The sequence below is a fragment of the Vibrio sp. 99-8-1 genome, from assembly GCF_013114595.1.
In the GTDB taxonomy this organism is placed as follows: domain Bacteria; phylum Pseudomonadota; class Gammaproteobacteria; order Enterobacterales; family Vibrionaceae; genus Vibrio.
Genome location: NZ_VTXE01000032.1, coordinates 1 through 54,124, shown reverse-complemented (window position 1 = coordinate 54,124; position 54,124 = coordinate 1). Strand labels below are relative to the sequence as shown.

The 54,124-nt window shown below is 42.2% G+C and carries 55 protein-coding genes; 25 read left to right on the top strand and 30 right to left on the bottom strand.

Annotated features, from left to right (window positions below):
- Positions 1 to 214 precede the first annotated feature (214 nt).
- Positions 215 to 454: a lysine transporter LysE gene (locus F0227_RS17000; protein WP_171754437.1), complete on the top strand. Its 240-nt coding sequence runs from the start codon at positions 215 to 217 to the stop codon at positions 452 to 454.
- 19 nt (positions 455 to 473) lie between these two features.
- Here the strand turns inward: F0227_RS17000 and F0227_RS16995 are convergent, their stop codons facing one another.
- The 4 genes from F0227_RS16995 to F0227_RS16980 all read right to left on the bottom strand — a co-directional run bounded on the left by F0227_RS16995 (position 474) and on the right by F0227_RS16980 (position 2,980).
- On the bottom strand, positions 474 to 869 hold the full coding sequence (locus F0227_RS16995) for an AraC family transcriptional regulator (protein WP_171754436.1): 396 nt from the start codon (positions 867 to 869) through the stop codon (positions 474 to 476).
- Between the two features lie 116 nt (positions 870 to 985).
- The gene (locus F0227_RS16990) at positions 986 to 1,372 is read right to left on the bottom strand and encodes a VOC family protein (RefSeq protein ID WP_171754435.1); all 387 of its coding nucleotides are present in this window, start codon (positions 1,370 to 1,372) and stop codon (positions 986 to 988) included.
- A 93-nt stretch (positions 1,373 to 1,465) separates the two neighbouring features.
- Entirely contained in the window at positions 1,466 to 2,338 is an 873-nt protein-coding gene (locus tag F0227_RS16985; protein WP_171754434.1) for an SDR family oxidoreductase, read from the bottom strand.
- Between the two features lie 24 nt (positions 2,339 to 2,362).
- Positions 2,363 to 2,980: a hypothetical protein gene (locus F0227_RS16980; RefSeq protein WP_171754433.1), complete on the bottom strand. Its 618-nt coding sequence runs from the start codon at positions 2,978 to 2,980 to the stop codon at positions 2,363 to 2,365.
- A 206-nt stretch (positions 2,981 to 3,186) separates the two neighbouring features.
- On the opposite strand from F0227_RS16980, the gene F0227_RS16975 reads away from it, so the two are divergent.
- On the top strand, positions 3,187 to 3,744 hold the full coding sequence (locus F0227_RS16975; protein ID WP_171754432.1) for a TetR/AcrR family transcriptional regulator: 558 nt from the start codon (positions 3,187 to 3,189) through the stop codon (positions 3,742 to 3,744).
- 119 nt (positions 3,745 to 3,863) lie between these two features.
- Here the strand turns inward: F0227_RS16975 and F0227_RS16970 are convergent, their stop codons facing one another.
- Complete coding sequence (locus F0227_RS16970; protein WP_171754431.1) at positions 3,864 to 4,382, bottom strand: RNA methyltransferase; 519 nt, start codon at positions 4,380 to 4,382, stop codon at positions 3,864 to 3,866.
- 214 nt (positions 4,383 to 4,596) lie between these two features.
- Here F0227_RS16970 and F0227_RS16965 point away from each other — a divergent pair, with 214 nt between their 5' ends.
- Positions 4,597 to 5,226 carry a helix-turn-helix transcriptional regulator gene (locus tag F0227_RS16965; protein ID WP_171754430.1) on the top strand — a complete coding sequence of 210 codons (630 nt, stop codon included), beginning with the start codon at positions 4,597 to 4,599 and terminating at the stop codon, positions 5,224 to 5,226.
- Here F0227_RS16965 and F0227_RS16960 read toward each other — a convergent pair.
- The 6 genes from F0227_RS16960 to F0227_RS16935 form a co-directional block, all read right to left on the bottom strand.
- Positions 5,223 to 5,606 (bottom strand): VOC family protein, encoded by a 384-nt coding sequence (locus tag F0227_RS16960; protein ID WP_171754429.1) that lies wholly within the window; start codon positions 5,604 to 5,606, stop codon positions 5,223 to 5,225. The two genes, F0227_RS16965 and F0227_RS16960, sit on opposite strands and share 4 nt — an antisense overlap.
- Before the next feature lie 267 nt (positions 5,607 to 5,873).
- Positions 5,874 to 6,014, bottom strand: a complete 141-nt coding sequence (locus tag F0227_RS16955) for a hypothetical protein (protein WP_171754428.1) — start codon at positions 6,012 to 6,014, stop codon at positions 5,874 to 5,876.
- Positions 5,995 to 7,155, bottom strand: a complete 1,161-nt coding sequence (locus tag F0227_RS16950) for an MFS transporter (RefSeq protein ID WP_171754427.1) — start codon at positions 7,153 to 7,155, stop codon at positions 5,995 to 5,997. The genes F0227_RS16955 and F0227_RS16950 overlap by 20 nt, the downstream gene beginning before the upstream one ends.
- 307 nt (positions 7,156 to 7,462) lie before the next feature.
- Positions 7,463 to 9,469 carry a flavohemoglobin expression-modulating QEGLA motif protein gene (locus F0227_RS16945; RefSeq protein WP_171754426.1) on the bottom strand — a complete coding sequence of 669 codons (2,007 nt, stop codon included), beginning with the start codon at positions 9,467 to 9,469 and terminating at the stop codon, positions 7,463 to 7,465.
- Positions 9,450 to 10,490: a glutathione synthase gene (gshB, locus tag F0227_RS16940; protein WP_171754425.1), complete on the bottom strand. Its 1,041-nt coding sequence runs from the start codon at positions 10,488 to 10,490 to the stop codon at positions 9,450 to 9,452. Before gshB ends, F0227_RS16945 begins: the two co-directional genes overlap by 20 nt.
- Positions 10,491 to 10,493: 3 nt before the next feature.
- The gene (locus tag F0227_RS16935; RefSeq protein ID WP_171754424.1) at positions 10,494 to 10,859 is read right to left on the bottom strand and encodes a DUF413 domain-containing protein; all 366 of its coding nucleotides are present in this window, start codon (positions 10,857 to 10,859) and stop codon (positions 10,494 to 10,496) included.
- Positions 10,860 to 10,994: 135 nt separating this feature from the next.
- On the opposite strand from F0227_RS16935, the gene F0227_RS16930 reads away from it, so the two are divergent.
- Positions 10,995 to 11,882 carry a LysR family transcriptional regulator gene (locus tag F0227_RS16930; protein ID WP_171754423.1) on the top strand — a complete coding sequence of 296 codons (888 nt, stop codon included), beginning with the start codon at positions 10,995 to 10,997 and terminating at the stop codon, positions 11,880 to 11,882.
- A 362-nt stretch (positions 11,883 to 12,244) separates the two neighbouring features.
- Here the strand turns inward: F0227_RS16930 and F0227_RS16925 are convergent, their stop codons facing one another.
- From F0227_RS16925 to F0227_RS16900, 6 genes are read right to left on the bottom strand one after another with little or no spacing between them, the layout of a single operon-like run.
- Positions 12,245 to 13,903, bottom strand: a complete 1,659-nt coding sequence (locus tag F0227_RS16925) for a BatD family protein (RefSeq protein ID WP_171754422.1) — start codon at positions 13,901 to 13,903, stop codon at positions 12,245 to 12,247.
- A gap of 2 nt (positions 13,904 to 13,905) precedes the next feature.
- Complete coding sequence (locus F0227_RS16920) at positions 13,906 to 15,804, bottom strand: VWA domain-containing protein (protein ID WP_171754421.1); 1,899 nt, start codon at positions 15,802 to 15,804, stop codon at positions 13,906 to 13,908.
- Positions 15,797 to 16,735: a VWA domain-containing protein gene (locus F0227_RS16915; RefSeq protein ID WP_171754441.1), complete on the bottom strand. Its 939-nt coding sequence runs from the start codon at positions 16,733 to 16,735 to the stop codon at positions 15,797 to 15,799. The genes F0227_RS16920 and F0227_RS16915 overlap by 8 nt, the downstream gene beginning before the upstream one ends.
- Before the next feature lie 31 nt (positions 16,736 to 16,766).
- Entirely contained in the window at positions 16,767 to 17,249 is a 483-nt protein-coding gene (locus tag F0227_RS16910) for a DUF4381 domain-containing protein (protein ID WP_171754420.1), read from the bottom strand.
- Positions 17,246 to 18,178: a DUF58 domain-containing protein gene (locus F0227_RS16905; RefSeq protein ID WP_171754419.1), complete on the bottom strand. Its 933-nt coding sequence runs from the start codon at positions 18,176 to 18,178 to the stop codon at positions 17,246 to 17,248. Before F0227_RS16905 ends, F0227_RS16910 begins: the two co-directional genes overlap by 4 nt.
- A gap of 7 nt (positions 18,179 to 18,185) precedes the next feature.
- On the bottom strand, positions 18,186 to 19,142 hold the full coding sequence (locus tag F0227_RS16900; RefSeq protein ID WP_171754418.1) for a MoxR family ATPase: 957 nt from the start codon (positions 19,140 to 19,142) through the stop codon (positions 18,186 to 18,188).
- Between the two features lie 272 nt (positions 19,143 to 19,414).
- Here F0227_RS16900 and F0227_RS16895 point away from each other — a divergent pair, with 272 nt between their 5' ends.
- The gene (locus F0227_RS16895; protein ID WP_171754417.1) at positions 19,415 to 19,615 is read left to right on the top strand and encodes a restriction endonuclease subunit S; all 201 of its coding nucleotides are present in this window, start codon (positions 19,415 to 19,417) and stop codon (positions 19,613 to 19,615) included.
- Between the two features lie 345 nt (positions 19,616 to 19,960).
- Complete coding sequence (locus tag F0227_RS16890; RefSeq protein ID WP_171754416.1) at positions 19,961 to 21,505, top strand: DUF3369 domain-containing protein; 1,545 nt, start codon at positions 19,961 to 19,963, stop codon at positions 21,503 to 21,505.
- 109 nt (positions 21,506 to 21,614) lie between these two features.
- Here F0227_RS16890 and F0227_RS16885 read toward each other — a convergent pair whose 3' ends face one another.
- The gene (locus F0227_RS16885; RefSeq protein ID WP_171754415.1) at positions 21,615 to 23,591 is read right to left on the bottom strand and encodes an ATP-binding protein; all 1,977 of its coding nucleotides are present in this window, start codon (positions 23,589 to 23,591) and stop codon (positions 21,615 to 21,617) included.
- Between the two features lie 647 nt (positions 23,592 to 24,238).
- Between F0227_RS16885 and F0227_RS16880 the strand changes: the two genes are divergently transcribed.
- Both F0227_RS16880 and F0227_RS16875 read left to right on the top strand, forming a co-directional pair.
- Entirely contained in the window at positions 24,239 to 26,695 is a 2,457-nt protein-coding gene (locus F0227_RS16880; protein WP_171754414.1) for a bifunctional diguanylate cyclase/phosphodiesterase, read from the top strand.
- An 87-nt stretch (positions 26,696 to 26,782) separates the two neighbouring features.
- Positions 26,783 to 27,079, top strand: a complete 297-nt coding sequence (locus tag F0227_RS16875; protein ID WP_171754440.1) for a pyrimidine/purine nucleoside phosphorylase — start codon at positions 26,783 to 26,785, stop codon at positions 27,077 to 27,079.
- 244 nt (positions 27,080 to 27,323) lie between these two features.
- On the opposite strand, the gene F0227_RS16870 is transcribed toward F0227_RS16875, so the two are convergent.
- A complete protein-coding gene (locus tag F0227_RS16870) occupies positions 27,324 to 27,746 on the bottom strand; it encodes an organic hydroperoxide resistance protein (RefSeq protein WP_171754413.1) in 423 nt (140 codons plus the stop codon).
- Between the two features lie 110 nt (positions 27,747 to 27,856).
- On the opposite strand from F0227_RS16870, the gene F0227_RS16865 reads away from it, so the two are divergent.
- Together F0227_RS16865 and F0227_RS16860 are read left to right on the top strand one after the other, a co-directional pair.
- On the top strand, positions 27,857 to 28,306 hold the full coding sequence (locus tag F0227_RS16865) for a MarR family transcriptional regulator (RefSeq protein WP_171754412.1): 450 nt from the start codon (positions 27,857 to 27,859) through the stop codon (positions 28,304 to 28,306).
- A gap of 153 nt (positions 28,307 to 28,459) precedes the next feature.
- Positions 28,460 to 29,074 carry a fumarylacetoacetate hydrolase family protein gene (locus tag F0227_RS16860; RefSeq protein WP_171754411.1) on the top strand — a complete coding sequence of 205 codons (615 nt, stop codon included), beginning with the start codon at positions 28,460 to 28,462 and terminating at the stop codon, positions 29,072 to 29,074.
- Position 29,075: 1 nt separating this feature from the next.
- Here the strand turns inward: F0227_RS16860 and F0227_RS16855 are convergent, their stop codons facing one another.
- The 6 genes from F0227_RS16855 to F0227_RS16830 all read right to left on the bottom strand — a co-directional run bounded on the left by F0227_RS16855 (position 29,076) and on the right by F0227_RS16830 (position 34,617).
- Complete coding sequence (locus F0227_RS16855) at positions 29,076 to 29,891, bottom strand: AraC family transcriptional regulator (RefSeq protein ID WP_216613456.1); 816 nt, start codon at positions 29,889 to 29,891, stop codon at positions 29,076 to 29,078.
- Between the two features lie 198 nt (positions 29,892 to 30,089).
- Positions 30,090 to 31,148, bottom strand: a complete 1,059-nt coding sequence (locus F0227_RS16850; RefSeq protein WP_171754410.1) for a low specificity L-threonine aldolase — start codon at positions 31,146 to 31,148, stop codon at positions 30,090 to 30,092.
- Positions 31,149 to 31,300: 152 nt separating this feature from the next.
- The gene (locus F0227_RS16845; protein WP_171754409.1) at positions 31,301 to 32,227 is read right to left on the bottom strand and encodes an amino acid ABC transporter permease; all 927 of its coding nucleotides are present in this window, start codon (positions 32,225 to 32,227) and stop codon (positions 31,301 to 31,303) included.
- A gap of 15 nt (positions 32,228 to 32,242) precedes the next feature.
- Positions 32,243 to 33,049 (bottom strand): transporter substrate-binding domain-containing protein, encoded by an 807-nt coding sequence (locus F0227_RS16840; protein ID WP_171754408.1) that lies wholly within the window; start codon positions 33,047 to 33,049, stop codon positions 32,243 to 32,245.
- 39 nt (positions 33,050 to 33,088) lie between these two features.
- Positions 33,089 to 33,886 carry an amino acid ABC transporter permease gene (locus F0227_RS16835; RefSeq protein ID WP_171754407.1) on the bottom strand — a complete coding sequence of 266 codons (798 nt, stop codon included), beginning with the start codon at positions 33,884 to 33,886 and terminating at the stop codon, positions 33,089 to 33,091.
- Entirely contained in the window at positions 33,886 to 34,617 is a 732-nt protein-coding gene (locus F0227_RS16830) for an amino acid ABC transporter ATP-binding protein (protein ID WP_301338372.1), read from the bottom strand. The genes F0227_RS16835 and F0227_RS16830 overlap by 1 nt, the downstream gene beginning before the upstream one ends.
- 311 nt (positions 34,618 to 34,928) lie before the next feature.
- Between F0227_RS16830 and aroG the strand changes: the two genes are divergently transcribed.
- The 4 genes from aroG (at position 34,929) to F0227_RS16810 (ending at position 38,953) form a co-directional block, all read left to right on the top strand.
- Positions 34,929 to 35,978, top strand: a complete 1,050-nt coding sequence (aroG, locus tag F0227_RS16825) for a 3-deoxy-7-phosphoheptulonate synthase AroG (protein ID WP_171754406.1) — start codon at positions 34,929 to 34,931, stop codon at positions 35,976 to 35,978.
- A gap of 270 nt (positions 35,979 to 36,248) precedes the next feature.
- On the top strand, positions 36,249 to 36,998 hold the full coding sequence (locus F0227_RS16820) for a hypothetical protein (RefSeq protein WP_171754405.1): 750 nt from the start codon (positions 36,249 to 36,251) through the stop codon (positions 36,996 to 36,998).
- 145 nt (positions 36,999 to 37,143) lie between these two features.
- Complete coding sequence (locus tag F0227_RS16815; RefSeq protein WP_171754404.1) at positions 37,144 to 37,695, top strand: GNAT family protein; 552 nt, start codon at positions 37,144 to 37,146, stop codon at positions 37,693 to 37,695.
- 184 nt (positions 37,696 to 37,879) lie between these two features.
- On the top strand, positions 37,880 to 38,953 hold the full coding sequence (locus F0227_RS16810; RefSeq protein WP_171754403.1) for an AarF/UbiB family protein: 1,074 nt from the start codon (positions 37,880 to 37,882) through the stop codon (positions 38,951 to 38,953).
- Between the two features lie 191 nt (positions 38,954 to 39,144).
- Here the strand turns inward: F0227_RS16810 and hpaC are convergent, their stop codons facing one another.
- The gene (gene hpaC / locus F0227_RS16805; protein WP_171754402.1) at positions 39,145 to 39,657 is read right to left on the bottom strand and encodes a 4-hydroxyphenylacetate 3-monooxygenase, reductase component; all 513 of its coding nucleotides are present in this window, start codon (positions 39,655 to 39,657) and stop codon (positions 39,145 to 39,147) included.
- 443 nt (positions 39,658 to 40,100) lie between these two features.
- Here hpaC and hpaH point away from each other — a divergent pair, with 443 nt between their 5' ends.
- From hpaH to F0227_RS16755, 10 genes are all read left to right on the top strand, one after another.
- Entirely contained in the window at positions 40,101 to 40,904 is an 804-nt protein-coding gene (gene hpaH, locus F0227_RS16800) for a 2-oxo-hept-4-ene-1,7-dioate hydratase (RefSeq protein ID WP_171754401.1), read from the top strand.
- A 13-nt stretch (positions 40,905 to 40,917) separates the two neighbouring features.
- Positions 40,918 to 41,724 (top strand): 4-hydroxy-2-oxoheptanedioate aldolase, encoded by an 807-nt coding sequence (gene hpaI / locus F0227_RS16795; protein ID WP_171754400.1) that lies wholly within the window; start codon positions 40,918 to 40,920, stop codon positions 41,722 to 41,724.
- 20 nt (positions 41,725 to 41,744) lie between these two features.
- Positions 41,745 to 42,398, top strand: a complete 654-nt coding sequence (locus F0227_RS16790; RefSeq protein ID WP_171754399.1) for a fumarylacetoacetate hydrolase family protein — start codon at positions 41,745 to 41,747, stop codon at positions 42,396 to 42,398.
- Positions 42,399 to 42,400: 2 nt separating this feature from the next.
- Positions 42,401 to 43,171: a fumarylacetoacetate hydrolase family protein gene (locus F0227_RS16785; RefSeq protein ID WP_171754398.1), complete on the top strand. Its 771-nt coding sequence runs from the start codon at positions 42,401 to 42,403 to the stop codon at positions 43,169 to 43,171.
- 107 nt (positions 43,172 to 43,278) lie between these two features.
- Positions 43,279 to 44,799: a 5-carboxymethyl-2-hydroxymuconate semialdehyde dehydrogenase gene (gene hpaE / locus F0227_RS16780; RefSeq protein WP_171754397.1), complete on the top strand. Its 1,521-nt coding sequence runs from the start codon at positions 43,279 to 43,281 to the stop codon at positions 44,797 to 44,799.
- A 105-nt stretch (positions 44,800 to 44,904) separates the two neighbouring features.
- Positions 44,905 to 45,303 (top strand): 5-carboxymethyl-2-hydroxymuconate Delta-isomerase, encoded by a 399-nt coding sequence (locus tag F0227_RS16775; protein ID WP_171754396.1) that lies wholly within the window; start codon positions 44,905 to 44,907, stop codon positions 45,301 to 45,303.
- Positions 45,304 to 45,370: 67 nt separating this feature from the next.
- Positions 45,371 to 46,225, top strand: coding sequence for a 3,4-dihydroxyphenylacetate 2,3-dioxygenase (hpaD, locus tag F0227_RS16770; protein ID WP_171754395.1), 855 nt, complete (start codon positions 45,371 to 45,373; stop codon positions 46,223 to 46,225).
- A 4-nt stretch (positions 46,226 to 46,229) separates the two neighbouring features.
- Entirely contained in the window at positions 46,230 to 46,709 is a 480-nt protein-coding gene (locus F0227_RS16765; protein ID WP_171754394.1) for a heme-binding protein, read from the top strand.
- The gene (locus F0227_RS16760) at positions 46,702 to 47,910 is read left to right on the top strand and encodes a multidrug effflux MFS transporter (RefSeq protein WP_171754393.1); all 1,209 of its coding nucleotides are present in this window, start codon (positions 46,702 to 46,704) and stop codon (positions 47,908 to 47,910) included. Before F0227_RS16765 ends, F0227_RS16760 begins: the two co-directional genes overlap by 8 nt.
- A 43-nt stretch (positions 47,911 to 47,953) precedes the next feature.
- Positions 47,954 to 49,402 carry an NAD-dependent succinate-semialdehyde dehydrogenase gene (locus tag F0227_RS16755; RefSeq protein ID WP_171754392.1) on the top strand — a complete coding sequence of 483 codons (1,449 nt, stop codon included), beginning with the start codon at positions 47,954 to 47,956 and terminating at the stop codon, positions 49,400 to 49,402.
- Between the two features lie 92 nt (positions 49,403 to 49,494).
- Here F0227_RS16755 and F0227_RS16750 read toward each other — a convergent pair whose 3' ends face one another.
- Positions 49,495 to 50,223: a transporter substrate-binding domain-containing protein gene (locus F0227_RS16750; protein ID WP_216613455.1), complete on the bottom strand. Its 729-nt coding sequence runs from the start codon at positions 50,221 to 50,223 to the stop codon at positions 49,495 to 49,497.
- 302 nt (positions 50,224 to 50,525) lie between these two features.
- On the opposite strand from F0227_RS16750, the gene F0227_RS16745 reads away from it, so the two are divergent.
- On the top strand, positions 50,526 to 50,855 hold the full coding sequence (locus F0227_RS16745; protein WP_171754390.1) for a hypothetical protein: 330 nt from the start codon (positions 50,526 to 50,528) through the stop codon (positions 50,853 to 50,855).
- A 215-nt stretch (positions 50,856 to 51,070) separates the two neighbouring features.
- Here F0227_RS16745 and F0227_RS16740 read toward each other — a convergent pair whose 3' ends face one another.
- From F0227_RS16740 to F0227_RS16730, 3 genes are all read right to left on the bottom strand, one after another.
- Positions 51,071 to 51,232 carry a hypothetical protein gene (locus tag F0227_RS16740; protein ID WP_171754389.1) on the bottom strand — a complete coding sequence of 54 codons (162 nt, stop codon included), beginning with the start codon at positions 51,230 to 51,232 and terminating at the stop codon, positions 51,071 to 51,073.
- Between the two features lie 439 nt (positions 51,233 to 51,671).
- Positions 51,672 to 52,520 carry a DUF3626 domain-containing protein gene (locus F0227_RS16735; protein ID WP_171754388.1) on the bottom strand — a complete coding sequence of 283 codons (849 nt, stop codon included), beginning with the start codon at positions 52,518 to 52,520 and terminating at the stop codon, positions 51,672 to 51,674.
- A gap of 378 nt (positions 52,521 to 52,898) precedes the next feature.
- A complete protein-coding gene (locus tag F0227_RS16730) occupies positions 52,899 to 53,729 on the bottom strand; it encodes an outer membrane protein OmpK (RefSeq protein WP_171754387.1) in 831 nt (276 codons plus the stop codon).
- Between the last annotated feature and the right edge of the window lie 395 nt (positions 53,730 to 54,124).

The window sequence follows — 54,124 nt, the reverse complement described above, 5'->3', positions numbered from 1 at the left end:
CGAAACTGGAAGCAAGCGCTGAACCGCTTTATGATTATGTTCGAAGACCGATTAACTGAATACTTGTAACCAATGGCAGTTACACAGAATTATTTACAGGGTCTTTTTAAAAAGCACAGCTAACACTTCAAAAGAGCAACAGAAAGTATTTAGTTTTACCGATGGTTTGCTCGTTCAGCTTCTTAACAGCAAAGGTTGGTTGATGGTCTTTCTTATGTTCTCTCTTTTTAGCAAACAAGCTCAGAGTGCATTTGGAGAGCAAGGTATTTGGGTTTTAGTCATCTGGCTGGCGATATTGAATATCTCCGTGCATTTGCTGTGGGTGAAGATGGGTTTTTGGTTGTCAAAAATTAGCAGTAGTGAAAACTACGCGAAAGGTTTGAACCTATTTTATGCGGGCTGTCTGATTTTAGTCTCTTTTGGACTGATCGTTAACAATCCAATTTGGATGTAAATGCTGGAGGGGTATAGCGCTATTCTTTGTGATAGTTCTGAAACGCTCTTGGAGAGTAACCGGTACATTTCTTAAATGTGGTAGAGAACGTAGCCAAGCTTTCATAGCCTACGTCAAAGCACGTGCCTGTTATGGAGTGACCTCGCTTGAGTAGCTCCTTAGCTTTTGATATACGCATATCTCGCAAGTAGTTTCTAGGTGTTACCCCATATAATTGCTTGAACATTCGGACGTAGTGGAATCGAGACATAAATGCGGCTTTAGCTAAGTCATCTAATTCAACTCGTTCAGAGTAATTCTTCTCCATATACGCTTTCGATTGACGAATAAGCGTGTACTGTTTATCTGGAAGTGAGATATCACTGTACAAACGCTCAAGTTCTTTTTCATAGAAAGTTTTTGGTGCGGATGGCATTTTACGCCTGCGGTTATTAGATGAATATGTTTTATACTAGCACTGAACAAGCAATGGCGTATATTTCAGGCAACATTTATCATGCCACCTGAAAACACGACTGCGTTACAAGGATTTTATAGTAGCTGCATTATTTGGATGTAATTACCGCAGGTGTCATCGAATACTGCAATGATGACATTTCCAGCTGGCTTAGGAGTTACTGAGAACTGTACACCAAGCTTGCACAGCCTTTCGTATTCTTCGTTAATGTCATCAACAGAGAATGATGTCCAAGGTATCCCCGCTTCTTTCAAGCTAGTTTGGTACTGCCTAGCCGGCTCGAACGCCATAGGTTCAAGCAACAACTCAACCCCTGATTGTTCCTGTGGAGAGACAACCGTTAGCCATTTATATTCACCAAGAGGTACTTCCGTTTTCTTGATAAAACCTAAAACATTGGTATAGAAATCCAACGCTTTATCTTGGTCCTCAACAGGAACACTTGTTACACAGATTTTCATTCGTCATCACTTTTGTTTGTTCGGAGTAAATAAATGATAGTCAAAGCGAGGCAGCAAAACTTATTCTAGATTGCTTTTTTAAGCTCCTTATCATTATGACTTGTTTATCACCTTATACACTTCTGCGTAGTAATCTTTAATTTTATGCTTTCCATAGATTGGAGCTGTAAAATCATCTCCCATAACCGTTAGGAAAAACTCAGCAGCTCCCCCCCACTTTTCAGGTAGCTGCTTCATTAAACACAAAGTTAAACGTCTTAACCAATCAGGTAATCGGATAATACTCACTTCTTTATATTGTGCTTCAAACGCAAACTGTGCAATCTGGCTCGTGGTTAATACTTCAGGGCCACCAATGTCTAGTTCTTTCACGTTGGAGTGAATAGCTTCAATACAAAATTCAGCGAGGTCTTCACCATGAATTGGGTTTAACTTTTTCGATGAAGATCCAAATAAGTAGACATGCCCTTTGCTTGCCATGTGATAAATTTCTTCCAAATCAGAGAAGAAGCCACTGGGTCTAATTACACATGGTTGTAGCCTTTCTGAGTTGAGTAGGCGGGTAGAAAACCTCTCTTTAGCTTTCAACATGCGAACATTGGAATATTTTGCTGCATTGAGTGCTGAAATATAGATAAATTTCTCAACGCCTGCTTTTTCTGCCTCTAGCAAAATGTTTAGATTGGCTTGGTAGTCGATATCCATGTATTTCAAACCATCTTGTTGTCGAGTAATACCTAAGCAAGAGATAACGACATCGACACTATTGCAAACGCTTTCAAGTTGTTGCTGACTCGTCACCTGCGCCTCAATAATTTGTGCTTCATTTACGCCGTTTACTAATAACTTTTGTCTGTTTCGAGCCAGTGCAACAAAATCCAGCCGATGTTTTTGTAGTTGTTTAATGATATGCAGGCCTAAGTAGCCAGTTGCCCCCACGACTAGAACTTTTTTCGATGTCATCATATTTTCCTTACCTTTTACGGCTAGTTACTCTGTTAGTGTACGGCGGTACGGTTCTTCTCTCACGCCATGAGAAAGTACTAACTTAATCATGAAAATGGGCGCTATCCACTCCAGACCCACAGGGGAAGCGATAAGCTGAGCAAGAATGATCGATAGCATTACGATCAATAACGCAATAGGGCGTTGTAGATACAAGGGGGTAAAATGAACAATCACAATTGATACCATCATCATGCCATACCAAAAGAAGGCATAAGACCATGCGATGTCAAAACAGAGTGGAATCGCAAACAATTGAAAATGGATAGCTGGAAAGAGGAACTTGCTTCCAACCAGTTTTCCCAGCCAATTTACATCTAGATTTTGGTCGGTATAAAGGTATCGCTTCATTGACCCAAGTGAGTTTGTTAGCACTCCACCAATCATATCCAAGGTCAAAAGCGCTGCTACGACGACTTGCAATACACTCCAATCAAGCGATTTCCAAGCAAAAAAGTATAGGATTACAGGTGCGATGAATGCAGCATAATTTGCAATGACATTTTCAGCTTTAGTGGCACCATAGCCTGTTGTGAAATTGAACTTGCCGTTGCATTGCCAGTTAATAGGTGCATCTTTTATGGTGAATTGATTTGTAGTCATGTTGTCCCCTTCATTTGAAATTATTACCGATAAGCAATAACGCAACCTTATTTAGTCCGGTCGGTCCAAATAAGGTTAGCCGATCAACGTTGAGTCTGTCAATGGTTTTTAGTCCAAGTGGTCTATTAAGTGTCAGTTTAGATCGTCCAGTGGACTTTTAAAGCAAATGAAAATATAGTCCATGTGGACTTTAAAGAGATGAAACCATGCCAAAAATTGTTGATCGAGAAGCATACCGCAGTGAATTAATTGCCAAAGCCGTTGATATTTTTTCAGAGCACGGGCTGAACGGGTTAGGAATGCGAGGCATTGCTGAAGCACTGGGTGTATCTAAAAGCGCTCTTTATCATTACTTTTCAAGCAAAGAAGAGTTATTTACCGCTTGCACAGAGTTTGTGCTAGAGCCACACTCACTCTATGGCGTAGAGAGTCATTCACCTTTACCAGAAGACAGGAAGCAAGCCTTAGTTCAATTGATAGAGACCTTGGATAGCCGTTTTAAGGGAGAAATGACGGTGTTATTGGACTATGTTAAAAATCGGGACAGTCAAGATATAGCCAATGATAAGCTTCTAAAAATGGCTGATAGTAAATTCTTAGCAGAGCTAAATAAAATTGTAGGCAGAGAGAATGCCAATCAGGCTTATGCGTTGTTACTTGGTGGTTTGATGACCCGGTTACTCAGTGGCAACCAAACCAAAATTGAAGAGATAGCTTCTTGGATTCTCCAACTCTCTGAGCAGGATGTGAAAGTCTCAAGCTAAAAGGTGGCACCGCTAATTGAGGTGCCAAATCTGAAAGGACATGGTTGAAGCAAAAGGTGTCAGTTGTAGTGCGTCTGAGCATGAATAAACGCAGTTATTGGTCTTTAAATAACTCAAGCTCAAAGAGCTGTTGTTTTCACTTTTAAGTGATTACGGTTGTCACGACTGCTTCGGATCAAGTCTTCACTTTCATCCATGCTGCCCGATTTCGCTAAGCGATCATAGAGTAAGACGTTGACGGTTGCAGCTAGGTTCATACAACCAATGGTCGGTATATAAACAACATGATGAGCTTTGTCAGCAACCTCTTGACTGATCGAACCGTCTTCAGGTCCAAAGATATACATCGCTTTTTTAGGGTGTTGAAAGCGTGGAAGCGGGGTTGCGCCCTCGGCGAGTTCTACACAAACGATCTCTGTTTCAGGATCAAGGTCATCAAGAAATGAGTCGACGGCCGTCAAAGGAATTTTGCGAGTGATACTTTTGGTATCTGTATGAAATTTAGCGGATTTTTCGTATCTTAGACCAGTGTACTTTACTTCATTAACCTGAAAGCAACCTGCTGCACGCATTACCGCACCAACATTTGTTGGGCTCTTAGGGTTGGTTAGACCAATTGTGACATGGTTTGCTTTCATTGCTTTTCTCGTTTTTAAATTAATACAGCGGTGTAAATAGGGGCGGCATTCTAACAAACTTGTTATAAAAAGTTGACCTGCTTTTGTATTGCATACTGAAAGGTTTGATTCCAATTGAGTGAACATTGGTTTTAAAAACCTGAAACATTGCAACCACCCCACAAACTTGGTCATACTGGTAGAATACTTTTAACCATTACAGATACTATTGAATATGAATATCCTTGAGAACTGGACATCGGGATCAACAGAGCACAGAGAGAGCTTTGTAATCCCTGATGGCTGTCAGGATATTATTTTTGTTCAGAAGCCAAATGACGCTCCCTTTGTCTATCTCTCCCCGCTTTACAATACGACCATAAAAGTCGAGCTGGCAGCGAATACTTTTATGATGGGGTTTCGCCTTCATCCTGGATGTAACGTAAGGGATATGGATAGCAGGGGTTTACTGTCGTCCATCAGCTCTGTTGGTGCGCTCACGGACCAAATAGAAGGGTTAACTCATACCGACGATAGGGTTTCAGAAGCACTGGCCTGTATCCGGAGCAACGGACAAACGATAGAGTTTTGCGCTAAACAGCTGGGTGTCAGCACCAGAACCCTGCAACGTTTGCTCTCTGCTCACACGTCCGGAACGCCGTCATACTGGCTGCGCCTCGCGAGGGCGAGGCAGTGTGCCAAAGAGCTGGTTAACAGCGGATTACATAATGAAATCGCTTATCAGTATCATTATGCCGACCAAGCTCATATGTGCCGTGAAATAAAGCACTGGTTTGGGGTTACGCCCTCGCAACTGTTAAAGCGCGAGGATTTAACCGAGCAACTTTTCTGGCCCGCCTATTAACCCCGGACAGGGCTGCATAGCTCAATCAGGAAACCGTTGATATCATGTACATAAGCGGTGGTTTGTCCCCATGGCATTTCCTCAACATCCTGAACCAGACTTGCTCCTGCAGCCAGCGCTTTATCCAGCGCTAAAGCCACATCGTTTGTTTCAAAAGCAATCTCAAAGCAAGGCGAGCCAGCAACAGGTGCTACCGCTCCTTTGCCTAACTGTGCCATCAGCTCTAGAGACGAAAAAGAGAGTGATGTTGTGCCTGTATTCAGCTCTCCGTAATCGCCGCTTTCATGAAGGGTAGCAACCTTCATGGAAAATGCCTGCTCGTAAAATGCCAATGTTTCTGCCACGTTGTCTACATACAAAATGGTGTATTTAAGCTTCATTTTTGTCTCCTTAGTAAATGACCAAAGAATAGGAAAGAAGGAGATAGCTGTATTGAAGATATGCGACAGGGGGACGAAAATACAGAGATACATATGGTTACTACGGTAGATTGTTTATTACTTTAATCTTGGCATATTGTGATGGAGATAAGGAGTGAGCATCTCTTCAGGCATCTTGTGGTATCGAACTCAGAATTGGACTTTTATGAGTTACTTTGAAAGGCCTGTTTTTGGCCTATCGATAAATCTTGGTATTACAAAATACAACTAGTCAGCACTTTCTATGGCGGTGTGGATGTCAAGAAATGAGTAAGGCAGAACAGGATAGAACATATTGCTTGCTTCACTTTCTAGAAGAGGGGCATTTTCGCAGCAGGTAAATACCAACTTATTCTCCGGCCATTGCATGCTTATTGCTTCGGATGCTTATGATAAACATATAAATAGCCGTTGCCATCAAAATGGCCAATAAGTACGTCATTAGGCCTTGTTTGCTATCCATAAACCAGCCAGCAATCACTGGGCCAATAACCGAACCGAGGCTATAGCAGAACAACATCACTTGACTTGCCGAAACGATGAAATGCTTCTCTAACTTGTCGCAGCCTAAGTTAATTGCAATAGGATAAAGCGCGAAACAAGCCATACCAATTAACAATAAACTGATTACCAATGTATTTGGGTGACTGTTTAAAATGACTAAGCCCAAGGCAAATACACCAAGAAGACAGAATAATCCCATCAATGGTGTACGTCCTGCTCGCTTTATCAACGTAGGAATGATTGCCTGTACCAACATGCCGCCGACTATGATCAATGCCATTAACAGGCTTAAATGTACCTGTGAAATATTACGATGTGTCAGTTCAACCGGCATTAGTCCATAGATAGAACTTTGTGTTAATCCCGCAACGACACAACCTATTATCGCGGCATGGTTTAATTTAGAGACCTGCTTCAGTGACAATGTTGCTGTGTGGTGACGCTGAGGAGGCCGAGTTGGAATAAATAACATCACAATAATTGCAGCGCTCAGCAAAGAACCGATAATAAAAAACGGAATCAACCCCTGAACTCCAATAACCGCAATCCCTAATTGACCTAGAGCGATTCCTCCGGTGATAGAACACATATAGGCACCAAAACGCTTTGCGCGGCTAACTTCCTCCCCGGCCAGCAACCAAGATTCAACAACCACAAATAAACCCGCTACGGCAATACCAGCGACAAAACGGGAAATAAACCACACCCACACAACAGGCACCAATGGCAATAGTACAATGGTTGTAATAAACAATGATAAGCAGATAATAAATGCTAAACGGTGGCCGATGTATGTTACGACAGGTTTAATAGCCGATGTCCCTATGAACAACCCCGCAAAAAATACGCTTGCTAACCAACTCGCATAACTCGTGTCAATCCCATACTCAATTAATAACAATGGCAAAAGTGTCATCAGGTAAGCAGATGCAATGGCATAAAGTGATAGCGCAGCAATTGGTACTTTAAAACCTATTTTTATTGCGAAATCAGTTGGGTTTTCCACTCGCGTTACCTCCTAAGTTAGTCGTGTGAAAATAGAGAGAATGATGGGATTCAATTAGCTATTTTCGGTGAATATGAGGCTTTAAGCTTTTGTAGTAAAACGAAATAATTTAATCTTCACGATAAAAAAAATTTATCGAAAACAGATCAATAAATAGTGCGGTTGAGATTTGGAACTTACCATCTAGGTGTGCACTATAAGTAATTGATTTATATGAACTGTATTTCTGAAAGCGTAATTGCTGCCAAAGCGAATTAACCTGAGTAGGCTTTAATATTGAGGTAGGGTCGGATTAATTGCGGCACCGTTAATTGTGCCGCAAAGAACTAATCAAATAATTAAGAATCGCCGGATTCTTTTCATCGGTTGTATCAAACCTGTGAAACGGTGGTTTTAGCCATTGTCGCTGAACAAGTTCATCAGTTAAACCGTGATATTTTACGCTGCATTTTCCGATAAGTAGGTTATCCAAAGATCGGTTTTCAGATAAACGTAACAATTCAACAAAACCTGCTAGATATAAGTGGTCTTTAGTAAATCCTCCACCGCGATAAACACGTGTGGTAATACTAAAGGCAAGCTGGTTTTCTATCTCTAACTCTTCAATAAGATAGCTATAAGTCTGGAAAAAATCCTGTTCCTTCAACATTGAATCAACTGCTAATACTCTGGTTGACAGGATTTTCAATCTATCTAAAGACATAAAGCCGGCTTTATACTCGGCCAATATCGCAAGCCCTTCCTGAGTAAAAGTAGAACCGGGTAACCCCAGCCTGAAAATCGATAGGGGCTGCATCTTGGCGTTCAATGTTGTTGCCATATGGACACCAAGTTCATGCTGAACCAAACGAGCTACCTCTTTTTCTCCGTATGTTGCACCACTATTAAGGAAAAGGGTTGGTGGGTTGGAAGAAACCATGGCTTTAGCCGCAATAGATGCTGTTTCTGTTATTTTACACTTCATTCCCCAGTTAGCTGCAGCCTGAGAAAGCTGCTTTCTGGCATAAGATGCGCTTCTTACTGTCTGATCGTCATCCAGTTCTTGTGTGTAGAGTAAAAAACGGGCATTTTTTAGAGCGACGGTATCCGGTTTTCCATAGTATTTCAATGAACTGTACAAAAATGAGTCTTGCCCGACTGATGTCAGAAGATCGACTTTCTCACTGAGTTTATCAATCATATCGCTATAGAGACCTTTAAGGTCTGGGTCAGAGATCCGCTCAATTGGCAATTTATAAAGCTGATGCTTAAACTCATTGGCGTTAACAGGTAACTGACGATAGCGATAGTTAGGTTTGTAGCGCCTTGGTGCAGCGAAAAAACGTGCTCTTTCCCGGACAAGATTGGTAGGGTTAACGTATTTTAACGTTTCAATTTTATTAGCAAGTTTGAAAAGTGTTTTATCGACACTAAGTACGGAAGCATCTATCTGCGTACTTAGCATGTCCGTTCTTCTGATTCGCGACTTTGCACTGGCTTTGCGTAGAAAGTAAGCACTTGTCGCACTGAAGGCTTGCTTCAGACCCACTTGAAAGGATTCAAGGACGAGCGGAAATAACATGCCTGTCTGCTCATCCATAAACACTTTTTTAACTTCTGTTGGTAATACGAGAGTTCTGTCGAAATGCGCATTGGTATGAGCAATCAGGTATCCGCGCCCTTCGAAAACGGCATCAACTTCAGCCGTCGTACTAATATTGGGCAAAGGAATTTTTTTTAGCTCTGCTACGAACTTGCTGACTATTCCTCCCCAACGCTCCATATCTATCTGAGCACTACCAATATTAAAAACCGGAGTTTCAGTTTTAACTCGTTGGTAATTGTACGAGTGCATATCAAACACAATAACCTGCCGAAACTTCGATTCCAGCTTGGCTATTAACGCCTCATAAAGCAGATAAAACTGCTCATGTTTTTTATGGCTGATTTTACGCTGATTTTCTGATAGCGCTTTTTCCCAAACTTTCTTGTTCCAAGCCGATTTATAATAAGTACTAAGGGATTTTGGCCGATTAAGATCGTATTCGAATCGTGAATCCAAGCCGATAAGAGTAATTGGCTGCGACATTATCATCGCGTCTGTATGAGGATCTTCTTCAAAATACCGCTCTTCAGGGCTTAATTCGCACTGCTTAACTAATTCAGAGCGCATTTGATTGCCGGCGTGAATCGATGTACATACGACGGGTAAGTACTCATCAATTTTAACCCGTGTTCCCGAACCAATGAGCAACCCTTCAAAGGGCTGCTCTTGTTGGATCATCCAAATCATTTCGTCCAGAGTATATGACGTATCAGTGTTCAATATTGGCATCTTCCACAGCTCGACGAAATACGCTCTTTCTTTGTAAGATTAGATCTTTAGACAGTACAATGTTTTCTATAAAATCAATTACTTGCCTCTGAAGGCGGGTTCGGTTTAGTTTGTTTATTCTGGTGATGCCGCCCGGACTCAGTACATTCACCTCAACCAATTTGTTTCCAATAACATCAAGACCAGTGAAATACAGTCCATCACGCACCAGTTTAGGACCAATTGCAGCGCATAGCCTTTTTTCTTCTTTTGTAATACTGTGTTTGACTACGGTTCCTCCGGCATGAATGTTTGAGCGAATTTCTCCTTTGGCAGGTACACGTCGCATTGCCCCGATAGGCTCACCGTTAAGCATAAGAATCCGTTTATCACCCTCTTCTGCACCTTCAATATAATCCTGAAGAATGACGTAATTGCTACGCTCACCTTCACCGATGTAGAAATCGAGCAATGATCGAAAGTTCTGGCGCGCGTTTTTTTCAATAACGATAACACCGTGGCCACCAAAGCCATTTAATGGCTTCAGAATCATTTTTTCGCTATCACTCTCCTCCAGTACCCGTTGGAGGTAATCACGATTTTTGGATACGTGTGTTGCCGGAATAAAGTCACTCGCTATTCCCTCCATACTGGCGGTATAAAGCTTATTGTTAGCGATGCGAAGGCCTTCCAAATCGTTGACGATCAAGGTGTCGTTTTTAATGGAGTCAAGGAAGTTCAGTGCAAGGTTATCCAGCGGTGGGTTTGCCCTCATAAAAATGACATCAAATCCAGCCATAGGTAGCCTAGCTTTTTGAAAGTCAACTTGTTTGTAGAATCGAGGGATGTTTTCAGAAATCTTTTGCCCTTTTTTAATTATCTGGCAAAAGCCATAAACGGTACTGTCACGAATAGTAAGCCCACTGGTTGTTGTAATAGCGACTGTATGGCCTCTTACCGCACATTCATGCACTAACCTTAAAGTTGTATCAGATTCCGGGGATACACGCTCCCATGGATACATCAGGAAACAGATATTCAACGATTAATCCTCAAAGTCCGAGCAGCTGGTGTCATCAGTTAAATCGATCAGGGATTGACTGACCGAAGGTTTTTTACTGCTTAGTGTATAGAAGTGCTTTCTTCCCCGTGCATGTTTGATGTACTTAAGCCATGTTGTTTCCAGCTTAGTGTTGGCTTTTTTTGGATCTCTAAGTACTTTAAGAAAGTGTTTTTCATCAGAATTTTCTGGCTCTAACCTCCCTGTTTCTAACCCTTCCATTGTATCACCGTAGTAGATCAACAGTTCTTCTTCTAGAATCGTAAAGTTACCGGATTTCGCAAAACCGCGAGGAAATGCTTTATCGTCGTAAAAGCGTTTTTCCCCCATACGGAGTAATATTTCAGGCATATTGACCTCATTATTTTTATCATTGGATTGAAGCGAAAGTTAGTGGTAAATGTGAGTTTTGAAAATCAAATTATTTTTGTCGTCTCGACAATAAATTGTTGTTATGCTGCGCTGGAAAATTCATGAGGCAAGAAGATGGACGTAAAAGTATTCCAAACCTTTCTGGAAGTGGCGAAAGAACGACACTTTGGCCGGGCTGCAGAAAATCTCTATATTACTCAAGCAGCGGTGAGTGCCAGAATAAAACAGCTAGAATCCTTCTTTGATACAACGCTGTTTACGCGAGACAGAAATGCAATAAAGTTGACATCTGCGGGCGAACGTTTAATAGGCTATGCTGAAGTGATGGTATCTTCCCTTGAACAGGCAAAATTCGAGCTTTCTCTAGAACAAGGCAAGGCACTTCAATTGACCATAGGGGGAACGCCCAACATATGGGATGCTTACTTGCAAAACTGTTTAAGTATCGTGACCGATGCATTTGAAGGCTACGGTTTTATTGCAGAAGCGTTATCTCGGGAACAAATAAACCGAAACCTGCTGGAAAGAACGCTGGATATGGCCTTCGCTCTGGATACAATTAAGTCTGATGAATTGTTTTGCAAACATATAGCAGATCTTACTCTAACCTTGATATCGACTGAGCCTTGCCAGGAACAGGATGCATTTGAACAGAAATATATTTATGTTGACTGGGGCACTCGCTTTGCATCTGAGCATGCCGAAAGACATCCTTCGGTAGCTGCTCCTTATCTACGGACTTCCACTGCTAGAATTGCATTAGATTTTATACTGGAAAAGGGAGGAACCGCTTATTTACCTACTTCAGTAGTGGAGCCTTTTTTGGCAAGTGAGCAGTTGTATAACGTAACAGGTAGTGAAGACTGGTGTAGACCTATTTATCTCAGCTATCGGAAATCGAGCACTTCAATAGACGCAATTAAGCAAGTCGAACGCTTGGTCGCAGAAATCAACCCACTTACCGCATATAGCCTGCAACAGGCTGGAGAAAGTACTATTTAGTTTTTGTGTTAATTGAGGAATTATTTTCAGTCGAAAAATTGACACTGTAAGTAATTCCATCAACGCGAAAAGGGAAAAAAACATGATAGAACAGTTTGTTAAAATGGCTTGCCCTATATTTTCTAGTCATAATTAAGCTGTTGAATAGATTTAAAAACGCCCATGTTCAGCTCTCCATAATACAGTTTATTGGCTATTAGTTAGACAAATTCACCATCTTAGGTGTACCGAGCCTGTACATAATAAATCAGCAAAAATTGGTGCCTATGCGCCTATCGGTTTGGTGTTGTAGAAGCCACCAAATTGCCAATTAAAGACACACTTTGTCACTTACGTGATTGCTGATCTATATCCTGTAGCCACTACAGCTCAGCTAATCCTGATTCATCAGGCTTGTTTACTCTCTGTTTATTGGCTTTTTTCAGTAATTTCCGTATCGTTTTTTTATCCCATGATTGGCTGTCAGGCGTATAAATCGCCTTCATAATGATATTCATTTCTTGTTCAATGTCAGCTTTGATTTTCTCATCAATATCTTGATTTTCTGCTAGCCATTGCGTGACCAAAGTTTGCAATTTAATACCATCGCTTTGCGCAATTACTGAGTCTAACTGTTTAATAATGTTGTTATCTTTTTCGATAAGCGTGTTTACAGGTTGTGTTGTGGTTGCCTTTTTCGCTTTCAGCCACAAGGCCATAAATAGTAACCAGAGCAGAGCAAAAAAAGCGCTGAGATAAGGCCATAACCCTGCATCAGTGACGATAACTTCCACCACCTTCTCATCTTGTGGAGGAAGGGTGTTTAACGGGTTGCTAAGTAACGCCGTTGATTGCTGTTCCCCTTGCTGAACTTGGAGAGTTAGGCCACTAACGGAAGCGGAGGCGAGTTGTTTTGTCGAGGTGTTCCACCAATTAATGGCAATCGCGGGTAACTCTATTGAGCCTTCTGTTTTGGCTATAATGACGTGTTTAACCGTCATCACCACTCGGTCATCCAGTTGCTGAAATTTTGCCTGTTCAGGGTAGAGACGAATAGAGTCAGGGTAATTTAGCTCAATATCAGGAAGTTGAGATGGAGCAACACCTGTTACTTCTAGTGTAACTGTACGTGTAATAGGTGCTCCAACACGGGTGGAGAAGGTATTTTGTTCATCAATGCTGTTTCCTTCTTCATCTTGCCATGTCTGTACTAGGTTCACGCGAGTGCTTGGCAACCAGTGGCCTTGAAAGTTGTCAGGTTTTGCTAATATTGTGACGGCTATTTCATTGGCATGGGTATTAATGGAGACCAGCTTAGTGGCACCACTTTGTGGGTTTCTCTCAATAATGGTGCCTGTTAATGAAGGGCCTGTTATCACAAATTGACCTGACTGAGAACCGCTTACTTGGTAGCTTTGATCAACAATGGTGACTTCTACACCGTCGATGACTTTTTGGTACTGCTTTGATTCGCCAATGGCTTCTAAATCTATCCCTTGGGTTGCTTGTGGGGGCGTGATTTGCGGATTTTGTAATCGCCTTAGGTCCGTTTTGATAATGAGGCGAGTATCGAGTTTGGCTATCTCTTCAGGGTACAGTTGGCTCTTGTTCAACTGGCTCTGGTATTCGATCAATTCGTCTTGGGTTGTTTCATTGGGGTCAACGGTAGAGGTGATGTAAAGCGTGTCAGTCTGGTTGCCGCCGACAGTGAAACTTGGTATTGAGAGAACGCCTGCGCGAAGAGCGGCAAGGGAGAGGTTCCATTCACTTCTGATGGCGCTTTTACCATTGAAGGAGTTAACTGACATGGCAAAATTTGGTCTGCCAATAAAAAAATCTTGCTCTAGAACAGAAAAATCAATGTCATCGGATGAAAGGCGCTCGTCAGCGACCACTTTAAGCTGAAAAACTTCGCCTTTCGCTACCTTGTTTTTAGAAACCGTCGCAGTTAATGATGCAAGTGAATACTCACTTACTAGCGCTAATATTAGCCCAAGAAATAGAGGTATATAACGACGATAAGTTAAGTGAAATGTGTTCATGGTTACCACGTTTTTCCATTGTTAACAGGGGCAGGTTTTTCTCTGGCCTGCAGTATCATCTGATTTCTAAGTAGTAAATTGCCATCTCTAGCACTTTCAACCTGTTCAAGTTTTCTCAACTCCGCATCGACACTTTTACTATTGTCGTTGCTGTTGATCTCGCTATCGAGTGGGGCATTGGCTGGCTCAGCTTTTGCGTCATCATTCTTGTTATCTTGCTTCTGTGCCGTTTGTTTCTGTTGAGTCTCTTGGTTATTTTGCGACTCATTTTTAGCAGGCTCGGTGGACTGAGAGTCTTTATTTTTGGACTTATTTTTGGACTTATTTTTGGACTTATTTTTGGACTTATTTTTGGACTTATTTTCGGACTTGTTATCTGAGCTTTCAGGTTGTAGGTCTGATCCCTCTTTTTGAGTAGAAGAGTCGTTATTACTGGACGTTTTTTGCTGTTTACCTTTTGAATCTTGTTGAGATTGATTGTTACTGCTGTCAGATTTTTGTTGCTGTTGCTGTTGCTGTTGCTGTTGCTGTTGCTGTTGCTGTTGCTGTTGCTGTTGCTGTTGCTGTTGCTTCATTGCGTTTTTTATAATGTCTAAGTTCTTTTTAGCGTCGTCAAAATCTGGGTTATTTTTTAAGATATCTTGGTAAATCTGCTCTGCTTGCACCAGTTCCCCTTTCTGGGCCAAAGCATTGGCAAGATTATAGCGAGACTCCACATCTTGATACTCTTGCAGTAGATCCGCAGCTCGTTGGTATTGTCCGGCTTGATAGGCTGCGGCCGCTTGCCATTTGGCATCAACAAATTGCTCTGCTGCGGCATTGAAATCCCCTTTTTTATAAGCGGCGAAAGCTTGTTGATCATCGGTTTGCCAAGGGGAAGCAAATGCAGGCTGAGATTGGCTAAGGCTGCCAACCATCACCAGTAACCCCAGTAGTACGCCACGACGAAAGAGCAATAGCGCCAAAGGCAGCAATAAAGGCAGTAACCAAATACCGTTATTTAGCCGTTTTTCAAGCTGTTGATCTTTGCTTAGTACGCTGTTTAGTATTGCGTTGCTGGTGGCGTTGGCAATCAGCTCTACATCAGCGTTATCATTTTGGCTCAAGGCAAATACGCCGGCCGAACGTTGACTGAGTGCAATCATATTATCGATATTCGGTTTAGCGATAATAGTGGTGTCCGTTGAGTTAGTTAGTAGAGTTCCGTCTTGTAGAGGGATTGGTGCTCCCGCTTCAGAGGCCACTGCTAAAATAGATAACCGCCATTGCGTGTCTGCAAGTAGCGCCTCTATTGTTTTCCTTTCATTGTTATCGATGTCATCGCTGATTAAAACAAGGTCTCCTTGATGGAACCCCGCTTGTGTCAACATCGATATCGCCAGTTTTACTGCCGCGCCAGCATTCGCTCCGGGGTAGGGCATAATACTCGGTGACAAATTGGTGATTTGGTTAGCTAATGTGGCAGCATCACTGGTTAATGGGCTGATGGTATAAGCATCTCCGGCATAAGCGACCAACCCTGTTGTGCCTTCTTGCCATGCGGGGAGTAGATCAAGGGCTTTATATTTTACCTGAGTTAATCGATTTGGCTTTATGTCTTGAGCATATAGAGAGCGGGACATATCCAGCATAAGCACCCGTGCATTGCTGCTGTTATAGACAGGTAAAGTCTGCTTTTGTAGGCTTGGTGCTGCCAGTGCGAGAATCGACAAAAACCAAAACAGGCCAACAAAATAATAGAGAGAGCGATGGTTTTTATGCCGTGCCAGTTGTAGTCCTATCGCAATATGAGAAGCGATCAAGCTTGTGGAGCGACTACCTCTAGAAAAATAGATGAGAAGAAGTGCCAAAGGCACAATGGCGAGCAACCATAAAGGGGCAATAAATACAAAATCAACCATGGTTTTTTCTCATAACAAAAAGTACAACAGATAGAATCAACGCAAGGGAAAGTGGGTATTTAAACCACTCGGTTTGTGGACGCAAAATCTGTTTATCTGTTGCTATAGGCTCTAATTCATTTATGGTTTGATAGATACTTTGTAACTGTTGCTGATCTCTGGCTCTAAAATATTGCCCTCCGGTTATTTCTGCAATTTTGCTCAGACTTTTTTCATCCAGATCTCTCGCGGTATTCACTTTTCGTGACATGAAAAAATCATTCACGACCATCTCCCCTGCGCCAACACCTACGGTATAAATGGTGGTGCGATATTTTTTTGCTATCTGTGCGGCTTTAATCGGGTCTAACACGCCAGCGGTATTTGAACCGTCACTAAGTAATATTATGACCCGTTGAGGGGCGTCACTATCAATAAATGTTTTGGTCGCCAATCCTATCCCTTCACCAATGGCGGTTTTCTTGCCAACCAGTCCAAGCACTGTGCGATTAAGTTGCTCTGAAATAGTTTGTCTATCTCTAGTGAGCGGTGTTTGTAAATAAGCGTGATCAGCAAAAAGAATCAGGCCAAGACGGTCCCCTGTTCGCTGAAAAATAAAGTCGGATAGGACCTGCTTTACCGCTGACAGTCGGTCAATATACTCGTCACCCGATAGCATATCTTTCTGTTCCATTGAACCGGACAAATCCACCACCAGCATCATATCGCGGTGTTTAGGTTGGTGTGCGATGGGTTCCCCATACCAAACGGGTCGTGCGCTAGCGGTGACAAGTAACAGCCAGATGAGCCCAGCAATAATTTGGCTTAAAGAGAATCGCGACTTGGTTTCCGCAGCTTGCTGAGGCAAGTAGGGTAAGCTAACGGCTGCTGTGGTGCTGACTGCAGGTGTAAAATAATAGACTAAAACGGGCAATGGCAGCAGAAATAGCATCCACCACCATAATAAACTGATGTTAAACAAACTATCCACGACCGCCTCGTTTGGGTGGCAACGCGGTAGTAAGCCAGTGATCACACTGTTTGATCATCTCTTCTCGGTCAAAATGGCTCTCTTTTTGATACAAGGCTTCTAACCACTGACTCTGATTGCTGCTAAATATGGCACTGCTAACTTGAGAATCTAAGAACTGCAACCATTTGTCTCCAGATAAATGAGCAACACGGGAGCGAGGGTAATAACTTAAAACCGCTTGGCGGACGATTTCCATGGCTCCAGATGGTGTTAGGGTGCTTTTCTCTAAAGTAAGCAGGGCTAATGCTGCTTTTTTAGCTCGCAGTCGGTTTTTTCGCCAACGCCATGTCCCAACAATCACCAATATGAGTAATATGGCGGCGGCAAGTAGACTCCACCAACCCCATGCAACTGGCCAAAATGTCGGAGGCTCAGGTAAATGAATAGATTGAAGAGAAAGGGGATGACTTATATTTGTTGTTGTTTCTGTCATGACTGCGTCCCGGCAATTTGGTTAATAAGTGGCTCTGCACTTGATAGTGAATAGTATGGAATCGCCAATGATTGGCATAGAGATTTAATTTTCTGCTGTTCTATATGAAAAGCGCTTTCCAGTTGTTGTTTGGTTTTTTTATTGGAAAAGTTTAGCCAGATGCTCTGTTTTCCATTGGTTACTTTTTCTGTTCCTCTGAATGAGGTTTGCCCGTGCTCTAGTGGATCAAAAAATTGAATCATTTGAACACGGTTGTGCTGCCTAAGCTTGGTTATAATGGCTCTGTCTCTCTGCTCATCAAAACGGGTAAAGTCACTACAAATAACGATTTCACTTCCTTTTGGGCACAGTCGATTTAAAGTATAAAGCCCATTTTGCAATGATTGCTCAGCACTATGTAATGCGTGGTTATACAATGCGCCATTATGCATTTCAATCAATTTACTTAGTAACTGTAATGGGCCTCGATTTCGTGAGGTGGGTTTTAGCTCAAATAACTCTGTACCGCTGTCTAACACGGCGCCTATACGATCCTTCTGTTCTACCGCTAACCAACTGATTAAACTGGCCATGTGTGCCATTTGAACTGACTTTAATAGGTATTGGGAGCCAAACCTCATGGTTCGACTGAAATCAAGGTAGAGCATGACGGGTTTTTCACGCTCTTCAGTAAATAATTTGGTGTGGGCTTTCCCGGTTCTTGCGGTTACTCGCCAGTCGATGGCGCGAATGTCGTCACCGGCTTGATATTTTCTCACCTCGGCAAAGTTCATTCCTCGTCCCTGTTGGCCACTCTGATGTTGACCGTTAAGTTGAGACCATAAACTTTTAGCGGGTGCAAGCCATCGAACCGTTTGACTCTTATAAGGCAAAAGTTCATCTAGACAGAGTGTCACGCCATTGGCGTTGCTAGGTAAATCGATCTTCATGACAGATTTATGCGCTACCCACGGTTGCGATCAGTTGAGAAATCACCTGATTCGGGTGGATATTTTCTGCCTGAGCCTGATAACTCAATAGCAGACGATGGCGAAGAACAGGAAAGGCCATTTTTTGGACATCATCAGGGGTAACATAGTCTCGACCCGCTAACCAGGCATGAGCCCTTGCACATCTATCTAACGCAATAGTGGCTCTTGGACTTACTCCCATCTCTAACCACTGTTCGAGCTGTGAAGAGTACTTAGCGGGTTGGCGTGTGGCCATGACCAGCCGCACTATATATTGTTCGATGCTTTCAGCCATATGAACAGACAGTACATGGTGACGAGCAGCGAAAATAACCGATTGATCAATTAACACAGGCTCAATATGTTCATTGCCAAGTGCTTCACCTCGGTTTAGGCGCAAAATCGCCAGTTCGCTGTCACTGTCGGGGTAGCTGACATCTAAATGAAGTAAAAAACGGTCCAATTGAGCTTCAGGAAGAGGGTAAGTTCCCTCTTGTTCTATAGGGTTCTGTGTCGCCATAACCAGAAACAGATCAGGCAGTGAGTAGGTTTTTCTTCCGGCAGTAATCTGTTTCTCTGCCATCGCTTCTAGCATTGCAGCTTGAACTTTGGCGGGTGCCCGGTTGATCTCGTCTGCCAGCAGCAGGTGATTAAAAATAGGACCAGCTTGGAAAGTAAAGTCCCCTTTCTCTGGCCTGAATATGTCCGTACCTGTTAAGTCTGCTGGAAGAAGATCCGGAGTAAACTGGATACGATGGAAATCTCCCTCAATGCATTCTGACAGTTTCTGTACTGCGCGAGTTTTCGCTAAACCGGGAGGGCCCTCTACCAAAATATGTCCATCGGCAAGCAAGGCAACAAGGAGTTGTTGTACCAATTCGCTCTGGCCGATGATCTGGGTATTAAGATAAGACTCAAGTTTTTGAAATAACTCTGCATGCATAAGTGAATGTCTCGGTAAATTTTTAATACTTGGTAAGTAAAGGCATAAAAAAGTTCAGTTATTTACAGATTATGAGGCTGGTCATACAGTTATCAAGCAGTTTTTTTTAACAGATGTTATTGCGATGCATAGAGAGCCCCAAAACAGAAACAAAATGGCATGTATGGCTGGTAAGCGTCTTCTGGCTTGTGTGTGAAGAGATAAACCGAGAGTAGAATCAAACCTTGTAAGTAGGTACACTTTAGCCAGATAACTATTGAAGTGGTACCAGAATGAGTGATTTTGAAAAAGAGTTAGAAAAAATGTCCCAAGAATCCAATGATGAGCCGGAAGTCAAACTTCCCTCAATGGAAGAGCAGAAAGCCGTGGTTGAAAAGCTAAAGAAACTGGAAGCTGAGGGAAAACTGACACCAGAAGCATTAGAAGAACATTTTGGAAAGTTTTATCAGAAAACAGAAAATCCAATTCACTGATGTGCTAGCTGTTTTTATCGGTATTTATGCTGATAATAGCCAAAAGGTGACGACTATTTCTACCAAACCCCATTTAGCGATAAATGGGGTTTTTAATAATCTATTGATGGAAGTCTGTGATTTTTCTATCTAATATGTGTATTGTTTCTTAATGTGAGAGTGATTATCAATAATCAATGTCTCACTTTACAAAAGAACACTAAACTTAGCAGAAAGAACTGCTTGAATTTTTATCTTATTAACGCATTCTAATTATTAAGGACTATTATAAATAATGTTGATGCTATTCCTTGATAGAATTTAACGATCTAGATTAATCACCGTTACAGGTCAGAAGAGGTTGAAATGGAGTTGTTTGCTGATCTTCGTGATCCCAAAAGAACAGATGAAACAGAAGAAAAAAACATACTGCACGAGAATCCATGGCGAGTATTGCTAGTAGACGATGATGAGCAGATGCATCAAATTACTCGTATTGCACTGAGTGGTTTTGAGTTTCAAGAGCGACATTTAGAGCTTATTTCTGCGTTTTCTGCAGAGCAGGCAAAGGTGATACTTCAAGATAACGATGATATTGCCATTGCGCTAATAGACGTAGTGATGGAAACCGAACACGCTGGTCTAGATTTGGTTAAATACATTCGTACAGAGCAGGACAACCGTCTTATCCGTTTGGTATTAAGAACGGGACAAGCTGGACAGGCACCTGAAGATGTCGTCATTAAAGAGTATGAAATTGATGACTACAAAGAAAAGACCGAACTGACCACGCAAAAGCTTCGTACTCTGCTCTATTCAATGCTGCGATCTTATCGAGATCTCTGTTTAATTGAAGAGCAGAAAGAGGGACTAAGCCGAGTTATTACCGCTTCTGCGAACGTACAAAATACCAATACGTTAAAAACTTATGCGACAACCGTTTTGCATCAATTAACCTCTTTATTAAAGTTAGATGCTTCCGCTTTTTATTGCTTGGTTCAACCTAGTTCGGATGGTGAAGATACTCGTGCCTTAACGCTTGCAGCTACCGGGGACTATGTTAATTTTTACCCTGAGTGCTCATTTGAATTGTTGCCTGATGAAGTCGCAAAACGTTGTTTAGAAACGATCAGTTTTGGTGGGTCATTAAGTTATAAAGATGCTTATGTGTTTTTTGCGACTGATGAGAGAGGGGTGAACAGTATCCTCTATATCAATTTAAACACAGAGCTTTCGGAGTTAGACAAGCAGCTGCTTGAGATATACATGCAGAATATCTGTCTGACGTTTGAAAATATTAACCTAATGGTGGATTTGCAAGACACCTCGAAAGAGTTGGTTTACAACCTTGCCAATGCGGTTGAAGCTCGCAGTAAAGAGACCGGTGCGCATGTACAACGTGTTTCTTTGATTAGTGAGCGGTTAGGGCAGTTGTATGGCTTGCCTGACAACGAGACTCGACTCATTAAGCATGCATCTCCACTGCATGATGTGGGTAAAGTGGCCATTCCTGATAGCATTCTTCATAAGCCCGGAAAACTGAGCAGTGAAGAGTGGGAGGTTATGAAGAAGCACGTTGACTATGGCGTTGAGATTCTGAGTAACTCTAAACGTCGGTTAATCTTGGTCGCTAAAGAAATTGCAGGTTATCACCATGAGAAATGGGACGGTAGTGGTTACCCTAATGGCTTGTCAGGTACAGATATTCCAGTCGCAGGACGATTAACCGCGGTTGCGGATGTATTCGATGCATTGGGTTCAAAGCGCAGCTACAAAGAACCGTGGCCGGATGAAAAAATTAAGCAAGAGTTTGTCTCGCAACGAGGTAAGCATTTTGAGCCTAAAATGGTGGACTTGATTTTAGATAACTGGGAAGAGTTCTTAGATATTAGAGAGAAGTTCCCAGATTAAGTCACAATGAAAGTGATAGAGACGAAAAGGAGGTAAACACGGTTTACCTCCTTTTTTCTTATCTAACTTTCTTCTTATCTGAAATGGCAGCCATTATTAACCGCTGTCACTAACCGTGTTGTTGGCCTGAAACATCTTCTAATTCTTCAAGCTCTTTCTCGACCGTAAGAGGCAATTGACTTGGTAACCAGAACTTAAAGTGCACACCTTGCCCGGGCTCTGAGTCGAACTCTAAATGACCTTCCAGCTTGTGCTGAATAAGATTAAACACCAGATTCAAACCTAACCCAGAACCGCCTTTGCCTCGCTTGCTAGTGAAGAAAGGTTCGAATATTTTTTGATGCAGGTGCTTTTCTATGCCGCTGCCGTTATCACGATATTCAAATACCACTTTGTCCCCTTCTTCTGTGAAATTAATAACAATTTCTGGGGCAGTTTGGTTGGTAAAGGCGTGATTGACACTATTAAGAACCAAGTTTGATATGACCTGCGTTAACACACCTGGCAGACTGTTCATGGAGATATTAGTGTCGCCAACTAAGCGTGGTTCCACAGGAATCTTGCGAGTTTCAGGATGCAGACTGGCAATAAGAGAATCCAATACTTGGTAAACCTTAAAGATACTGCGACTTTCTGATACTTGGTCTACCGCCGTTTGCTTAAAGTCGCGAATTAGTTTGGCACCTCTATTCAAATTGGTTTCTAACATATCGGTGCTTTCATTCATTCGCTCCATGAGGTTGGAGAACTGACTTGTGGTGAGTGTTTGTTGAGCAAATGCATTATTGAGTTCTGCGATAATCTCTTTAATGATAGACGCGGCAGTAACGGAAATACCTAATGGCGTATTGACTTCGTGAGCAACACCAGAGACCAGCCCGCCTAAAGCCGCCAGTTTTTCTGACTCAATCAGTTGTTGCTGCGTTTTTTGTAGCCTATGCATGCTGGTTTCAAGATCTTGAGTACGCTCTATGACTTTGCCTTCTAGGGTATTATTCAGCTCTTCTAGCTCAATTTGAGCTTGCTGAAGTACGGTGATGTCGATGGCCGTCCCTCTGAAGTTGGTAAACTCTCCATCTTTATAGTTGGCATTGGCTTGGAAAAGTAAGTAGTGAGTGATTCCGTCTATCACTACGGTTTCCTGACAAAATGAGAAACTTTGCTTCTGGGCTATTTTATCTAGCAGTTGTTCGGCATTTTTTAACGCCGGTAGATCACGAAAATGCAGTTGAATATTTTCATTAATATCCAAAGCGTCGATCATTTCTGATGATGCGTAAATGAGAATGTCGTTCTCATCTGTTTCCCATAGCCAGTCGGAGGCGACATTAGCAAAATCTGAAAAACGTTCTTGCTCGTACTTAATGTTGTTATAAAGAAGCGTCAGCCTAGACGTGATCTTGTTGGTCTCATTACCTAACTGATTTAATTCATCATTATGTTGCGTGACAACTTTAGTGGAAGGCAATTTGAGAGGCTTACTTGGGTGCCGTGGATTGTAGCGTCTCAGATATTGAGCAATAGAAAAAATTCGTCGATTAATGCTGATGTGGATCACCATCAATATAACTAAACAGACAATGATGGTTTTGAAGGCATTGATGATCAAAGTGATGACAAATTGGCGAATCAGGTAGTCGTAAATTTCTTGCTGATCAGATTCAACGCGCAACGTGCCCAGTATCTCGGGTTCTTCATTGTACGAAGACTGGTAAACAATGAGGTACTCATCGGTTAAAGCATTGTCTTTTACTGGGCTGCCTGCGTAAAAAAGCTCGCTTGCGGAGCGGACTTCAAGATAGTTAATGCGAGGCAGGTTTATTAAGCCTTCAAGCTTTTGTTGCAGTAGTTTTAAGTCGAACTCCCACAGGGATGCAGCCAATAAGGGGACATGGATGGTCTCTATCTCTTTGTGACGATTTTCTACGTCACTGACTTCACGTTTATAATCCCATACCAGTTGAAGTGTTGTCGCTGTTAACGTCACCGTACCACTTATCAACACCATTATTAGAATAATACGTTTACCAATGCGGCTTCTAATTGGGTTGCTGATGTTGTTTGCCATGGCTTTTACTGTATTCATACCTGACCTTAAAAATTCACACTTCTGTCAGTATAGTTGCCCTTGACCCTTTTGGTGAATCAGACAAATCGCATAACGTGACCTTGCTAAGGTTCGTAATTGATATTTTTCAGTTCATATACTCAAGTGACCTCAACATGCCCATTTCTGCGTCAGAAATCTTGAAAGGAAATGCCATTCCTTCAATTATCTTTCTTGAACTGAACTTGTTGATGTTGCTCTGAATCCTGCACCTTGAGGTCACTTGAGTATACAAATAGTGGCCATTGAAATGGTGGCTTGAGGCAACCTTAGAAAGAAGGTAAATGGTTCTATTATTTCCTTTGAACGGTTCAACCAATGTTGCTCTGAATACGGTGTCTAGAAGGGGTTTTAGATTATAAGCCACATAATTATGTTTAGAACTGCTATTAGCTTAACGTTATAGATATTTGTTTTACCTATTCAAAGATTAAATTGTTATATTTTGTGCAGGAATCAATCTAGTAATTTCAGAACATACTCCATTGTTTGAAAGTGTGCAGCACTTTTAGCGTTAGAGTTATCGATAATGCCGTTTTATGATAAATCCAGCTATACCACTTGAGTCCATAGAGGCTTGGCAAAATCTTTTTTCACGTTTTCAGCGACTTATAGGTTGCCGGTTTGTGTTATGCCAATTTGAAAAAAATGCTGAGCGTTTTTTGCCAATAGTGACCTCTGATAAATCCATAGATCTCAACTTACTGAATGAACAGTGGCAACCGTTCTGCTCTCGTGTGATGGAAAATGGAGCGTTAACTCGTGAGCTTTTATCGTCTGACCATCTGATTAATGACGACGGCAAAGAGCCAACACAGCAAGGTCCGAAGAAGGGCATTGAAGTGGTTGGGCTACCTATTTGTTGGCTGAGTAAAAAGCGCTTTGGCTGTTTAGTTGTATTGCCAAAAGATGAGCCGTTAAGTGACGATGATGGTCTTTTGCTGGATAGCGTTGTGAGTCATATCGAGAAAGATTTGATTGCACTCTATCAAAAGGCGCAGCTCACTCACCAAGCTGAGTTGGCCGCTGCGGGGGCGAACTTTGCAGCGCCTGATTTCCAAATGTTCATTGATAGCTTTAAAGATCATCTTTGGGTTAAAGATATGAACGGCGTGTACACCTTTTGCAATAAAGAAGTGGAAGCCGCATGGCACTCCAGAATATCGCAAATTATTGGTTACACCGATGGGGAAATATTCGATAAGGAGTTAACCGAGAAGTTCCTGATTACCGATAAAAAGGTAGTAGAAGAAGGGACTCAAATGGTTGTGGAAGAGTACTCAAATGTATCTGACCCTGAAAATAAAACTTGGTTAGAAACCATCAAAGCGCCGATTGTCGATAATGTGGGTCAAACCGTGGGCATTATCGGTATGACACGAAATGTAACCAATCGAAAAGTGATTGAAGATCAACTGATGATTGCTGGGACGGTATTTGAGAACTCAGTAGAAGGTGTAATTATCTCTGATCGCAATGGCAATATCGCTTATGTAAACAAAGCTTTTTGTGAAATTACCGGTTACTCAGAAGTGGAAGCAGTAGGTCGAAATCCTCGTTTTCTTAAATCAGGCCGTCATGATGGTGATTTTTACCGAGAGATGTGGAACTCACTTGTGATGAATGGCAAGTGGCAGGGAGAGCTGTGGAATAGACGAAAAGATGGCGCTATTTATCCAGAGCTCTCGACCATTAGTGTTGTCTACGATGAGAACAATGAAATTTGTAACTTTGTTGGGGTGTTCGCGGACATCTCTTTGATCAAGAAGAGTGAAGCCGAATTGACACACATGGCTTACCACGACCCATTAACGGATCTACCCAATCGGTTAAAACTGTCTACGCAGATTGAGCAAGAAATTCAGCATGTTGAGCGAAATTCTGGTCAATTTGCCACTATATTCATCGATATTGATCATTTTAAACACATTAATGATAGCTATGGCCACTTAATTGGTGATGAGGTGCTTTGTGAAATTGCCTCCCGATTGAAGAAGAACTTACGCGCAGAAGATACCATCGCTCGTATTGGTGGTGATGAATTTGTGGTGTTACTTACTGGCGTTTCTGATCCTAATGCTGTTGCCTTAGTTGTTAGCAAATTGATGAAGATCTTTGATATGCCAATCGTGCTTTCTAACGGAGAGCAACTGAGGTTTACCGGCAGTATGGGAATTGCTCTTTATCCTCAAGATGGCGCGGACAGTGGCACGCTATTACGAAATGCTGATGTGGCCATGTATCGAGCAAAGCATGATGGTCGCAATAATTTTGCCTTTTATACCGAGTCGCTAACCAAAGAGTCGGAGGTGCACTTAAAGTTGCAAAGTGCCATGCATGGGGCTTTGGAAAATGATGGCTTTCAACTGGTGTATCAACCGCAGTTCAATATGGCTTCCGGAAAATTAATTGGTTTTGAGTCACTTATTCGTTGGAAACATCCAACTTTGGGAGAGGTTTCTCCTTTGGCGTTTATTCCGGTAGCGGAAAAAGCGGGGTTAATACATGACATTGGTCGCTGGGTACTTGAGACCGCATGCAGACAAGGTGTTGAGTGGCTAGAGCAGGGTTATGACTTCGGGCGGATCGCGGTTAATGTCGCTGGACAGCAGCTGCAAAAAGAGTCATTTGTTGAACAGGTTATTTCGGTTGTCAATGAGACGGGCTTGCCTACCCACTGTTTAGAGTTGGAAGTGACGGAAGGGTTTATGATGAGTAAGCCTGAACGTTCGATAAAGTATTTGAAGGCGTTACGCCGGTTTGGAATTGAGCTTTCTATGGATGACTTTGGTACGGGCTACTCGTCATTAAGTTATCTTCAACAACTGCCATTAAACAAAATTAAAATTGATCAATCCTTTGTGAATGACCTGCCTCATGATAGTAATGGTATTGCGATTACTGACGCTATTATTGCCATGGGTAATGCTTTGTCTTTAAAAGTGATTGCAGAAGGTGTCGAGACAAAAGAGCAGGTGGATTTTTTAATTCAGCGTGGCTGCTTGCAAGGACAGGGATATTACTACAGTAAACCTCTTGCGGCGGAGCAGCTAACGGAATTGCTGGAAACGACAAGAAAATAACCGCCAGTGTGAACTGAGCAAGTAAGCGAGTCATAGATTTGCATGTAGCAAAGTATGATCTCAATGAGAAACGAACAAGGAAGTATGATGATTAAAGAAAACAGTTATTTTGATGGTGGAGTAAAATCTCTTGGCTTTAACCAGCAAGATGGTGACAGCAGCGTGGGTGTGATGGCTGTGGGTACTTATACCTTTGGCACACAGGCCGCGGAAAAGATGACGGTGGTTAAAGGGGCATTAACCATTAAGCGTGAAGATGATAGCGAGTGGGTACAGTTTAAAGCGGGTGAAGCATTTGATGTCAAAGCTAACTCATCATTTGATGTCAAAGTGGACGTTGCTACTGCCTATTTATGTGAGTACCTAGGGTCGGTTGATCTTTAAAGTACAAGTGATGTTCAATCTACAAGCGTTTTGAGCAAGGCATGAGGAGAGTCACATAGTACTACTTCAGCCCTTTTATTCTAAAGCCGATGAGTAAAAAATGAGCCTGTTTGCGGGGAGGCTAAAACAGGCTCTAATGTGCTTCAATCAGTGTGGTTAGTTTTTCGAGTTATTCTCGAAAGGGACTCCCAAGTGGTACAGAAATAAAGACTCAGTGGCAGTGATTTTGTGTAAATAGATGGCTTTAGATGGCTTCGCCATTCACAGTAACCGCGACGTCTATATTGCCACGCGTAGCATTTGAGTAAGGGCAAACCTTATGAGCGACACGAACAAGTTCTAACGCGTTATCTTGCGGAAGATCTAAGCTTACCGCTAGCTCGACACTCAGTTCAAAACCCCCTTCTGCATTTGGTCCAATGCCAACTTCGGCACTAACAGGCGCTTGAGCAATTTTAACTTTTGCTTCTTTAGCGACATGTAAAATCGCATTAGAAAAACACGCGGCATATCCTGCTGCAAAAAGTTGTTCTGGGTTTGTTGCAGTGCCTGACCCCCCCATCTCTTTTGGATAGCTTAGATCGACATTTAGCAATCCGTCTTCAGTTGCTACGTTACCGTTTCGGCCAGCGAGTGCCGTTGCTTTTGTTTTATATAAAGTTGTCATTGTATGCTCCAGTTATTTAAGTTGTGCGCAATTAGATTGTTTGCGATTATATGTCGAACTTTATTCGTAATGCAAGTATATTGTGCACAATATATTTATGAGGCAGTAAAATGACATCATGTAATTCTGAGCAAGATGCAGAAAAACTAACCTTAGACAACCAAGTATGTTTTCCTCTCTATAGCGCAGCTAATGCGGTAATTAGGGCTTACCGGCCATTTTTGCAACAACTGGATTTAACCTATTCTCAATATTTAGTAATGATGGTGTTATGGCAAACTAATGGTATTAACGTCAAAACCCTAGGTGAGAAATTGTATTTAGACTCAGGCACGTTAACGCCTCTCTTAAAAAGACTAGAGAGCAAATCTCTGGTGGAGCGAAAGCGGAGCCTAGAGGATGAACGAGTGAGAATGCTCTACTTAACAGAAAAAGGGGCACAGTTAAAGGATCAAGCCATGGCGATTCCAGAGGGTATGTTTTGTAAAATTGGCTTGCCACTGGACGACCTTATTCAGTTGAAGACGCTGTGTGAAAAGGTGCTTTCTCGCTTAGACTAATGTAACTTCAACTTGGGATGAGAAAGTCAATATGACTTTTAAATTCAATGGGTTATAAGTTGATGAGGCGCGGTTAGGTGCTAAAAGCAGCTATGCTGAGAGGCTTAAATTATCTCGAGTTGAGGTTAATGAATAAAATTAATGGATTAATAGATGAATACAGTACAGTTAGGTGACAAAAGAGTTAAGCCATCAAAAATCGTCTGTGTAGGACGAAACTATATTGAGCATATTGAAGAGTTAGGCAACGCCATGCCAGAACAGATGGTGGTGTTTAATAAACCCAATTCAGCCATCAGTAACCGGTTATACGCATTCTCTCAAGAGCCTCTCCATTATGAATCAGAGATCTGCTTCTTGGTTCGACGCAAAAAATTGGCGGCGGTAGGGTTTGGTTTAGACTTAACTAAGCGTGAGTTACAGTCTCAGTTGAAAAACAGAGGGCTTCCATGGGAGCGGGCAAAAGCGTTTGATCACTCTGCGGTATTCAGCCGGTTTGTTCCTTTAGACGGTGTAGACATTGATTGCTTATCTATCGAACTGTTTATTAACGGTGTGAGGATTCAAAGTGGTCATGTGAACCAGATGCTTTACTCACCTAGAACTATTTTGCAAGAGCTGAGCGGTTATACAACATTAGAGACTAGCGACATAATCATGACTGGAACGCCAAAAGGAGTCGGTGTCGTTAGAGCGGGAGATGTGTTTACCGGAAGAATAAAATGTGAAGAGCGTACCATTGTCGAAGCGGAATGGTTGGCTGAGTAAGTCAGTATTTAGAAGGTGCGACTCCATACGCATTTTTGAACGCTCGGTTAAAATGACTCTGGTCATAAAAGCCAACGTTGGTCGCGATGTTGGCGATGTGTTCATCTGATTTTCTTAGCATTCTACAGGCGTACTCTAAGCGTAATTGTGTCAACCAAGCATGCGGCGTAATGCCGATGGTTTTTTCAAATCGACGCAAGAGCTGGTAGCGGCTTAAACCTGAGATGCTGCCAAGTTGAGCTAAAGTGATTTTGTCGGCCATATGTTCACGGCAATACTCATTAATCCAATCCCAGTGTTTACCGGATAAACCGCCCTTTATTTCAGGGGCTTTACTCTGGTTGAGTTGTGAGAGAATAGGGTGCAGAACTTTTAACCAGTTTTCTTCAACGGGTAATGACGACAGCTCTCCCGTTCCTTTGATTAATGAGAATAAATGGCTGAGCTGTTTTGACAGTATTGCGTCGTCTAACATTGCCCCTGCAAAGGAGACAGAACGATGGCGATCGAAAATATCCAAAAAATGCTCATCGAGCATATCTTGAGTTATTCGAAAAGTATTGAGACGATAGTATGGGTCTTGATAAGCCGAGCCATCATGTATCTCCCCTGGCGGCATGATTGATACTCTGCCGGGGCCAAGAAGTACTTGTTGGCCATTAAACTTTTGTTGTTGCACGCCACTAACGACCAGCCCGATATGAAAGTCGATGTGGTAGTGAGGCTCAAATCTGTAATCGGTATAAATACCTTCACTCAGTGTTAAATCCGCAGAGTCGGCAACACGGTGATATTGGACCTTATCTTTTATACTCAAGTGACCTCCAGATGTAGGATTCAGAGCAAACTCAGCACTACTTTGATCGCCTTTAATCTTATTAAAATCAACACAATAGACTTATCTCCAATGTATGGTTTTGCTTTGTTGCCTATCTAAAACGGCAGTACTGAGTAACCTATGCGTTTCATTATATGAAAACATAGGTTATTTTGACTTTCTTATCCAGAGCGAAGGCTATGGAGTAAACTCAGCCACTTTCTGTATAAAGTAGTCTACTTGCTCTGGTTTGGTTGAGAAATTCGTTACCAGCCTAACAACCCCTTCTTCCCAGCGGTCATGATAAAACTTGGCTTCGAGGTCGACGAGATACTCAATGAGCTCGGGTGACATTTTGCAGAAAATAATGTTGGTTTCTGTTGCTGAAATCAGTTCAACTTTACCCGTGCGCTCTAGGCCATGGCTTAGATTCTGAGCCATAGCATTGGCATGCCTGGCATTGTTTAGCCACAAATCATCGTTAAGATACGCGTGTAACTGGCAGGAGAATAGACGCATCTTAGACAGTAAATGTCCGGCTCTTTTACGGCGAAACGCCAGTTCTTTTGCGTGTTTTTTGTTAAATAACACGATGGCATCTACGCCAAGGGTGCCATTTTTTGTTGCACCAAAAGAGAGAACGTCCACACCTGCTTTCCATGTCATTTCCGCTGGCGTGCAGTTGAGTTTGACCAGAGCGTTAGCAAAGCGCGCCCCGTCCATATGAAACCCTAAATTATTGGAGTGACAAATGTCGCCAATATGGCGGATTTCGTCTAACGAATAGCAGTTTCCAGCTTCAGTTGCTTGAGTAATACTGACCACAGAGGGCTGAACGGTATGTACATCACCAACTTTAGCTGCCGCCATTTTCGCCAGCAAGCTTGCGTCCATTTTACTGTTTGTTCCGTCGACTTGTATTATCTTGCTGCCATCAGTAAAAAATTCTGGAGCGCCACATTCGTCATTGTTTATATGACTATCTGGGTGGCAGAGTATCGCTCCCCACGGTGGTGTTAAGCATGCTAAGCTCAGCGCATTAGCTGCGGTTCCGGTCGGTACAAGAAATACCTCTAGATCGGTTTCAAAAACAGTCTTAAGCTGCTCCGTTACTTGCTGAGTTAACGCGTCGTTGCCATATGGCGCTAGCGCTTCTGTACTGTTCTCAATGATGGCAGCGAGTATTTCTGGTGATGTTCCGGCAATATTATCACTAGTGAAGTTAACTTCTACGCGATTGGAAGGTGTATTAGTCATGATGTTCAGTTCTTAAGACAAGGTAGCAAGGCTCTACTATGCCTCATTCGTTTGCCTTAGCATTGTAAAATATTGCAGTTTTTGTCGTTCGATTTAATTTATTTATACTCAAGATAGTGCTGAGACGTTTTTAATCCAATTGCTGTCTACGGCTATGAGCGTAAATGTTTGCGGCTATTATTTTCTAATTTGCTAAATAACAAAGATAAAATAAAGCAAAGAACAAAATAAGATAATCCAACAATAAGCCATATCTCAAAAATTAGCCCTGATGAATTTGCCATTTCTGTCCCCACAAATGTTAACTCTTGTATTGATATCAGTGAGACAATGGAAGAGTCTTTAATGAGTGAAATAGCCTGACCAGCTAAAGGAGGAGTAATTGCTGTGATCACTTGCGGAGCGACCACATAACGGTATTTCGACCAAGTAGAGAGGCCAAGAGCGTCAGCTGCTTCCCACTGTCCTCTTTCAACACCTTCTAGTCCAGCCCTAACGACTTCTGCAATGTAAGCTGCTGATAGCAATCCTACACATAAGATACCGGATAATAAGTTTTCCCAAAGATAGGCTTCACCAAATAACCAAGACTGTATTAGGTTTATATCCCCATTATGTTCTCTTAATAACGGCTCTAAACCGAGTAACGGAATAAGCTGATTAGAGATAAAGAAATAGAAGATAAACACGAATACCAAGGGAGGTATGTTCCGTATTAGCTGAATATACGCAGTGGCGGGTGCCTTGAGTAGCCAGTGGTTGGTATGACGAGCAACACCCAGTAATACCCCTAGAATCATGGCAAACAGCATTCCCCAAACGCTCAGCCGAATGGTAGAGAGTAATCCTTGGAAAAAATAGGGTAGGCTGCCATCTGCTCTAGGAGTAAAGATAAGCGACAGTGCGTTAGCCCAGTCCCAGTGATAGTTGGTATCAGCAGATGAGCGATGATAAATCCAAGCAAACGCTAAGGCAACAATGGCTAAAAGTAGATAATCGAGGGTATTCAATTTCAACTTTTTAGCTACTTTGGTGCCTTTTCTCCCAGAAATAGGTAAGGGATTACTTTTTATTATCATCGCAACTACTTCGCCTTATTGACCTTGAGCTACTTGGTTTTGCCAATCAAGGGTGGCAAACCAGTATTCGTAACGCTCTGCTAACCAGCCATCGTCAGTACGAGCTTTTATCCATTTGTTAAAGAATTCGGCTTTATCTTCTTCACCTAAACGAACGGCAAAAGCTTCGTTTCCTCGTGACAATCTTTCTTTAAATGGTAAAAACAGCACATCTGCGTGTTTAATTGCTTCATGTTCCGGTTTTGGACTGGATGCAATAACCGCATGAGCGTTGCCATTGAGTACTTCTTGAAAGGCTTGTGCGTCATCGTCAAATTGTAAGATTTTAGCTTTAGGAAAGGTTTCACGTGCAACTTGTACGGTAAAAGCGCCTCGGCGAGCGGCAATTTTTATGCGTCGTGAATTGAAATCGCTAAATTGACTAAATCCATCAGCCAGTTTTTTGTTTGCAGCGACTTGCACACCAGAGTGAGAATAAGGGCTGCTAAACAACACGCTTTTTGCACGCTCTTCAGTGACAGACATGCCGCCAATGATCACATCAAACTTTTTCGCTAAAAGGGCGGGAATAATACCGTCCCAAGCGGTAGGTACAAACTCTACCTTCCAGCCTGAGTCTTCCGCTAACTTTTTAGCAACATCAATTTCAAAGCCAATCAGTTCACCTTGTTTGTCCCTCATTGCCCAAGGAACAAATGTGGACATTCCTACTCGTAAAGTGCCTCGCTTATCGATACTGTCTACATTTGGACTGTTCGCCAATACGGTAAATGAGGTTAGTATGCCTAATAATATGGCTATCCCTGTTTTGATCGTTTTCACTCTCTTCTCTCCATATAGTTTTTCTCTCGACTCACGGTACTAGCGGCTGCGCCACTGAGAGCCTAGTTTGTGCTCCATATAAGCCGCCAACCCTGATAGTGAAAGGGTTAGTAGCAAATAAATTGCCGCTACAGTGAACCATATTTCGAATGGCATAGCGGTTTCAGAGACGATATTTCGTCCCTCTGTCGTTAAATCAAATATCGCCATAACGCTCACGATAGACGAGTTTTTTACCAGCGATACGGCTTCATTAGTAAGAGGGGGCAGCGTTTTCTGAATAACCTGTGGCAAAATAATGTCGCGGTAAGTAAAGAAGCGAGAAAGCCCCAGTGTACTTGCCGCTTCAAACTGCCCCTTATCAATGCTGTTTAAGCCTGCCCGAAAGACTTCCGCGGTATAGGCTCCCTGAAAAATAGCCAAAGCCAATACTGCCGTTGCGAAACGGTCTAGCCCTATCACGGGGCCAAATACGAAATAAAGGAGGTATATTTGAACCAACAAAGGCGTATTGCGAATGATCTCGATATAGCTACGGGCTAGAAAGCGGCCAACAATCGAGTTAGACAACCTAAGCAGCGCGGTAATCAAGCCTAAGATTAATGTGGCCGCAAGGCTTAACATGGAGACCTTAATTGTTACTAGAAGCCCTTCTAATAACTCTGCCGGCCACCATTGTTGGTCTTCATAGAACCATAAGTAATCGGGAATGCGATGCCATTGCCAACGATATCCCATTGCGTCTGCGCCACTGTCCAGCAACCAGCTGAGCCCTGCGAGCAATAACAGTATTTGCACGATAGCAGAAAGCGTGGGCTTGATAATAGTTGTCAGCATTAATGGCTCAGAATTTGTTTTAAGAAGGCTTGTGTGCGTTGATTTTGAGGTGATGAAAATAGTGTTTCTGGTGGTGCAACCTCAATGATTTCTCCTTCATCCATAAAAACAACGCGATCGGCGACTTTTTTAGCAAACCCCATTTCATGAGTCACACACACCATGGTCATACCATCTTGAGCCAATTCAACCATCACATCCAGTACTTCATTAATCATCTCAGGATCCAGTGCGGATGTTGGTTCATCAAACAGCATAATACTAGGCATCATACACAGTGAACGTGCTATCGCGACTCGTTGCTGTTGGCCGCCAGATAATTGCACAGGGAATTTTTCCGCTTGATCAGCAATATGAACCCGATTTAAAAAATGGAGTGCGCGCTCTTCAGCTTGTTGTTTTGACAGCTTCAACGTTCTCATTGGAGCAAGCGTGAGATTCTGTAAAACAGTGAGGTGCGGGAAAAGGTTGAAGTGTTGAAAAACCATACCGACTTTGCCCTGTTGTTGAGACAAATTTTGTTTTTCAAGAACCGTCAGTTTACCTGAGTTAATTGCTTCTAACCCATTGATACAACGAATTAATGTGGATTTCCCTGAGCCTGATGGGCCGCAGATAACCAAGATCTCGCCTTCATGAACAGATAACTTAATATCCGATAAAGCCTGAAAGTTATCAAACCACTTGTCTACATTCTCAAACTCAATGGCCAATGATTGGTTTTGGGTCAAAACTAACTCATTCTTTTTTGTATTTATTGCTAAGTATATACATAAATTTAACCAAAATGCAGAATTCACCTTAAATTCATGCAGTTTATAGTCATAAGAAAAAACAACTGTAAAATATATTTTACAAAGTGTGAAAAGTGTAAAAATAGCATTAATATTGAATTTTGTGCAAAAAACTGGTTGAAGTTCTCATTTTTAATAGATAAGTTACATGAATGATGAAAATAAAGGTCCTGCATACCGATAGATTACTTACTAGTGATAAATCGAGTATAGCGTGAGTACGATGTAATACAGGAAGAAGTGCAGTTATGTATCAAACTGATGATGTAAGAATTAATAGAGTTAAAGAGTTACTCCCGCCGGTGGCCGTTTTGGAAAAGTATGCCGCGACAGAAACCGCAGCCTCAACCACTTACCAAGCTCGAAAGGCGATTCATAATATTTTGCAAGACAAAGATGATCGTTTGCTCGTTGTTATTGGACCCTGTTCCATTCATGATCCTGAGGCAGCGTTGGAGTATGGAAAGAAGTTAAAAGTATTAAGAGACGAACTGGGTGATCGCCTAGAAATTGTCATGCGAGTCTACTTTGAAAAACCACGTACGACCGTTGGTTGGAAAGGGCTGATAAATGACCCGTATATGAACGACACCTACAAATTGAATGATGGCTTGAGAATTGGTCGTAAGCTTTTGTTGGACTTGACGGATATGGGAATGCCAACCGCCAGTGAGTTCTTAGATATGATTACCCCTCAGTATGTGGCGGACTTAATTAGCTGGGGAGCGATAGGTGCGCGAACTACGGAATCTCAGGTGCATCGTGAATTATCTTCTGGCTTATCTTGTCCTGTAGGCTTTAAAAACGGAACGGATGGCAACATCAAAATCGCCACAGATGCAATCCGTAGTGCCAGCGCCTCACACCACTTTTTATCGGTCACTAAGTATGGGCACTCTGCAATTGTAGAAACAGGCGGAAACCCTGATTGCCATATTATTCTGCGTGGCGGTAAAGAGCCAAATTATAGTGCAGAGCATGTCGCAACGATTAAGTCTCAGTTAGAAGCGTCAGGTTTAGGCCAAAAAGTGATGATCGATTTTAGCCACGCAAACAGTGCTAAAGACTATCGTCGCCAAATGGTGGTGTCGGATGATGTTTGCCAACAGATCTCGTCAGGTGACAGCGCAATATTTGGTGTGATGATTGAGTCGCATCTTGTTGAAGGTAGACAAGATTTGGTGGACGGCAAAGCTGCTTGCTATGGCCAGTCTATTACCGATGCTTGTATTGGTTGGGGTGATACAGAAAAAGTATTGCGTCAATTAGCCGATGCGGTCTCTGCCCGTCGTGCTTAATTCATAATAAAAACCTTCTTCACGAACTGACCCCCAATAGTTGGCCACTCCAATTATTGGGGGTCTTTTTTATATCTCTCAGCATCTTTAAAATGTTATTTATCTAAGTCATCCCTATAAAAATACAGTATTTATTGCTGACTGTAATTTAATATTAACTAATATAATTTGTTATCATAATTGCCATGTTAATAGTTGAATATGATATTCAATTGTTAATTATTAATGTTGAATACTGTTCTCTCAAAAATATTATATTAAGGGGTATTTATGAGAGTATGGTTATATGCAGCAGCGTTATCTTTAGTGTCGTTAGTAGGCTGCGGTGGTGGTGGTGATGGCGGTAGTGGTAGCGGTAGCGGAAATCCTGGAGCCCGTGTAGTCAAAAATGGTGTTTATACGAGTGATGTGGATAATACGGTAATGCTTATTGATGCTGAGAGAAAAGATTGGCCAGCGGTACTGTATGACAATGCAAACAAAGAACTATATCTTGTAGAGAAAGGGACGACATCTGCTGACCGCTATATTGGAGAAGGGTTATACTACACTAATCAGACTGGACAACTTAAATACGACGCAACAAAAAAAATGGAGGCCCGTTTTAACAATAACCAAGTCACTGTTGCGGGAACAAATATTTCGGGTCAAATCTTAACCTTCTTTATGAGCAAGAACCAAGCACCTTTCACTGTGTCCTATATGTATGGAAAGTCTATAAACATCAGCGAATCTGGCAACACTAAATCATGGGATTTTGAAGAAGATGGACAATTTACTATTACCGATAGTAATAATTGTATTTTTAATGGACAATTAACAGATAATGGATACTACTCTAGTGCAACTAATGTTGTTGTTAGCAATTGTAATGATCCAGATTATGATGCAAATAATTATAAAGTGATCATCTTTCCTTTTACTCGAGGGAATAGTCCCTTTTACTTTTATCTAGCCTTGAGAGAAAATCCTGATGGTTCTTTATTCTTTGTGAGAAGTTATTATTTCCCGAAAGTATAAATTAAAAGTATTACCCATCACTCGAATTAAAAAGCTACCTTTAGGGTAGCTTTTTAATGAGTTGTTTTCTGTCTCAAATAGTATTTGATTGTCTGATATTTATTATGCAATATGATGCCCTAAATAATAAAAATAAGAGTATTGCATGTTTTCAATAACGATAGATAAAGAGATAAAGTTGGCGCTAGTTGAGCCTTCATTTGCCTGCCAATATGTCAAGCTTGTTGCTGATGATATTGAGTATTTAAGTGAATGGCTACAGTGGCCGCCACATTGTCAGACTGAAGAGGACTTTAGAGGTTTTGTTAGTCGTTCTTTACATGACTATGCCGACGGTAAAAGCATCACCTGTGCCATGATGTATTGTGACGAGGTTGTCGGGAACATCAGTTTTAATTCTATCCGCAAAGATGTTAAATCGGTAGAGATCGGCTACTGGATCGCATCCAAATACCAAGGGAAGGGTATTGTTTCTCGATCGGTTTCAGCATTGATAGATATGGCCTTTCAACAGTTAGCAATGGAAAAAGTGCAGATATCGGCTGCTGAAGGAAATAGAGCCAGCCGCGCTGTCTGTGAGCGATTAGGGCTGCGTCTAGAAGGTACAGTAACCAACGCGGAAAACTTACATGGTCGTATTGTGGACCATACCATTTATGCGATGCACAAAAAGAATTGGCTAGAGCACAAACGGTGAGCATTGCCCCAAGGTGTTTAATATAGTGAGTGAGGCAGGGGAAACTACAGCGTGCAAGCCAATACGCTGGCTGTCATCTGCCTCTCCTCCCTAAGCCTACGCGTTAATAAATTGTTATAAGGGGGATTTCGGCTAATCGTTAAGCGAGTAGATTGAGTTTATGCTTAGGTAATAAGGATAGACAATGAATCATCGACAATCTGCACAGCAACATTTTGATCAGAGCTCACAAAATATTGTGGTAGGGGATAGCCAATCTTGCCCACTTCCTATCGAGCAGCTAATTAATATCACTGAAGCCTCACCCTATGTTAAACACGTTTATACTCACGGGCTTACCGCAGAAATCTTCCATTTAAGTATCGATGGCAACGAATTTACATTAAAAAAGAAGCGTGCTGAATCTAAGGTTTTGAATGTTGACGGAAAATACTCTTTCCTGAATGAAGTTCAACGCCGTAACGACTTCGAACGTTTGAAGCGCCAATCTAATCAGTTTGTTCATATTGTTGACACTATTTACGCCAACTATCGGCAAGGGATTATTTTGTCTCCGTGGATAGAAGGAGAGGAGATATCTTCACTTAACCAAAACACTATCGCTCAACTGTTTACTACTTTGCTGGCATGTGAGCAGCAAGGGCTGTTTGAATGGGATTTGTGTGCGGGCAATATTCTTGTTGATCGCAGTGGAGATATTAAGTTGTTTGATTTTGGCTATATGTACCGTTTTGATCCTCTGCATGAGATAAACAGCAACGGTTTAGCTGATCCAATTTTTCATTTGTTAGAACGGTTCGAAACTCGATTTCTGTTTGGTTGGTTGCTTACTCAGCCTATAAGTGAACAGCAACAGAAAATGATCTATCAAATGGTAAAAGAGCAAGCGAGCATGGTTTATGAACAAAAGTTGGCGTGGCTTAAAAGCAATCACGCTGATCGAGACGTGGTACAGCATGCTGAGATGATCTATTTACAGTGTAAAGAGACACTAAGTAGTGAGCAGCAGCGAGACAAATGGTTTCTATTGGACTCTTTTCGTTCTCATGTACTGGATATCGAAGATGACCTACATGGAAAAAGTTGTACTTCGTTGACGCTAAGGAGAATAGATGTAGTCGAACAGTTGTTAGCGAATCATTTTGAACTACTTAGTCACAACGGTGCGTTTTTCTATGGTAACCGTAATAAGAGTGCTGAGGCTCTATTGAATGATTATCGGCAAAAAAGAGAGCTAGCTCGTCAATATTGTTTGTAAATCTATATTGCTTGTAAATCTATATCGCTTGTAAACCAATAGCCAGTGAATGATGGCCAATAAGCTCTCGCTTTGGTGCGACTTTTGACATTTTTTAGGCAAAAAAAGCAGGTAAAAGTGGGACCTTTTACCTGCAAAAAAGACAATACACTCAACACGATCTTACTAAATTTGATTTGATGAGCTTGCTTTTATACCAATGCTTCTTCTTTTGGTGTGGCACAAGCGACTTTTTTAAACTCTCTCGCGAAGTAAACGAGCGCATCTTTATCTTTGTTGACCACAATATTGTCAACTTCGACAAAGAACACACTGTGCGTACCTACTTCAGATATATCGGCTACTCGGCCTTCTAAGCTTGCTAGGCAGCCCGATAATACAGGCACTCCGTGCAGATTTTTTTGCCATACCGGATTGGCAAAGCGCTCTTCCATCGTCATATCTGTCATACCAGCAAAGTCTAACGACAATTGTTGGTGCTCTGCTGCGCAGACATTAATGCACACCTGCTTGTTGGCTTTAATGAGTTCATTTGATGCGCTGTTGCGATTCACGCACACCATGATAGTAGCCGGTGTATCAGTGACTGAACATACTGCTGTTGCCGTTAATCCTACTGTCCCAGCATCGCCACCCGTGGTCACAATATTTACTGCAGCCGCTAGATTTGACATTGCATCTCGAAATAGTGGTTGATTAGACATCCTTATCCGTCCCTTCATGGTTAATGTGATGTTAATTTTCTGTGCTAAGTCAATAAATGAAAATAGACGAAATCAGCTAAAGCTTGCACTTTTCATAGAATTTGTTGTGGGTATTCACTACTAAGAGCTTAGTGTTTTCAGGGTTTGTAGTGTTTTTTTTGATCATGGGTTGGACAAAAAGAAAAAACTGGCCGTCGCTATATTAAATAATGAAATGTGATCAAATGCGCATATTTGTTAACAAAAATTCAATATTAATCCAAAATAAATTCTTTGTTAATCATTGGGTTAAGTAAAAAATGTAGCGAGAATGGGGTAAATGTTGACTAAAATTGTCTAGTAATTAGTTAAGATGTTAATTAAGATGTTTAATATGTTAACTAATATGCGCCGATTTTATCGTCGTAACAAGAATAAGAATATTGGCAAAGGAAGGTCAAACTATGCTTACTCAAGAGCAGATTCAGAAAGCCGCAGAAAAATTGTATACAGCAGAGAAAGAGCGCTACCAAATACCTGCCCTGACCCTTGAACACCCAGATATGACCATGGAAGATGCATACGCTATCCAGAGTGAGTGGGTGGAAAGAAAGAAGAGTGAAGGTGCTAAAGTTCGAGGATATAAAATTGGCTTGACCTCTAGAGCCATGCAGATGGCGGTTAATATTGACCAACCAGATTATGGCGTATTGCTGGATGATATGTTTTTTGAAGATGGTGCTCAAATTCCAGTTGGTGACTTTCTTGATCCTCGTATTGAAGTTGAACTCGCCTTTGTTCTTAAGTCGCCGCTAAAAGGCGAAAACGTCACGATATTCGACGTTCTAAATGCCACGGATTACATCATCCCTTCTTTAGAGCTTATTGCTGCCCGCTGCCACCGTACTGACCCTGAATCCGGCTATACCCGTAAGGTTTATGACACCATTGCAGACAACGCTGCTAACGCCGGCATTATCGTAGGCGGACGCCCTATTAAACCGATGGATTTTGATATGCGTTGGGCTGGCGCCATGTTGTACCTAAATGGTCAGATTGAAGAGACAGGTTTAGCAGCAGGTGTGCTAGGTAACCCTGCAAATGGTATCTGCTGGGTCTGTAAGCGTTTTGCTCCCCATGATATCGGCCTAGAACCGGGGCAAGTCATTCTGTCTGGCTCATTTACCCGCCCAGTACCTGTGAAAGCAGGAGACACCATCCATGCTGATTTTGGTCCACTTGGTGGCATTTCCGTTAAGTTTGTCTAGATAGGTAAAGGTTATGTTGCCAGAAAACACGTTTAAAAAAGCCCTACAAAATGACGAAACATTGTGGGGATTATGGTTAGGTTTACCGGACACCTCTTGCGCGGAAATATGCGCAGGGGCGGGATTTGATTGGTTGTTAATTGATGGTGAGCACGCACCATTTGAGTTGAAAACGATTCTGCATCACCTTCAAGCATTAGCGCCTTATCCGGTCTCTCCTATTGTTCGTCCTGAGAATGGATCAATATCGTTGATCAAAAGGTTGTTAGATGTTGGTGCACAGACCTTATTAGTTCCTATGGTTAATAGCGCAGAGCAAGCGAAAGAACTTGTCTCTGCGGTTCGTTATCCGCCAGAAGGTATTCGTGGAATGGGCAGCTCTCTTGCCCGAGCCGCTCGCTGGAATAAAGTGCCGCAGTATCTACAAAAAGCCAATGATGAGATCTGTTTGATAGTTCAAGTCGAAACGTTAGAAGCGATGGATAACCTTGAACAGATAGTGGCTGTAGATGGGGTTGATGGGGTGTTTATCGGCCCATCCGATCTGTCCGGTGCTATGGGGCACGTTGGCAACCCAGACCATCCAGAAGTGGTGGCGAAAATTGAATGGGCGATGGAGGTGATTAAGCAGTCTGGAAAGGCGTCAGGCATTCTTTCGCTCAATTTGCAAAACGCTCAGCAGTTTGCTGAAACTGGGACCAAGTTTATTGGGGTAGGTGTCGATACGCTGCTACTAAGGACGGGCGCAGAGCAACTTATCCAAAAAGTTAAAAATCAAAATACGCCAACAGGTAATGAACCTGTATCAAGCGGCTACTAATGTAAATAAAAGGATTTCTAATGAGTTCAAACCAAATAGTGAAAGGTAAACTTGTTTGTGTCGCGCTCAATGATGCGAGCCAACTTGCTCAGCTAGACAGCACATTCAATGAAAAACCGTATCTCAAACCGCCAACGCAGCCGGTACTGTATTTTAAAACCCATAATACGTGGTCTACTGATGAGGCCAAGATTGCACCAGCAAAAGATGGCCAATCACTGGTTGTAGGAGCCAGTATCGCTGTGGTTATTGGTAAGCAGTGTTGCCGTGTTAGCGAAGAGAGCGCAGTTGAGTATATTGGTGGTTTATCTCTGGTTCACGATTTCTCGTTACCTGAAACTAGCTACTACCGCCCGGATATTAAAGGGAAGTGTCTTGATGGTTCTGCACCTGTGGCACAAAAGCCAGTGGCGATGTCTGATATCTCTTCTTTGCAAGATTTAGAGGTGACGACCTCTGTTAACGGCCAGCAGCAACGCACGCTAAAAGTGACAGATTTACACCGAAGTGTAGAACAGCTTATCAGTTTGATTTCGACCATTATGACCCTAGAGGCCGGAGATGTTATCGCGGTTGGCTTCCCTGGGGAACGCATTCCAGTGCAAGCAGGTGATAGTGTCAGTTCAACGATGAGTGGTTTTGTTCAACTTAATAATTCGGTAATGGGAGAGTAACAATGAAGAGAGCACGCGTACTCTTTCAAGAGACAGTATATCAAGTAGAAGTGACTCAAGCTGGTGAATTAATAACAGACTCTGGCGAGAAACTGAATGAAGAGCAAGTCACTTGGCTTTCACCAATTGAAAAACCGGGAACCATATTTGCGCTGGGTTTGAACTATGCTGACCATGCCTCAGAACTGGCTTTTGCGCCACCAACTGAGCCGTTAGTGTTTATTAAAGGGCCAAATACTTTAACGGGCCACAAGCAAAACTCCTATCGTCCTGATGATATTGAATTTATGCATTACGAGTGTGAGTTGGTTGCTGTTATTGGTAAAGAAGGAAAGGATATTCCTCGCGAAGAGGCGATGGACTATGTTGCGGGATACACCATTTGTAATGACTTTGCTATCCGAGACTACCTAGAAAATTACTATCGACCAAACCTTAGAGTAAAAAGTCGCGACTCATTATGTCCAATTGGCCCTTGGTTAATAGACAAGGATGATGTGGGCGACATAAGCGACCTGAAACTGGAAACGACAGTTAATGGTGAAGTGACTCAGCAAGGCACAACCGCAGATATGATTTTTGATGTTCCGTTTTTGATTGAGTATCTCAGCGCCACGATGACGCTTAAACCCGGCGACATGATTGCTACCGGCACACCTAAAGGGCTCAAGGATATGCAGCCTGGTGATGTGGTTGTCTGCTCTATCGAAAAAATAGGGGCATTAGAAACCCATATGGTTTCGGAGCAAGAGTTTTACGGGTCAAATTATTAGACACTGTTCGATCGGCCTCGGCCGATCTTCAAACAATATATAACGACGATAGGCCAATATCTTTAGCGTAAATAACCTTAGCGTCAATGATTAAAAGGGACGAAATTATGAGTCAGGAACTTCAAAACAATATTGATAAAGCCGCTACCTATTTAGCTCGCTTTAAGGACAAAACACTCGGTCATTACATTAATGGTGAGTGGACGCTAGGAACAGAAGGTGAAACCTTTGATAACACTTCACCCATTGATAGCCAATCGTTAGGCATGGTAGTAAAAGCCACCAAAGAAGATGTGGCGGCTGCGTGTGATGCGGCACAAGCTGCTCAAGCTGAATGGGCAGCAATGAATGGAGCAAAGCGTAAAGCCATTTTGCATAAACTGGCAGACAAAATTGAAGCGAGAGCAGAAGAGATTGCTTTAGTAGAGTCTTCCGATTGTGGTCAGCCTCTGCGTTTTATGCGCCAAGCCGCTGTTCGTGGCGCCGCTAACTTTCGATTCTTCGCGGATAAAGCGCCAGAAGCTCGCAATGGTTTAGCTCTGCAGCAAGATACTCATACTAACTTTACCGTCCGTACTCCAATTGGGCCAGTTGCGGTTATTACACCTTGGAATACGCCTTTTATGCTATCGACATGGAAGATAGCTCCGGCGTTAGCGTCAGGTTGTACGATTGTTCATAAGCCAGCTGAGTTTAGCCCTCTAACTGCGGCTATTCTAGCAGAGTGTGCAGAAGAAGCAGGACTGCCAGCAGGTGTCTGGAACATGGTTAACGGCTTTGGTGAAGTGGCAGGTAAAGAGCTAACGCAACATAAAGCGATTAAAGCAATTGCGTTTGTTGGTGAAACGGTTACCGGCTCTATGATTCAAAAACAAGCCGCCGATACGTTGAAGCGCTCTCACTTTGAGCTGGGTGGCAAAAACCCGGTAATCGTCTTTGATGACGCGGATTTTGAGCGCGCCCTCGATGCTGTAGTGTTTATGATATACAGTCTAAACGGTCAACGTTGTACCAGTTCAAGTCGACTATTGGTGCAATCGGGTATTAAAGACAAATTTATCGCTGCATTAAAAGAGCGTGTGGCCAATATTAAAGTCGGGCATTCGTTGGATCCAGCCACAGAGGTTGGTCCGCTAGTACATAGCTCTCACTACAACAAAGTTTTGAGTTATGTTGATGCCGCGATTGAAGATGGCGCAACGGTTGCTGTTGGTGGCAAAAAAATTACCACACTTGGCAATGGTAATTACCTAACGCCAACTCTATTCACCGATGCAGATAATAGTATGCGAATTGCTCGTGAAGAAATTTTTGGCCCAGTACTAACGGCGTTAACGTTCGACACGGAGCAAGAAGCCATTCAGATGGCGAATGATACCGATTACGGCCTGGCCGCTTATATCTGGACTAAAGACACCGGGCGTTCTATGCGTATGGCTCATGCTGTTGAGTCTGGTATGGTTTGGGTTAACTCAGAAAATAACCGTAACCTTCCGTCACCATTTGGTGGTGTGAAAATGTCTGGTGTAGGCCGCGATGGTGGTGACTGGAGTTTCGATTTCTATATGGAAACTAAGAATGTTTGTATCGCCTTTGATACGCACACGGTTCCCGTACTCGGTCGATAACTAGCGATTAGCTAAAGGTGATTAAAACGTGGTTTAAAGAGGCCCTGTTTTAGTCACCACCTTATCAGATGATTTATTAAAACAAGATAAACAAAAGGAACTTGAATGCCACACTTTATCGTTGAGTACTCTGCCAATATCGAAGAACAGTTGGATATTCCACAACTGCTGAAAGTGTTGAATGACACGGCAGTCTCCACAGGTGTTTTTCCTTTGGGGGGCATTCGTAGCCGTGCGATTCGCTGTGAACATTTTCGAGTTGCTGAAGGTGCCGCTGAAAATGGCTTTATTCATTTAACCGCTAAAGTGGGAAGTGGGCGGCCAATCGAAACATTACAGCAAGCTGGAGATACTATTTTTCAGGCGTTTACTGATTTTTTACAGCCTATTTTTTCCAGCCGCTATTTAAGTATTGGATTTGAGCTTACCGAGTTACATCCCGTACTTAATTACAAAAAAAACAATATACATGAAAAACTGAAAGCACTGTCCAATAACCAATAACGGAATTTAATTGAATTTTAATTAGAGCTTACGAGGCTTTGATTTACCTAACAGGGAGATAGACAAGATGGGTGAACTTGTTGTTGCTGCAAAAATTACGCACGTACCGACCATGCTTATGTCGGAGCAGCCAGGGAAATTATTTGGTTGTCGTGATCACGCTATAAATGGCCATAAAGAGATCGCCCAATTGGCGCGTGACAATAACGTTGATACGGTTGTGGTATTAGATACACACTGGCTAGTGAATGCGGGTTACCACATTAATTCTAAAGCGCACTTTAAAGGGGTATTTACCAGTAACGAATTCCCTCATTTTATTAAGGACTTACCTTATGAGTATGAAGGTAATTCTAAACTGGGTGATTTGATTGCGGATATCGCGACCGAAAAAGGGGTGTTTACCCTTTCTCATCAAGTGGAATCTTTAGAGCTTGAGTACGGAACCTTGGTTCCAATGCGTTATATGAATGAAGATAAGCACTTTAAAGTGGTCTCTGTTGCGGCAATGTGTACCGTGCATAGCTTAGAGTCGTCACGCAAGTTGGGTGAAGCCATTCGTGAAGCGATAGAAGCCAGTGATAGCCGAGTGATGCTATTGGCCTCTGGTTCATTATCACACCGTATTTGGGATAACGAAGATTACGCCGCCAACAACGGAACGTTCACTATCTCTAAAGAGTTCAACCGTCAGATGGATCTGCATGTATTAGAGATGTGGGAGAATGGCGATATCGACACTTTCCTTAAAATGTTGCCTGATTACGCGGATAAATGTGATGGTGAAGGTGGAATGCATGATACCGCTATGCTGTTCGGAGCGCTTGGTTGGGATAACTACAAAGGCAAAGGCCGAATTGTAAGTGAGTACTTCCCGAGTTCGGGAACAGGACAAGTTAACGTACTGTTTGAGGTGTTGTAGTCACATGTTTGTCACCGATACGAGTTTAAGCTGGCAATCGGCTCTGTTGATTGCACAAGCAGCCATTGAGTACGCAGAGAGTAACCAACTTAAAGTCTCAGTATCGGTGCTGGATAGACACGGCAACCCGCTCAGCCAGATACGCATTAATCATGCTGCACTTCCTTGCACGCAGATTTCCGCAGATAAAGCCTATACCGCAGTGAGTTTTGGTTTTGCCACTAAAGAGTGGAACAGCCGATTAGAGGCGAAACCTTCCTTGCTGCATGGCTTGTCTCATCAAAAACGCATGGTGCTGTTTGCTGGTGGAGAGCCCATCTATTACCACGACCAGCTAGTCGGAGCGATCGGTGTGTCTGGTGCAAGCGAAGACCAAGATGCCGCCTGCGCAAATGCAGGCGTAGCGGCGTTTCAGCAACAGGCTATTCAGCAGTCTCGCGCTATGCCGTTGCATGGTTCGCACTGTTATTCATCCCATGAATAAAGACAATCAACTGACCCTATTTTTAATTCTAATGGCAATGGTTAGCCCTGTTGCCCTCAATATTGTCGCCCCCATCATGCCGTTGCTGGCGGAACAGTTTTCTTCTTCAGGTAACATCATTCAGTTGAGTTTTACGGCTTATTTGGCAACGCTGGCAATTGGTCAGTTGTTTGCAGGGCCGATCGCGGACAAATATGGTAAACGACGCTTACTATTGTGGGGATTTGGGCTGCATATTGTTGGTGGCTTGGTGGGTGTTTTTGCCAGTTCTGTCTCTTTGATACTGCTAAGTCGAGTGATGCAGGCCGCAGGCGGCTGCATTGGTATGATGCTGGCTCGCAGTATACTTGTTGATATTTACCCGTCAGAAAAAGCGGTTGAGAAGCTGAGTTACATCACCATGGGTGTGGCCGTTTCGCAAGCTATTGCACCAACCATCGGCGGTGTGTCAGCAGAGATTTTTGGCTGGCATTCGGTATTTTATTTGCCAATGTTTATGGCATTTTGTGTCTGGTTAGGGGTTTTCTTTCAGTATCCAAAGCCTATTACTGAAAAAAACGTGGCGAGAAAATCTTCTTTTTTGGCCACGTATCGCTGGCTAATATCAAATAGGGTATACACCAGCCTTGCATTATCGAGTACCTTAATTGCCTGTGGTTTTTTTGCGTTTGTAACTTGCGCTCCGTTTATTGCTCATCAACTGCTGGGAGATAATTTAACGCAGTATGGCTTTTGGTTTCTGTTTGTTGCACTCGGCTTTATGGCTGGTAGCTTTGCCAGTGCGCAGCTGTCGGCTAAATGGTCACATGCCACCACAATTGTCGCCGGCCATTGCCTTTCGTTAGTGGGCGCCGTGACTATGCTGCTATCGTTGAGCTTTTATTCCGTCAGTTACCAGACACTGTTTCTTTCCATGGCCATTTTTACTTTTGGGCGGGGGTTAAGCCAGCCTCACCTGCAGTCTTTATCGATTTCTGCTGTGCCGGTTAATCGGGCGTCAGCTTCTGGTTTACTTGGTTTTATCCAGCTATTATTGGGCGCACTGTTTGCACAGCTCATTGGTCTGTTAGTCGAGTATATTGGCTTTATTATGTTGCCTATATTGCTAACGAGCTTTGCCATCATCGCTATCGTTTTATATCTCTACTGTCACCACTATTTAATGCCGCAGCAAGAGACAACTATGCCCTCGACAAACTGATGGAAGACAGAAAGATTGTCGACTTTTTACAAGGATCTAGGTAATGCAATTAAATGATATGAGTTTGTTTAAACAACAATGTTACATCAATGGTCAATGGAAAAGTGCTCTTGATGGCGATGTAACCGCGATCACCAACCCATCTACCGATGAGGTGATTGGTCATGTGCCTAATATGGGACAAAAAGAGACCCAAGAAGCGATTGAGAGCGCTCAGGTTGCATTTAAATTGTGGAAAAAAGAGACTGCCGAGCATCGTGCTAAAGTGCTTCGTCGTTGGTATGAGCTTATGCTTGAGCATTGTGATGATCTTGCCACCATCATGACGACCGAACAAGGTAAGCCATTTAACGAAGCAAAAGGTGAAGTGATGTACGCCGCCAGCTTTATAGAGTGGTTTGCGGAGGAAGCACGTCGTGCTTACGGGGATATCATTCCAACCCATAAAAGTAGTGCGAGAATCTTAGTCACCAAAGAGCCTATTGGTGTTGTCGCCGCCATTACGCCTTGGAACTTTCCAGCTGCAATGATCACCAGAAAATGTGGCCCTGCATTTGCCGCAGGTTGCCCTGTTATCTTAAAGCCGGCGCCTGACACTCCTTTTACCGCTTTGGCGTTGGCAGAGCTTGCAGAGCGAGCAGGGATACCAAAAGGGGTATTTAGTGTCGTTACTGGAGATGCCATTGCCATCGGTGGCGAGCTAACTCAAAGTAAAGTGGTGCGTAAACTCTCGTTTACTGGCTCAACCAATGTCGGCAAAATTTTGATGGAGCAATCGGCATCGTCGGTTAAAAAACTCTCTTTAGAGTTAGGTGGAAATGCACCGTTTATTGTCTTTGACGATGCGGATATTGATGCCGCTGTAGAAGGGGCCATGATCGCCAAGTTCCGTAATGCCGGACAGACTTGTGTGTGTGCCAACCGACTCTTTGTTCATAGCAAAGTGTATGATGAGTTTGCTACTAAACTGGCGAACAAAGTTGCTCAATTAAAAGTGGGAGACGGCTTTGAAGAAGGCGTTTCTATCGGCCCTCTTATTAATGACGCCGCGGTAAATAAAGTCACCGAACATATCCAAGACGCTTGCGATAAAGGCGCTAAGGTACTTTATGGCCAGTTGCCTCCACAGGGCAGTCGGTTAGTGGTTCCTCATGTGTTAATCGGTATAACAGATCAAATGCAAGTGGCAACGGAAGAGACGTTTGGTCCTCTTGCGGCGCTGTTTTCGTTTGAGACCGATGAAGAGGTGTTACAGCGAGCTAACGACACCGAATTTGGTTTAGCGTCTTATGTTTATACTCAATCTCTTGCTAGAGCTTGGAACGTCGCTGAAGAGCTGGAGACAGGAATTGTAGGTATAAATGAAGGGCTGATATCGACAACCTTAGCGCCATTTGGTGGCGTAAAAGAGTCCGGTCTTGGCCGTGAGGGTTCTCATTTAGGTATGGATGATTACTTGGAGTCAAAATACATGTTAATGGGCGGTTTATAACCGTCACTGGATTAAAAAAACCAGCGTTTGTACGCTGGTTTTTTTGTCAAGCGAGCTCATTGTCGAACTGAACTGAGCGAACGGTGCCTTAATTAGCGATAGCGGTCATAAATCTTCTCGATAGTGCCATCTTTTACTAACTTATCAATCGCCTTGTTGAACCTAGGTAACGCCTCTTCTTTGTTTGGATGCAAGCGCAGCATCATATCGAGCGAGTTGTAGGTTTTACCTACCACGACTCGTTTATTTATATGTTGCTGTTGAATTTCATACTGAGCAAAATCTTTATTGATGAGTGCTTGATCGAAGCGACCAGCAAGCAATAACTTGATCAGTATATTTTCATTTTTTACCGACGATGTTTTGATACGCCCATCGTTAAAATAGTGTGAGAATTTAGGGTAGTGGTACCCTTTTATGACTCCTACTGTTTTGTCTAATAGGTCATCTGGTCCATTAACTCTGATATGGTGGTCACTATTAAATAGGATAACCTCTTCGGCCACGGTAAATGGGATACTATAAACACCAATGACCTTTGACTTCCCTCGATACGCTGGATTGGTCATCGGCTCAATATCGATCTCACCTACTTCGAACTTATGCAGAGCTCGATTAAAAGGAACCCTGACATACTCAAAGGTATCACCTGTTTCTTCAGCAATGGCTGAGTAAATATCTTTGATCGTTCCTGTCCGTGCATCATCTTCTTCAAAAAAGTAAGGTGGGAATGATCCTGTATGCAGCATTACGTGGAACGTTTCAGCTGACACCAATGAAGAGAATAGAGAAATGAACAAGATAGTAATGGATTGTCGCAATGGTAGATATCTCATTTGTAATTTGTATGGAGTAAAGTCGAACAATTAATAATAGCCTAGTCAATAGCGATCAAGCTGACAAAAGTAATGTGTCACTATGTGAGATTGAACGACTTTGAGGTTGAAACAGGTTCAATAGTAAAAGGTGTGCCTGTTAGCACTTTCTTCTATGGATGCTATCAGTTTTTGCTGAGTCTCAGGAATAAGACTTTAGAACAATCCTTTTGACCTTTACATAACCTTACACTAATTATGGTTAAAAGGAGTATGATTTATGTGGGAAATTGGTAAAGGAGATGACCATGAATAAATATATCTTTTCTATATTACTCGGTTGCCTAACTATTTCTCTTTCAGTGGATGTTGCTGCAAAAGGAAATGGTCGAATGGGGATGTCTCAAGCTCCTGTCTTTGCAGATATTGATGTAAACCAAGATGGTTTGATATCTGAAGAAGAGTTTGTTGATTTCCAAAAGGCAAGACAGGAACTTCGTAGATCAGAAGGTCGTTTATTAAAGAATTCAGTTTATAGCGATGAGATGTTTGAACGCATTGACGTCGACCATGACGAGTTCATTAATATGGATGAGTTTCAATCGCATAGAGGCTCTAGGAGATTTTCAAATCTATAAGGTCCTCTAAATTGAGAGGTAACTTTCCTGTTGCCTCTCAATATAATCTCACCTTGTTCCTTTGTTCCTTTGTTCCTTTGTTCATCGTAATTTGTAGAGTGGTAACAAGGAAAACAATATTTGCGTTCGCAATGTGACAAGCCAATGCATTGTAGCCATGACAAAGACACCGTTAATCCATTAACTCACGGTGTCTTTTCTTTTCTGTTTTGTTCTTATTCCTGATCTTGTTGTTTATAGTGATTCAGCAGCGTTAACAAAAATAGGCGTATTTCATTGCTCAACGCATCGTTGTTGGTGCCTTCGATACAGGCATTCAGAATAAAGTCTTCAACTTGTAAGTAGAAATCGGGTTGAGAATTGTTCGCTGAGTTCATAGCTAGATCCTATGTAGATTCTGGTTAATCACCATTCAAAGGTTCCTAATCAAGGGGTGGCGAACTGAACAAGGTTAGGAACTACCGCTACATAGGAAACGGCGCGCCGAAGCGCCCTCGCTCAGCTCACCATAATGTTGTTTTTTGCCGTTAAAATAGGCAATGCCATTAAATTCAGGTGTGCTAAAGCCGCACATTATTATCCAGTTAAAGCTGGTATCAATGCGCCTATGTATTTGAATGCAGGGTTCCTAATCCCGACACTGGATTTTGCCAGTGCGAGCTAAGCATATGATTTCTAGGGTTGAAGTGTCAATAAATTAAACTTGATGGCGATTCCCGTTTACGCTTGGTTTTTGTGGCCTGTTTTTGGCGAAGAGTTAGCCAAAAACAGAACCTTAGACTCTAGGCATTAAACTAGAATAAGTAACTTGAAGTGTTAATTGCTTGCAGAGACAGTGCGATATCCAAATCGAGCCAAGTAATGCCAAACTTTTTTGACGTCTTGTTCGTCATAACCTTGCTCTGTAATGGCTAACCCCAGTATTCTCGCATTAATCTTACCGTTATGAGCCAGCTCTGTAGCGAGTTCGATAAATTGCTGCCCACGATAGTCAGGATGACGACGCATTTCCTCAAGACTTAGCTCATAACCATGGTGCCATTTTATCGGCACACCCAGTTTTGAGGCATATTCAGCGACATTTGTAGAGCGATAAATCGGGTCTAACACAACACATTCAATATCTTCTTTTACCGATACAATCCCATGAACGTGGGCCTCAATATAGTCATCTAACAAATCCACATTTGATGACGAAGCTTTATCAATGAGTGTCATTAAGTTGCTAGAGACAGCAAAATCTTCGGGCTGAAAAAAACTATCTGGGTAGCAAAATGTTGTTCGCTCAAAAATGTGAGGCTTCAATTGAAAGAAAGAAGAACCAAAACGACAGGAAGCCCCTGCTGCATAATGGCGATAATTTAGCGCACCATATTTTGGTCTGAGGTTGTTTGGGGCATTATCGTACGCGCCATCAAAGACACTTTGTTCCCACGACCATCGCTCACCGCCAGCATATGCCGTTAAACCACCATTGCTTGTCGCTGTTTCAAATTGAGATTTCAAAAAACCATCATCCGCAATAGCTTGAAGCAGCGGCTTATTGTTTGACGTATAACGGTCTGGGTGAAAATTAATTGTAATAGCGCAACTTAAAGAACCCTTCATTCCTTTCGACTTCAATCGGATATTTTCGATCGCTTGCTCTACGGCATTTTTAGCCATGAAACCTCCTGTTTGCGATAAAGGGCATAACGTTGTTTATACGGGAGAACGTCACTTTTAATCTTCATATAATGCCCGCTCTTAATGAATGCTTCAAATTGAAATCAATTGATGAGTAACGAAGTTGGATGAGTAGGCTTTCTAGCGAAGCGTAATCAAATTAAGCGGAGACAAGTCATAAACAATCGGCTTGTTCTCATGCGAGGTGTGGAAATATTTGAGTTACTGAGTGTCACTGGTCTGGGAAGCGATAGTTTGTTCTATTAGCTCGTTGCTGGGGCTCGGTAGTTAAATAAGCCCCTTGATAGGGGGCAATCAAATCCACCTGCTGTGCAGGTGGATTGTTTACATCGTGTCATTATAGAGAATAATGGAGTTTTAAAATTTATAAGCCATAGTAAAATAATGACCAAATCCAGTAGACTCGTTCTTACCAGCGAAGCCCATTGCACCATCTTTTATACCATAAGTATCATGAAAATACTTCAAGCCGTAACCCACAGCATACTGTTTAGAGTGCCAGTAAATACCATGAAAGGTTCCACCTCCTGATGTGGAAAGACTTGGTTGATCCTCATACTTATCAGCACCGAACATGTAATCTAAATAGCCTTGATACGAAATAAACGAGCCATTCTCAAAGAAATAAAAAGGTTTAAACCAGTTCATAGAAAACATATAACCATTAAATGAGTTCTCATCTTTGTTGCCAAAGTTTTCCACCGAATAACGAGAGTATAAATTCATTCCCATTTTTCCAAGAAAAGGAATTTCCACATCCGAACCTAAGCCTAACAATATTTCAAGCTGGTTAGGGCCTGCACTAGTTACGTTTGCGATATAAAGCTCTTGGACAGGACCAAATGACAAATCTTTTCCGGTTAATGCATCTAGAGACATTCTAGGCGCAAACTTTACAAATAGGTTTTGTCCATCATGCTTGTCACTATCAGATGAATTTGTTACATCAAATAAATCAACATAACCATACAAATCGAATATTCCTGAACGACCTCCAAACTCCATCTCGAAATATGTATCTTGATATCCTTCTCCCTGAACATGAGGCTTCTGATCTATAGTATGAATTAAATCAAGCTGAATCCATTTATAATCATCCTTGTGAACATCATCTGTATATTGTTTTGAGTTAGCTCCGAACGACAGCAAGGAAAATAATACAACAACAGAAGTAAAACTTATTTTCATAATTACTCTTCTCTAAGTTAAAATAAATATGCCTAATGTAACTAGACAAAGAATATATTAATGAAAGTCACTGTATGATCGACGGCAAATGTCCGAATTGAAATGAGCAACTTGGCATTTAAAGAAAGTATTTTATTAAAATAAAAATCAAAAAAAGCCCATCAAAGATGGGCGAATAATGTTTGAAAGACAGGGTTAAATAGAAATATCAATATTTAAATGAGCTAACTAATAAATCAAACTTATAAGATAATTCCTTCAAAGATTTTGTATACTCAGTTAATTTTTCAGTGACCCTGTAAATAATTCTGTGTAACTGCCATTGGTTACAAGTATTCAGTTAATCGGTCTTCGAACATAATCATAAAGCGGTTCAGCGCTTGCTTCCAGTTTCG

Excerpts from the sequence above, each read along its gene's own strand:
- F0227_RS16945 (WP_171754426.1), bottom strand. The coding sequence starts at position 9,469 with ATGCCAATATTGAACACTGATACGTCATATACTCTGGACGAAATGATT.
- F0227_RS16785 (WP_171754398.1), top strand. The coding sequence starts at position 42,401 with ATGAAGAGAGCACGCGTACTCTTTCAAGAGACAGTATATCAAGTAGAA.
- F0227_RS16815 (WP_171754404.1), top strand. The coding sequence starts at position 37,144 with ATGTTTTCAATAACGATAGATAAAGAGATAAAGTTGGCGCTAGTTGAG.
- F0227_RS16875 (WP_171754440.1), top strand. The coding sequence starts at position 26,783 with ATGATTAAAGAAAACAGTTATTTTGATGGTGGAGTAAAATCTCTTGGC.
- F0227_RS16960 (WP_171754429.1), bottom strand. The coding sequence starts at position 5,606 with ATGAAGCTTAAATACACCATTTTGTATGTAGACAACGTGGCAGAAACA.
- F0227_RS16745 (WP_171754390.1), top strand. The coding sequence starts at position 50,526 with ATGAATAAATATATCTTTTCTATATTACTCGGTTGCCTAACTATTTCT.
- F0227_RS16915 (WP_171754441.1), bottom strand. The coding sequence starts at position 16,735 with ATGCTATTTCTGCTGCCATTGCCCGTTTTAGTCTATTATTTTACACCT.
- F0227_RS17000 (WP_171754437.1), top strand. The coding sequence starts at position 215 with ATGTTCTCTCTTTTTAGCAAACAAGCTCAGAGTGCATTTGGAGAGCAA.
- hpaE (WP_171754397.1), top strand. The coding sequence starts at position 43,279 with ATGAGTCAGGAACTTCAAAACAATATTGATAAAGCCGCTACCTATTTA.
- F0227_RS16810 (WP_171754403.1), top strand. The coding sequence starts at position 37,880 with ATGAATCATCGACAATCTGCACAGCAACATTTTGATCAGAGCTCACAA.
- F0227_RS16970 (WP_171754431.1), bottom strand. The coding sequence starts at position 4,382 with ATGAAAGCAAACCATGTCACAATTGGTCTAACCAACCCTAAGAGCCCA.
- hpaC (WP_171754402.1), bottom strand. The coding sequence starts at position 39,657 with ATGTCTAATCAACCACTATTTCGAGATGCAATGTCAAATCTAGCGGCT.
- F0227_RS16925 (WP_171754422.1), bottom strand. The coding sequence starts at position 13,903 with ATGAACACATTTCACTTAACTTATCGTCGTTATATACCTCTATTTCTT.
- F0227_RS16870 (WP_171754413.1), bottom strand. The coding sequence starts at position 27,746 with ATGACAACTTTATATAAAACAAAAGCAACGGCACTCGCTGGCCGAAAC.
- F0227_RS16990 (WP_171754435.1), bottom strand. The coding sequence starts at position 1,372 with ATGAAAATCTGTGTAACAAGTGTTCCTGTTGAGGACCAAGATAAAGCG.
- F0227_RS16755 (WP_171754392.1), top strand. The coding sequence starts at position 47,954 with ATGCAATTAAATGATATGAGTTTGTTTAAACAACAATGTTACATCAAT.
- F0227_RS16845 (WP_171754409.1), bottom strand. The coding sequence starts at position 32,227 with ATGATAATAAAAAGTAATCCCTTACCTATTTCTGGGAGAAAAGGCACC.
- F0227_RS16735 (WP_171754388.1), bottom strand. The coding sequence starts at position 52,520 with ATGGCTAAAAATGCCGTAGAGCAAGCGATCGAAAATATCCGATTGAAG.
- F0227_RS16775 (WP_171754396.1), top strand. The coding sequence starts at position 44,905 with ATGCCACACTTTATCGTTGAGTACTCTGCCAATATCGAAGAACAGTTG.
- F0227_RS16890 (WP_171754416.1), top strand. The coding sequence starts at position 19,961 with ATGGAGTTGTTTGCTGATCTTCGTGATCCCAAAAGAACAGATGAAACA.
- F0227_RS16900 (WP_171754418.1), bottom strand. The coding sequence starts at position 19,142 with ATGCATGCAGAGTTATTTCAAAAACTTGAGTCTTATCTTAATACCCAG.
- hpaH (WP_171754401.1), top strand. The coding sequence starts at position 40,101 with ATGCTTACTCAAGAGCAGATTCAGAAAGCCGCAGAAAAATTGTATACA.
- F0227_RS16790 (WP_171754399.1), top strand. The coding sequence starts at position 41,745 with ATGAGTTCAAACCAAATAGTGAAAGGTAAACTTGTTTGTGTCGCGCTC.
- F0227_RS16895 (WP_171754417.1), top strand. The coding sequence starts at position 19,415 with ATGAGTGATTTTGAAAAAGAGTTAGAAAAAATGTCCCAAGAATCCAAT.
- F0227_RS16995 (WP_171754436.1), bottom strand. The coding sequence starts at position 869 with ATGCCATCCGCACCAAAAACTTTCTATGAAAAAGAACTTGAGCGTTTG.
- F0227_RS16930 (WP_171754423.1), top strand. The coding sequence starts at position 10,995 with ATGGACGTAAAAGTATTCCAAACCTTTCTGGAAGTGGCGAAAGAACGA.
- F0227_RS16920 (WP_171754421.1), bottom strand. The coding sequence starts at position 15,804 with ATGGTTGATTTTGTATTTATTGCCCCTTTATGGTTGCTCGCCATTGTG.
- F0227_RS16885 (WP_171754415.1), bottom strand. The coding sequence starts at position 23,591 with ATGAATACAGTAAAAGCCATGGCAAACAACATCAGCAACCCAATTAGA.
- F0227_RS16860 (WP_171754411.1), top strand. The coding sequence starts at position 28,460 with ATGAATACAGTACAGTTAGGTGACAAAAGAGTTAAGCCATCAAAAATC.
- F0227_RS16760 (WP_171754393.1), top strand. The coding sequence starts at position 46,702 with ATGAATAAAGACAATCAACTGACCCTATTTTTAATTCTAATGGCAATG.
- F0227_RS16765 (WP_171754394.1), top strand. The coding sequence starts at position 46,230 with ATGTTTGTCACCGATACGAGTTTAAGCTGGCAATCGGCTCTGTTGATT.
- F0227_RS16905 (WP_171754419.1), bottom strand. The coding sequence starts at position 18,178 with ATGAAGATCGATTTACCTAGCAACGCCAATGGCGTGACACTCTGTCTA.
- F0227_RS16955 (WP_171754428.1), bottom strand. The coding sequence starts at position 6,014 with ATGCAATGGCCGGAGAATAAGTTGGTATTTACCTGCTGCGAAAATGCC.
- F0227_RS16850 (WP_171754410.1), bottom strand. The coding sequence starts at position 31,148 with ATGACTAATACACCTTCCAATCGCGTAGAAGTTAACTTCACTAGTGAT.
- F0227_RS16975 (WP_171754432.1), top strand. The coding sequence starts at position 3,187 with ATGCCAAAAATTGTTGATCGAGAAGCATACCGCAGTGAATTAATTGCC.
- F0227_RS16865 (WP_171754412.1), top strand. The coding sequence starts at position 27,857 with ATGACATCATGTAATTCTGAGCAAGATGCAGAAAAACTAACCTTAGAC.
- F0227_RS16985 (WP_171754434.1), bottom strand. The coding sequence starts at position 2,338 with ATGATGACATCGAAAAAAGTTCTAGTCGTGGGGGCAACTGGCTACTTA.
- aroG (WP_171754406.1), top strand. The coding sequence starts at position 34,929 with ATGTATCAAACTGATGATGTAAGAATTAATAGAGTTAAAGAGTTACTC.
- F0227_RS16980 (WP_171754433.1), bottom strand. The coding sequence starts at position 2,980 with ATGACTACAAATCAATTCACCATAAAAGATGCACCTATTAACTGGCAA.
- F0227_RS16730 (WP_171754387.1), bottom strand. The coding sequence starts at position 53,729 with ATGAAAATAAGTTTTACTTCTGTTGTTGTATTATTTTCCTTGCTGTCG.
- F0227_RS16820 (WP_171754405.1), top strand. The coding sequence starts at position 36,249 with ATGAGAGTATGGTTATATGCAGCAGCGTTATCTTTAGTGTCGTTAGTA.
- F0227_RS16965 (WP_171754430.1), top strand. The coding sequence starts at position 4,597 with ATGAATATCCTTGAGAACTGGACATCGGGATCAACAGAGCACAGAGAG.
- F0227_RS16835 (WP_171754407.1), bottom strand. The coding sequence starts at position 33,886 with ATGCTGACAACTATTATCAAGCCCACGCTTTCTGCTATCGTGCAAATA.
- F0227_RS16935 (WP_171754424.1), bottom strand. The coding sequence starts at position 10,859 with ATGCCTGAAATATTACTCCGTATGGGGGAAAAACGCTTTTACGACGAT.
- hpaD (WP_171754395.1), top strand. The coding sequence starts at position 45,371 with ATGGGTGAACTTGTTGTTGCTGCAAAAATTACGCACGTACCGACCATG.
- F0227_RS16910 (WP_171754420.1), bottom strand. The coding sequence starts at position 17,249 with ATGACAGAAACAACAACAAATATAAGTCATCCCCTTTCTCTTCAATCT.
- F0227_RS16740 (WP_171754389.1), bottom strand. The coding sequence starts at position 51,232 with ATGAACTCAGCGAACAATTCTCAACCCGATTTCTACTTACAAGTTGAA.
- hpaI (WP_171754400.1), top strand. The coding sequence starts at position 40,918 with ATGTTGCCAGAAAACACGTTTAAAAAAGCCCTACAAAATGACGAAACA.